Genomic DNA, 57,671 nt, shown 5'->3' with positions numbered 1-57,671 from the left:
CCGGCACGTCATCTGGAAGCACTGCTGTCGCCATCGCCGCGTCTTCTACTTCGATGGTTTCCTCCAAAAGCGTAGTCATTATCTTGCCTTTGATTTTCTCTGGTAACTCAATCATCCAAGTCACCACATCTAAGGTATGGATGGCTTGATTGATCAAGGTACCCCCACCTTCTTTTTTCCAAGTACCTTTCCATGATGCCGCCTCATAATACCCTTTATCCCGATGCCAGGTTAGCTCGCATTTGATTCCTTTTAACTGCCCGAAAGCTTGTTGGGAAATCATCGTTTTCAGTTGGGCATAGGAAGGGTTGAAGCGATTTTGATAACACACGGCATAATGCAAGTCTGGCTGTTCCGCCCATTTGGCTAAAACCTGTTCAGCTTCTTGGACCGTTATGGCCATCGGTTTTTCACATAGGACATGTTTCCCGGCTTCAAAAGCTTGCAGGGTCATTTGGCCATGGAGATAATGCGGCGTAGCGATGATTACTGCGTCAATCTCACCATTTTTTAGCATGTCTAGGTAATTCCCATAAAAACTACAGCCATGTTTTTCCCCAAAGCGTCGCCCTTTTACTTCATCTATGTCGCAAAAAGCCGTCAACTGGGCTTCTTGAATTTTCTGAAGGGCTTCTGCATGGGTACCGGAGATATTGCCACAGCCCACAATTCCGAATCGTATCATTTTTTCACACTCTTTTTAGTAAGTATTTTCAGTATCCAAGACTTTTTCTTTCACATCTTTGTCTTTTGAGCCCGCAATTTTCTTGTTTAACTCTTCCAAGAACAACTCCTCGTCAATCGGCAACTCAACCCATTGGCCTAACCAAGAAGAGAGGTGAATGGCGTTAGAAATGGACAAGCCATAAATCCCATCTGTCGCTGGTGCCACCAGTTTTTCGCCAAAGAGAATATTGTTGACAAAGTTTTGCGTCACTCGCAAATGGCCGGTGCTGCTGTCAAATTCAACAGGAATCTTGATTTCCCAAACTTCCGGTTCGCCAAAGCCGCCGGTGTAAGTATCGTTCCATTCTTTTTCATCGGTAACGGTCCGCCAGAATTTCAACTGTTCATCTTCAATCATGATTATTCCTTGAGAACCCACGATTTCAAAACGATTGGTCCCAGGCGTTTCCGTAGTGGTTGTCACAAAGACCCCAGTGGCCCCATTTGCGTATTCACAATAGGCCGTTACTTCTGTTTCCACTTCCACATCCCGACGTTTGCCATAATAGGCAAAGGAGAAAATCCGTTCCGGCATGCCACAAATCCATTGCCACAAGTCCAATTGATGGGGATCTTGGTTTAAGAGGACACCGCCACCTTCCCCTTTCCAAGTGGCCCGCCAGCCGCCAGAATTGTAATAGCTTTGGGACCGATACCAGTTGGTGATGATCCAGTTGGTCCGACGCAATTCACCGATTTGACCGGATTCTACGAGTTCTTTCGCCTTTTGATAAGTCGGGTTCATCCGTTGGTTATACACCAAAGACAAGGACAGTTCTGGATGTTTTTCTGATTCTTCAATCATTTCCCGAACTTTTTTCGTATACACCCCAGCCGGTTTTTCTACTAAGACATGTTTGCCTACTTGCAAACCTTTAATGGCAATCACAGGATGATCATAGTGGGGCGTAGAGATAATGATTGCGTCCACTTCTGGATCTGCCAACAAGTTATCCACATCATCATATAATTTGTATTGATCCCCGTATTGTTCATGGATACGGTCCAATTTTTCTGGATTGCTATCACACAATGCCACCAATTCAGCGTTTTTTAATTCACCACCTAAGACATTGCGCATATGAAAGGAGCCGATATTACCGACGCCGACGATACCGATTTTTACTGTTTCCATGTTAGTTCCACTCCTGACCCATGTTTTCCACAAGGATTTTTTTCAATGCATTACTAGCGACAGTGAACAGTTTTTCACCATCGGATTTTGTTTCTTCAATGGAGACGCCCTCTTTTTCCAACGCCGCAAAGCCATCAAAAATTGACAAATGGGGTTCCAAGGAAGCAAAGCCTGTAAAGCCGTTTGCCACAAGTGCCCGCAAGACAGCTTCCACTTGCCCATCGCCAAGTCCAGCCGGTGTGACTTTATGATCTGCGAAATGGGCATCTTTAATGTGCATATAGCCAATTTCATCTTTTAATAATTCATAGGCATGGGGATAGACTTCCACATCACATTGGACAAAGTTGGCCGGATCAAAGGCCGCTTTGACTTGTGGATTGTTCAGTTCGGTCAAAAGTTTGGCACAACGTTCTGGAATATCTCCGTAAATGTCTTTTTCATTTTCATGAAGCAAGGTAATTTGAGGATAATCTTTGGCTACCTCTAAAAATTGGTTCCATCGCTTCACCACTTCTTCGTGAAAGTCGTCGGCAGGTTTGCCTTCTGGAATGAAGAAACTAAACATCCGGACATAGGGACTTTCAAAAGCTACTGCTACATCAAGAACATGTTTGAATAACGCTAAATGCTCTTCAAAAGGATCCTCAATACTGATTTTACCGATGGGAGAGCCGATGGAAGAAATCTTGATCCCGTTTTCATGGAGTGTTTCTTTGTAAGTAAGTACTTGATCCAGCGTCAATTCACTGACATTGACGCCATTGATGCCTCGGACTTCGATATGGGCAATGCCGTTTTCTTTCAGTCCTTTGATTTGTGTATCTAAGTCACTTGCGATTTCATCTGCGAAACCGGTGATGGTGAAGTTGTTCATTAAATGAACCTTCTTTCTTGTTTTGTTACGGCTATTATACGTACATTTTTAAACAATAAAAACGCTATAATGTGACCCATTTCATGCTAGATGTGATATCATCAGAGAAACTTGCGAAAAAGGAGTGACCCCCGACGAAACCAGTAGCAACGATTCAAGATCATCTTCATTCAAAAGATTTCGATTTTTATTATAAAGATTCCTGTTTCGAAACCCCCATCACATTTTTACCAGAGTACCACTACCATGATTTTCATGAGATCTATTGTCTATTAGATGGGGAAGTGGATTACTACGTGGAAGATCGTGTCTATCATATGCAACCAAGAAATATCCTGTTAATTCATCATCATGATATCCATCACATGATGCTAACCTTACCTTCTGCCCGTTATGAGCGCGTTTTCTGTTATTTTGACGAATCTTATTTACACCGTTATTCTTCCGCTAAAACAGATTTGACGTTATGCTTTTCCCGTATCAATAACCGCCAAAGTCATTTTTTGCCTACAAGTTTAACCGAAGTTCGACCTTTTATTCAAGATTTACAAAAACATAGTGCCTCTGAAGAATATGGTAGTGACTTGCGCTATACCCAATGTTTTAACGAGTTTCTGCTTTTTCTCAATCAACGCTTTTTAGCTTTGCAAAAAGAAAATACTCCCTTGACGAATAGTAAAGAAAATCATGTTGTTCGCCACGCCATTCACTATATCCAAGACCATTTATCAGAGCCCGTCAAAGTCGAGACCCTAGCCAAAGCCCAGTTTATTAGCCGCGAACACCTTACTAGGGAATTTAAGCGTCATACCGGCTTTAGTCCCCATGCCTACATCCAAAAACGGAAACTGCTCTATGCCAAAGAGCGTTTATTAGAAGGGGCCACAATTACGATTGCCTGCAACGATGCTGGTTTTACTAATTATTCTCATTTTATTAAAGCCTTTAAAAAGGAATTTGAGCTGACTCCTCGTCAATTTCAACAACAAAACCTTTAACAATCTGATTTTGATTGATCCTTTGCAACCCGTGATTCAAAAAAACAGCCCGTGAGTATTTAGTTTCACAGGCTGTTTTTACGCTTTATTTTACCTTTACTTTTACTTGCACCAAAGATAACTCAGGATTGACATCCATTGCTTCCGTCATTCCCAAAATTGGCTGTCCATCTACATCAAAATGTACCCGCCGGATACCTGAAGAACGGGGAGCATCGATACCTGGACGTGCATGATAAGTGTTCCAGATATTGCCTTCTTCATCTTCTACATAAGCATTGTGTCCAGGTCCAAATTCTCCTGGAACATTCATAGAAGTCAACAATGGGTAATTTGATTTTTCCCAGACCGCTGGATTGAGCAAGTCACTGCCAACTTTGGCTTTTAGATACCCCACACAATAGCTACTGTCGACAGCTGCGCCGGAAATGGTTAAATAGATGTCTTCTCCTCGATACAAGGCATAGGGACCTTCATCGACAAAGGTATGATTATTGTCCCATCCATAATCTGGTTTTGCTAAGACTACTGGTTCTGTCAATAATTGCCACGGTTGATCAGGATTGAGCTCCGCAAAATAAATCCACGCACCTAAGTCCACTGGGAAAAACTGACGTTGCGACCAAGCGGCATAGATTCGGCCACTATCTTTAATCACCGTCATATCCAAAGTGATGCCTCCTGTAATCAAAGGCGATCCATCTGCTTTTACGACTTTTTGCGGTCGCTGCCAATCAGCTAGCACCAAGGGATTGCCGCCTTCTTTCAAAGCCATTACGTGGGATTGTTCCTCTTCAAAAGGACCTGGTGTTGCCCCGTGGAAAATATACAAACGATCATTAATAATATGAAATTCTGGTGCCCACAAGAGATTGGCAATTTCAGGGTACATCTCGCTATCCAAAATCTTCATCTCTTGGGCAGTAACTAACTCAGCAATCGTCTTGGCTTTACGGATATAGAGGCTACGGTTATCATCATAATCATTCGTGGCAATAAAGTAGTATTCCCCTTGCCATTTGCCGATACAAGGATCCGCGCGATAAGTCGCAATCGGGAAAGAAAAATGTTCCTGATGCACTTGACCCTTTGCTACAAAAGCTTTTTCAGTAGCACTTGCTGGTAAATCAAACCAATCAATTCCGGCTTGGCGACTCGAGCCATCACTATAGCGCAAGGTTGCTTTCATCGTGGTAAGTTCTTCCATGTTTTCAACAACGACTTCATCCGGTAAGTCCACAGCGATATGATGGGGTGTTATCAATTTTTTTTGTAAATAGTCTCCTTGTTCCTCACTAATGGTCAAACTATTCCTCGGAATTGCCCCTTCAATATCCGTTGCTACTTCCAAAAGTGGTTGCCACTGAATGGCAACCTTTTTAGTCTCATCCACATGATCTAAGCTTGGGGTCGTCACTTGATAAGCCTGATCACAGCTATCTAACCACCGGATTTGATACCCTTCATCCGTATAAGCCAATTGAACATCCATCAGAGGCATTTCACTTAGGTGGAGCAAAGGTAGTTCTTGATACTGAATAAAGTTTTCCGTTTCAAAAACTAAAATGCTACCCACACTGGTTTCATCCAACGTTCCATCGGCATTTACCCGAATCCCGATGATGTAAAATTTCTCTTTTCCCTGACAAATCCAAGTTTTTTTAAGGGCTTTTGCTACTAAAAACCCATCTGGTAAAGAATGTGCTTTGGCAAACAAGACCCCAAAGTTTTGATTTAATGGCTGAAACACTCCTGATTCATCTGCCAATGCTAAATGCATCGCCAATCCCAGCCGAGTATCATAAAGCTCTGTTTCTTTAGCTTCTCGTTGATAATTCAATAATTGATAACTCATAATAGCCTCCTAAATATAATAATTGCGAGTAGTTTGATTAGTGGTCCACACACCAATTTTCAAACCCATCAAATCCAAATAAACAAATTTTCTTATCTACCAGCCAAGACTCGTTGATAATCATAGCCTCGATCGGGTGTTTGCTTTCTTGGCCGCGCCTCGAAATAATGAACTCCATGAGGCTGTACAGTATATGAATAGCTGTTAGACGTGACCGTGGTAGTCACTTTTGGCTGAGCAATTTGCTGCAAAAGCGCTCTTTGTTCAGCACTCAAATTGGCTGGCTCTCCCAAATCATGCCAACTTTGCAATGGGTTGGTTGTTTGTTGATCCACCACTTCTGAAGTGATACACCATTTTTCAACCTCTTCTGGGAAATCTAGTTGGAAAGACATCGCTTCAGCTGTTAAATTCCAAAAAACGCCAGCAAAGCGCTCCTTGCCATCTGAAGTTACTATGCCGTGTTCCCCTTTATAAAGACAGTTCTTTTGTAGTTTTTTATAAAAAGCAAAGGTCCAAAAAGTTGGTTTAGGAATATTGCCATTGGCGACTAGCCCAAAACCTCCATGAAACGGTGTGAAGGGAACCCCCATTTCTTCAAAGATATCCCCAAACGTCCAATAAGAATACGAGGCACTGGTTTCTCCTAATCTTGAAAGCAACTGAGCGATATAGGCTGCGTTCAAATTCGTATCATGCAAAGGGCTATCCGGCCGATAAGACGTATTGAACTCCGTAATATGCATCGGCAAGCCACGATATTCTGGATAGTCATCGATAATACTACGGGAAATATCCAACTCAGTCAGGGATTCCTGTGCTTCTCGCAAAGTCACATAGCTATAATGTCCGGCGGTCTCTGGATCAGAAATGGTGTAAAAATGGCGGGTCACCGTATCAATCGCCAATTGTTCCTCGTGACAAAAGGCCATAAACTGTTGTAGCCAATTGATATCATCTACCCCACAAATCGCTGGTCCCCCAACTTTGAATTGGTCATCGACAGCTTTCACCGCCAAAAAAGTTTCTTTGAATAACTTAAAGTATTCGGTCATATCAGCATCTTGCCAAAAACCTGGCAAATTCGGCTCATTCCAAACTTCCACCGGCCAAGTCACTACCTCAGCCCGACCATAGCGTGTGATTAAGTGTTGTAAGGTCGCTTGGACTAATTGGCACCAACCTTCGTATGAGCGAGGCGGGGTCACGTTTCCCTGCCAATAAAAGACCGTCTGATCCCCAGAAGCTAGTTTTTGTGGCATGAAGCCCAACTCTAAATAGGGTTTTATACCCACTTCTTGATAAAAATCCATCACTATGTCCAAGTAGGTAAAATTATATTCCGCGACTTTTTTTCCCGTTTCGTCTTCGTATTCTTGGTAGATTGCCATGTCATCGCTAAATAAGCCATGACCGCGAATATACTTGAACCCAATTTTTTCTTGTACGAGACGTAATTGTTCTTGGTATTGCCGCTGTAGAGCCAAGCCCATCCGGCCAGTACCAATACAATCATCCGCAAAATTGTGAAATGAGCTAACTGTCATATTTTTTGTCAATTGAATAGTTTCCATTTTTTCTTCTCCTCGTAATAGTTAGTTAAAAAAACAACCATTTTGGCTAGTGGTTTTAACTATAATTGGCTAACATTTGTTACAAAACCTTATGAATCCCCCTTTTTTCAGTTGTAATCAGTTAATTTGCACAGTATACTAACTCTAAGACGTACTTTAAAAAGGGGATTGTCCATGATTATTAATAAACTTGACATTCGTGAGCAAAATGAAGCGACTGTACTAAAAGCGATTATTGAAAATAAAAATATTTCCCGAGCCAACATCTCCACTTTAACCAAACTAAATAAGGCCTCGGTTTCGCAAATTATCAAAAACCTAATTGAAAACGATATCGTAGAAGAAGTTGGTATCGGTAACGCTAGTTCGATGGGGGGGCGAAAACCGATTCAGCTGCACTTTAATGGACGCTGCGGTTTGGCGCTTGCTTTTGATGTGGGCTATAACTATGTGGCAGGGATGTTGGCTTATCTCGATGGGGAAGTGATTCGCCTCGAAGAAAGAAAAAATACCCCAATCAATAGCGAAAATATCTTGCCCACTGTTCAAAGCATTATCACCAATTTTTTAAGTCAGGCCCCAGTGACGCCCCATGGTCTAGTGGGGATTTCATTGGCCATCCACGGGATTGTCAACGATAACCGCATCACCTTTACTCCTTACTACGATTTGTCTGGCTTGGATATCAAAGAACCCCTAGAGCAACTTTTCAGTGTGCCGGTCTTTGTAGAAAACGAAGCCAACCTTAATGCTGTCGGGGAATACTGCTTTATGACAACTGGCGACTACCAAAAAATTATCAGTCTGAGTATTCATAGCGGAATTGGCGCTGGCACAGTAGCCAATGGTTCTTTACAATCTGGCTCCCATGGCTTCTCTGGAGAATTAGGACACAGCACGCTTTTCCCTAATGGCAAATCCTGTCCTTGTGGTAATAAGGGCTGTCTCGAACAATATGCCTCCAACAGAGTGTTATTTGATACTTTTGCCAAATTAAAAGACTTGGATTTTGTTAATTCTGATATTTTTGCAGCCGCCTATAATGCCGGTGATGTGGATGCCATCCGTCTAGCCCTAGAAAATGTTGACTATTTAAGTATCGGCCTAAACAATATCATCGTGGCAGAAGATCCTGAGTTATTGATCGTCAATAGCTCTGTCTATCGTAAAATTCCCGATCTTCTTCCCCGGATACGTCGAAAAATGGTCTCTCGTTTTACGCAAAGTATCACCATTCAGACGAGCCTGTTAGGGGATCATGCCCCGCTATACGGTGGCATTGCCCAGGCTACTTCCCACTTTTTAAAAATCCAAAACTTAAGACTAGGAATGCTTAAAAAGTAGGCTTCTTCCAATTGCTCATGGCGAAACCCATGAGCAATTTTTACGATGTTAAGTGGCTATAAGTCTTTTTGTCCCAAGCTTACTAGCTACCATTCATCATGAAACTTCCGCTATCCAGGGCAAACGAATACGGTTCCATCGTTTTTTTAAAGAAAGCCATCGAGTAATCAGCCGACTTGCTGATTATCCGATGGCTTATTTACCTTTCAAGGCAATGAGGCATTTTTTTACTCTTCTGTCAGTAAACGATGACAGATTGGTGCAGTTTGGGGATAAACATCTTGATAAATCTCATAAATTTTCGCATATTTCGCTACTTGTTGTGGATCAGGCATGATGTGTTTGTCATAGTGCACAAAAACCTCGGCACAACTTTCAGCATCTGGGAATAATCCCGCTCCGATAGCTGCTAACATGGCAGCTCCCATGCCTGGACCTTGTTCGGTAGTCAACGTTAAGATTTCAGCATCGAAAATATCTGCTTGCATTTGCAGCCAATCAGAGTTTTTCGCCCCACCACCAACGGAGACAATCTGTTTAAAATGGCGCCCCGTCGTATCTGCCATGATTTGTTGAGAATCCTTTAAAGAAAAAGTGATGCCCTCCAAAACTGCACGGCCAAAATGGCGCAATCGATGATGAGTGTCAATGCCAATAAAACTGCCACGAATCTTGGCATCACTATAAGGTGTCCGTTCCCCTACGATATAAGGAGTGAACAACAGCCCATCTGAGCCAGCTGCCACAGTCCCCACATCCGCTAATAAGGTCGCAAAATCTTCTTCTGGCGCAAAGGTATCCCGAAACCAGCTCAATGAATTTCCGGCGGCCAAAGTCACGCCCATCCCATACAATTTGTCTTTGACGCTATGATTAAAGAGATGGAGTTTTCCTTGATAATCCACTGTTTCATCTGCTTCATAAGACAAGAAGACGCCGCTTGTTCCGATAGAGGCCATCGCTAAGCCTTCTTTAATAATCCCAGCTCCCAATGCAGCACAGGCATTATCTGCCCCACCAGCAAAAATCGCTACTTCTTGGGTAAAACCAAATTTCAATTGCAATTCTGGTACTATCTTGCCGACTAATCCAGCTGATTCATGTAGTGTTGGTAAGACCGCTTCATCGATATCAAACTGTTTCAAAATAGCCGCTGACCAAACTTTTTCTTCTACATCCAATAACAATGTACCGGCTGCATCAGAGTAGTCCATCGAATATCGGCCTGTCAGCCAAAACGCCAAATAATCCTTTGGCAACATCACATGAGCCACTTTTTCCCAGTTGGCTGGTTCATTTTTTTGAACCCAACGAATTTTAGGCAAGGTAAATCCTTCGAGAGCCACGTTTTTCGTAATGGCTAACAATTGGTCCCCAAAAGTTGCCATGATTTCTTGACATTCTTTGGTTGTTCGTACGTCATTCCACAAAATTGCTGGACGAATAACTTGGTTGGCATCGTCTAATAACACCAAACTATGCATTTGACCGGAAAAACTAATCCCCACCAACGCATCCTTCATATCTGGACGCAAATCCAACAGTTTTGTCATCACAATTTCCGCTGCTTTTTGCCAATGATTCGGATTTTGTTCACTGTAACCAGCTTGTGGTGTATCTAAAGGATAAGCACTATCTGCTGATGCTAGCAGGTTCCCGCCCTCATCAAAAAGGAGTCCTTTTAACGCGCTCGTTCCGAGATCTAAGCCTAAAATTTGTTTCATAGCGATTATTCCCTTCTCTTAATTGACCTGGTGTTCAATTTGATAAGCATCCACATATCCTGTAGCCTGTGGTGCTGTTCTGGTAGCATATAGACCCATTGTACAGCCTACAAAACCACCAGCAATTTCTGTACTTAAATAATGAATAGCCACCGCTTCTGCGACAAGATGTTCTTCTTCAGCTACAATTACCTTGGCTGTCAATTGTTGCAACGCACCGGTAAATTGCAATACGAAACGATCACCGGTAAAGGTCGTCCTCCCTAGTGTTTCTTCTACGCCAGCTAGAGTACGGATGAGCTGGGCTAGATAGCCATTTTCTGTTTCGGTAATTTCCAAACGTACATGGTAGTCATTGCTTTGAATCAACGCCAAGCCACATGCTTCCCCTTTGGCCAAGGATGGTTGGATATCGACACGAAAATGGTAATTCATCGCTTTTTGTCGTAACCCAATATAAGTGGGTGAAGCCACATCTGATAAAGTCGCTTTCCCGGGTGTCAATCGCAACCAGCCTGGACGAACAGCCCGATTGTAATCAGCAGGATGCGGATTACGCAAATAGACAAAGGCAACGTTTTCTTCAGCCAATGAAAACTGGCTTGTTTCTGGGACTGGACTGAGGGGCAGTGCATGTTCTTGGACGTCTAACAGCTGCCCATGACCTGGATTGACTACCGGCCAGCCGTCTTCCCAGACAACTTCAGCGAGAAACGTTTCACGTCCAAGATTGCTGTAACCTTCATAGTTTCGACTAGCCAAACAAGTCATATACCACTTGCCTGTTGTCGTTTCTACTAAATCCCCATGCCCGACATTGCAAACAGGAAAATCTTTACCCAAATGTCGATGAGTCAAAATAGGGTTATTGGGATTTCCCAAATAAGGCCCTGCCACTTGTTGACTTCGAGCAATCGTCACACAATGGTTAAAGCCAGTTCCCCCTTCCGCAATCATCAGATAATAATAGCCGTCTTTTTTATAAAGATGTGGTCCCTCAGGCCAAACTACATCTCGCATAGCACCTTTCCACAAAGAAGTACTCACACCAATCAGACGCATGGTATTTAGATCAAGTTCTTGCAACCATACTTCCCAATCACCATTGTAAGTGACGCCTTTTGGATTCGGGCGCGTGCCTACATAATAACAACGTCCATCTTCATCAAAGAATAGACTGGGATCAATACCTGGAGCATCTTCTAAATAATAGGGATCAGACCACGGCCCCTTGGGATCGGTTGCTGTCACCACAAAGTTGCCACCATGGGTAACATTGGTGGTAATCATATAGAAAGTTCCTTCATGGTAACGAAGACAAGGTGCAAATATCCCTTGGGAATGCCCCGCCTGGTCTAAAGGCAACTGGCTATCCCGCTCTAAGACATTGCCAATTTGTGTCCAATTTACCAAATCTTTGCTGTGATAAATGGGAACGCCTGGAAAATAAGCAAACGTTGAGGTCACTAAATAGAAATCTTCTCCTACCCCGCAAACGCTTGGATCTGGAGAAAAGCCTTTCAAAACTGGATTAGTAAAAGTATTCATGGTTAGCCTCGTTTCTCATTTTTAATTGCTAAGGAAGAGGGACACCAGCTAGCATCCCTGAAATAAGGCGCTATTAAAATGAGTCAGCTAGTTCAGTTTGTATGCTTTACTAACTTTCTAAATGATAAAACACCTCTTGGCACAAGTCAACCGCTTACAGAACAATTTTTTTGTTTTTTTTGCTACACCACTATCCGTCTATTAACCACTAATGAACAACTATGCACGAACCCTTTACTCCTAAAAAAAAGTCGGTCTCGCCCCCCAACAACTTCATCAGGTTATAGCGAAACCGACAGACAAAAAATTCGTTTTTCTTTTGACAGGGCTAGTTTAGCTACCGTCATACTATTTTCTAAAGACTAAAGTTCTTTTTTACCTCAAAACCTTCGTATATCCCGCGTCAGATGGCCTCGTATTTATTTTTCAAGGCTTGAAAGCGTAGAACCCTTTATAAGCGTAACTTTATGGATATACTTTACGCCCTGCTTGATCGGCAATACCCGATTTTCGCCAGAAATAAGTATTGATTTGATCTCGCCACTCCACTGCCAGTTCTCGTTGCCATTGCAGCAACTCTTTGACATTTTGATAAGAATTCTGGTCAACATGAGGACCGATTTCTTCCCAAACAGCTTGATAGTCCTCAACTCGTTTAACACCTTCAAAATGCGTATCATAGATGTCTTGAATCAGGGTTTTGCTATTGTGTAGTCGATGCGTGTAAGGTACATGGTGAAACCATAACAACAACTCATCGGGACAAGTTGTTAAGTCATTAAAGTAATCTCGGATAGCTGGCGCATATTGTGACACGTAATCCGTTCCTGAAGTTGTTCGATCATTGCCAATACCCAGATGGTCAGAAAAATGATACGTTCCCCACCGATCATATTCATAACCATCGATATTGGGCCCATCGTGGGATCCTGGCGTCACCATAAAACCGACACCTCGAGGGGCTGTATACATGCCATAGGTTTCCCGAGAAGTCACCAAAAGATCTGCCAACTTTTTCGTTTGATCCTCAGCTAAATCGAAAGTTAAGCCAATCCAACGTTGGGCACAGTCTTGGGTGGTCAGCTGATTGTTCCAACACAGTTTGCCATAACCATAGAGATTGATTTGCATCAGCTTATGGCCAGTCCAGTTTTCTGACATGCCCACCACTCCTACGGCACAAATACCACTGTAAGCTGGTTGTGGTGAAGTGCTTTTCAATAATTCCTTCACTTGGCCTGGTACGTCTTCATTGCGACAATCAAAATCCAATGCTTCTTTCCACACGGGCAATTGATAATAAACGGCTTTTTGATGCCCCGTATATTCCTGAGTCAATTGAAACTCAATGATATGATTGGTCTTTCGCAACCCACTCAACAAAGGAGAAGTGGGCTCTCGCACTTGGAAATTCAGTGGGCCAAGCTTAATTTGTAGGCTAACATTTTCAACAAATTTCCCATCCAAAGGCATAAAATGATCATACGCTGCTTTGGCACGGTCAATGCTACGGTCCCGCCAGTTTTGCTGATGATTATAAACAAAACAACGCCATACCAAATGTCCACCATGAGGTTGCAATAGCCTGCCAAACATATTGGCCCCATCATCATGCCCACGACCATAAGCAAAAGGCCCTGGTTCCCCTTCCGAATCCGCTTTCACTACAAAGCCCCCAAAATCAGGAATATAACGATATAAAGCATCAATTTTTTCTTGCCAGAAAGCGATGACTTCTTTAGCAAGAGGATCCGCTGTTTCCAAACCACCAATCGCTTTAGGGGCGGCAAAGTTCACACTAAGGTATAGCTTAATTCCGTAAGAGCCCAAAATTTCATCAATAAGTCGCAATTCGCCAAAATGCTCCTCGCAAATGAGGGCTTTGGCTGCACCACGAACATTCACGTTATTAATTGAGATAGCATTAATTCCCACAGATGCTAAAAGACGAGCGTAGGACTCAATCAGTTGGTAATCCTTACGAAATTCATTGTCTTTAAAGAAAATGGAATCTCCGGCATAGCCTCGTTCAATTGTTCCATCCATATTATCCCAGTGATTAATCATCCGTAGCGCTTGGTCTGGCACACTTGTAAAAGAAGTGAAAGCTTCTCCCAATATCAATTTTTCATACAAGGCAAATAAGCCATAGAGTAAGCCTTTTGTCGTATTACTCTGAATAGCAACATGATTTTGCTCCCCTTTTACTCGATAGCCTTCCCTTCCCAAACACTCTTCTGTTACAAGTGAAAAGGCCAAGTCCCCTTCACTTGCTACTTCTTTTGTCAAATTCAGTAATGTGCCTACTTCTCGGCGAATACTTCTTGCCACTAAATCATCCGCAGGCAATGAGAAATGTTGAAAATAATGACTGGCTACTTTTCGTAACCAACATAAATCGCGAGTCATCAGTCCACCTAACCTTCATTAATTTTTCGTACAAGAAAAGGGGCCTAAGAAGACCCCTCATCATTTAAACGGCTTATAAATAATCGTTCAAGATATTTTTCACATATTCGATATGGCTAGATTTCAGGACTGGATCTTCATGGCTAACAGCATAATCGTATAAGCTTTCCAAGTCTTCTTCATCCTTCATGATTTTTTCGCCGAGGCCTTCGTTAAAGGAAGCATAGCGTTCTTCTTTCAAATCATCGAAGAAACGATCTTCTTTTAATTTCGCTGCATTTTTCAAACCGCGAGCGAAAGTATCCATCCCAGCAATATGAGCCAAGAACAAGTCTTCTGGTTCGAAAGCGGAACGACGTACTTTGGAGTCAAAGTTGATCCCACCAGGAGCGATACCGCCATTTTCCAAGACTTCGTACATCGCCAAAGTCACGTCCATGACATTGGTAGGGAATTCATCCGTATCCCAACCTAACAAAACATCCCCTTGGTTGGCATCCAATGAACCCAATGAATCGTAGCAACGTGCCACTGCAATTTCGTGTTCAAATGTATGACCAGCTAAAGTAGCATGGTTCGCTTCCAAGTTCAACTTGAAGTCGCCTTCTAAACCGTAACGTTGGATAAAGGCCATCGTAGTCGCTGCATCAAAGTCATATTGATGTTTTGAAGGTTCTTTTGGTTTTGGTTCCAACAAGAACTGTGGTTTGTGACCAATTTTTTCACCATAAGCAATCGCCATTTTGAAAAGACGAGCTATATTGTCTTGTTCAAGTTTCATGTTGGTATTCAGTAAAGTTTCGTATCCTTCACGGCCACCCCAGAAGACATAGTTTTCACCGCCAAGTTTTTTGGAGATGTCTAAGCCTTTTTTCACTTGTGCTGCAGCAATCGCATAAACTTCAGCGTTATTTGTTGAAGCCGCGCCGTTAACAAAACGTGGATTAGAAAACATGTTGGCAGTGTTCCAAAGCAATTTAATCCCTGTTTGATCCATTTTTTCTTTGATCAAGTCAGTAATTTCATCAACATTTGCAAAGAATTCTTCTAAGCTATCGCCTTCTGGTGCGATATCTACATCATGGAAACAGAAGTATTCTGCGCCTAATTTTTCGCAAATTTCAAAGAAGGCTTCTACCCGATTTTTGGCAGTTTCCATTGGCGTTTCACCAAACCAAGGGCGTTGGTTGACTGGATTACCAAATGGATCCGAACCATCTTGAGTCATTGTATGCCAATAAGCAATGGCAAAACGAAGATGATCCTTCATTTTTTTGCCCATCACTACTTCATCTGGATTGTAGTGGCGGAATGCAAACATATTTTTTGTGTCTGTGCCTTCATATTGAATCTTGTCGATACTTGGAAAATAACTCATTGAGAATCCCTCCATCAAATAGGTTGTTTAGTTTAACTAACTAACTCTATTAAAGAATAGCGCAACCTTTTTTAAATGTCAACCGCTTTCACGTATCTTTTTTTCAGTTTTTTTAAAGAAATGCGCTACTCCCACAGCTACCTTCATCCCCTCCTATTAATTAGAAAACAAGATTGCCTTGCTACCGGAGAATCAGCCGGATTGTAGACTTGGTATTATGGAGTTTCCACTTGTGAAAACTTTATAATACCAAGTCTAAAAAAAGGCAAGCCCTCTTTCAAGGTTGCTTGCCTTTACGCTTTTGTATTTAAGCTTGCTAGAAAAGTTGATTACTCCACCTTAGCCGGCTTTTCCTGATGCATCCAAGCTGGCAAATGAAATTCTTGTACGATACCGATGAGTTGTCCTGAAAGTATGACTGTCAGCAATGAAAAACCAATGCGATTCAAGGGAATATAGCTCAAAGACAATACCAAGACGACCAAATCACTAGCAAGGTAGGCCCACTGAATTTTCATTTTAAAAACTTTGGCAATACTCATGGCCATAGCATCATCTCCACCCGGGGCACCACCTGCTCGAACACAAAGCCCACAGCCAACCCCGACAAAGATAGCTCCTACTACTGCTGCCAAAAGGGGCGTATCACCGATATGGGGCCAAAAAGGTCCGATTGCTTCAAAAAGACTATAGCTAGCAGAAAAACCCACAGAAGCGACAATGGAATAAAATATGAACTCTCGCCCTAATATTTTCCAGCCAGCCGCATAACATAACATATTGAAGATGAACCCAGTGATTGCTGGTGACAAATGAAACCAATGATCTAGTAACAGGGTCAGCCCCAGACCACCACCTTCAGTCACACCACTGAAGGAATGGATATTAAATAAGCCAAAAGATAAGATTGTACTCCCCAAAATCACCATCGCTAGTGCGCGGGGTTTAATTGTTTTTAACACAGTATTTTCCTCCAAAACAGATAAGTTATTTTTGTTGATGAATGTAACCAGCCTTATTTCACCAATTTGTACTCTTCACAAAACTGAATCAATCGCCGAACGTTTAGAAGGTATCGAGCAAGATATAACGTGACAGTAGATCAAAGAAAAAACAAAGAAAAGAGGGATAGTTAATGAGTACGGTTATTTTAGCTGAAAAACCAAGCCAGGCATTAGCCTACGCAAGTGCTTTAAAACAAAGCACCAAAAAAGACGGTTATTTTGAGATCAAAGACCCACTATTTACAGATGAAACGTTTATCACCTTTGGTTTTGGGCAGAATAAAAATGTAGGTTTTCGGCAATAGGAATTGTCGGCAATCGCCAGTTTAGATTTTATTTCTCATACGATAAGACTTGCCGGTAATCTTGAACACTTTGACATGATGAACCAGTCGGTCAAGGATCGCTGCCGCGATTTCTGGGCTTTGAAACAATTCACCCCATCGAGATAAGACGATATTTGTCGTAATAATCGTAGAGCGGTGTTCATAACGCATATTTGCATGTCAAATTGGAGGTACTTAACATGGATTTACAGCAATTGCAAAATTTTTTAATCATTGCTCAAGAAGAAAATATTACTCATGCTGCTAATTATTTACATCTTTCACAGCCGGCCCTTTCTCGACAAATTAAGGCTTTAGAAGATGAACTGGGTAAAACACTGCTAATTCGTGAATCAAAAAAAATAACGCTAACTAAAGATGGAATGCTCTTACGTAAAAGAGCTTCTGAAATTACTAATCTAGTTGCTAAAACAACGAATGAATTGACAACAGATCATAATGATTTATCTGGGGATATTTTATTAGGAGTCAGTGAAACAGACGCTATCCGTTTTATTGGTCAATGCACCAGTCAATTAATTAGTCTGCATCCTAAAGTCACACTCAAATTACGCAATGGAGATAATGAGTCCGTATTACATATGGTAAACAGTGGTTTAGTTGACATGGGCCTTTATTTTGGTGCAATTGATCAGAATATCTTCAATCATATCGAGTTGAAGACGCCAAATCTTTTTGGTGCATTAATGCAAAAAAATCATCCATTGGCAGAAAAGTCTATCCTGACACCCGACGATCTTGCCGATCAACCATTAATTCTCTATCAAAATTCGTTAGATGATAATTCCTTACCAGAATGGTTTCACCGAGAAGAAAGTGAGTTAAACATTACTGGTACATTTGGTATGTATCTTAGTGCTAAAAAGCTTGTCGAAAGTGGGCTAGGTATTGCCTTAGTATTTGATGACCTAGTTGACTACCATTCAACAAATTTAGTTTGTCTCCCACTGAAACCAGAGTTTGCAACAAGCGTAAGTTTAATTTGGAAGAAGTACCAATTTTTTTCGGAAACTACTCAAGCATTACTGACAATAATAAAAAACAAATTGGCTCAAAACAAATGACATAGGACTCATGATATGTATCTATGAATCAATTAATTCATCTAAGTAATATTGAAATAAAAGCAATTCGAACAATATTTTCTGCCGACCAAGCTGAACTCATAGGTATTGTAAGATGGAAAATATTGTAGTAAAGAACGTCACGCCCAGTATCATCGATATAGAGGATGGTAATTTCTACTTTTTTTGATGACTCCCATATTTCCCACATCAAAATATTATTTGATCTAATCCCTTTTCTTATCAGTTAAATCTGATAGATAAGTTTAGTTGACTTATTTCATCATTTATTTTTACTTCAGCATACCATCATAGAAAATAGTATTCATAAATACGTTTTTTTAGAGTTCAAACAACATAAACAACTCAATATAATTAATTATGATTAGAGATAGTTCTGATGAAATAAAATATAGCGAAAAATCTAAATATTAATTTAAACAACAAATTTGATAGGCTTTCTTGAAATGATAATTCACTAATAGTAATTAGGAGGACCTAGTAAAATCACGCCTGCAGATTGAGTTAACACAAAGAACTATGAGAAACTACTTCATATCAATACCAAATCTCTGTATTATCCCCAGCAATTTTCCGTCCTCCCATTAGAATATGTGTTATACCAACTAAAAATTTTTAAAGTTTCATCATTATGATACTCTCCCTTATGATTAACCCCGATTTCTTATGTGAATTCGTTCCTAACAACAAATAGATTTTTTTAACTTTATCTTAATACATGTTAATCAGATTCAATAATTTTCCAGTTTCTATCTTTTTGTAATCCTAATTCATACTGAAAGTAACTAGTTGTTTTTGATAAATCATCAAGATATTTTACTCCAACTTTAACTTGAACAATTTTTCCATCTTGTTCATAAACTGGATTCACCAATTCCACAAATTTCAGATTTATATTAATTGGTCGCATCGCATCATTTTCAACATAGTATTCTAGTTCCTTTTCTGATGCTGCTGGATAAAGCCTGAAAAACGTCTCTAAAAACTCGGTGATTTCTTCCGTTGTTTTGGCATCAATCCCTGAATCACTTTCTACTTGTTTTTCTTCATGCTTCGCCTTTTCTGATTTTGCAATCATTGTAGGCAAACTGGTTACAACATAATTTCCTTTTTCATCTTCAAAAATAGTCACTCGATACGCAGAAGAAACTTGCTGTGATTTTTCCCCTTCTGTAACCTTTTGATCTACCATCAATGAAACAACAAATTCTTCCGAGTGCTTTTCAACATCTAGAATTTTTACTGATTGAACTTGTGAACTAGTAGGAATATCTGCTCGAACCATATCTTGGCTTAAGGACAATCCTTCTTCCGTAAGATACTGTTCAAGATTAGTCATTCTCTTTTCAATTACTTCCTTGTCATTCTTCCATGAAAAGTATTCTTTCACAAAATCTACAGTAAAATTTTCTACTCCAGAGGTATTCACTATTTTCTCTTTCACGACCACTTTTTCATGAGTTGTATGCTGATCAATGGCCGTAAAGTTTTTATAGATTCCAAAAGCGAGACTACAAAACAGTAAAAACCAAAGGGCAAGCACCATTTTCCGATTCTTACCCACTGAAACAACCCGTTCTTTCTTCTTTTTGGGAGTCTTCTCCTTTTGATTCCGTTCAATTTTTATCTTCATTTTCCATTCCTCTTTTCTATTGTTTATATCGCCCGGCTCCAATAAGATGCTGCTGCCAATAGCTATCGGTGAGATTCGTCCAACCAACTGGGTCTCCTGCATGGAACATTCGATTGTCTCCTGCATAAATGCCCACATGAGTTACATAAGTACCGGCATCATAAGTCGAATGAAAGAAAACCAAATCTCCTGGTTTGGCATCTTTTAAATCAATATGGGTCATGGCATCATATTGATCCTGAGCCACCCGAGGAAGTTTCAGACCAACTTTGGCATAACACCATTGAGTCAAACCACTACAATCAAACCCCGTTTCTGGACTTGATCCACCAAAGACATAAGCAGTACCTTCATACTTAAACGCCTCGTCAAAAATCCCTTGGACCGTCTTATCATCAAACTGTGTCGTGGTCAGGTATTGCTTCACTAATAAGCAATAAAACATATTGCCATAGTTATACCGCCACCCACCATTTTCCTTAATCGCGATAGGATTGGGGTAATCAACTTTTTGACCGCCCGATTTTTCCTTCGAAAAAGATTCGGCTAAAGCAAAACTGTGCTTCTTCCCGTTTTTCGCGACATAATCTAGATACCCGTCACCATAGTTATAAGCTTGAATAATACTATACTGATCGCATCCTAATTCTTTGGAACGCTTAACCAAAGACGCAAAATAGAGGCACCCTTGTTTGATGGATGCCTCTGTACTTAATGAATTCGGTGGTAACCCTGCTGACTCAGAACTTTGCATAACGTCTTCCATTGTGCCACCAGATTCGACTTGAATAATCGCCAAAAGAATCGGGACATATTCTGAGATGTTTGATTCTTTGGCATATTTTTCCACCATTACACGGTGTTGCAAAACTTCTTCTGAGACACTACTATCTCCAGGAGAAGTTCCAGAACTACCACTTCCTTCACTGTCCTCGCCAAACAATAAACCCACACACATCAAGATGCCCATAAAGGAGATTGTCAGGAAGGCTAACGAAATGACACTTACTTTCTTAAAGTTCATTTTTTCTCACCCGACCTTGATTTTGGACGTGGGTTCATTCCTTTTTGTACTTTTTGATTAGTTTGCTTGGGCAGAGTAGACCTCTGTTTTACTTGCTGGAAAGAATTTTTCTTACTGAGTGATTGGTTTTTCTCTTTTAAAATGACTTCCTGACTAGCAAGCTTCCGTTTGATTTCAGGATTCGGATTTCCCTTCACAATCCGCTTTGGTGCTTCTTTTTTTGTTGCTCTATCCTTTTGAGGTTGGAGTTCTGTTTTTATCGGAACATTCCCCCTTCTTTTCCCATGACGATTTCCTGTTTCGTTCAATGCTTTGCGCTTTTCAGCCATTTTTTCATCTCTTCGGTGTCGTTGTTTTTCTCGCAACTCTGCTCGATTTGTTTTTTCTTGGACCAGACCACGCTTAAATTCTTCAGGGGCTGTTTTAGTTTTCTCAGTTCCTTTATGGAGGTTGTATTTCAAATTGGTTGGTGTTTTCTGTATCTGATCCCTTACTTGTTTAGTCTTATCTTTCACCAAAGCTTGAGTATCCAAAACCTTGCCGATTTTTCTCCCAGCCAAGTTCATTCGGGACTGTTTCTTATTTTTTGAGATTGGATTTTCCTTAGTCGAGTCAGATGCTACCTCGTAATCGTTAGCTAATCGTGAATTCTTTCGTAGAGAAGAACCGGATGGCTTAAATTTGGATTTTGATTGTTCCTTTGCCAACTTATTTCCGACTGCTGCACCACCACCAAAAGCCAAAGTACGTCCCACATTTCGATTAAGTTGCCGTAGCTTTCGGTTCATTAACATTTGCGGTTTTCGCATAACACGTCTTCCCATTGACTGACTATCACTACTTTGAAGGTTGAACATGCTCATAATATCGCCCAATTTGAAATAGATGCCGGAAAAGGTCACAATTTGCAGAAAAGCAACCATGAAAAATGGATAGTTAGCCGAAATATTGAAAAACATCGTAGAAATACTAAAAGCCGTTGTGATTACCAGCGTGACTCCCGCTCGCATCATAATCGTATTGAATAAGCGAATAATCGCCTTCTTGCCCAAACTCTCATAAGTCGGCAACATGGACAATAAGAAACTGATAGGAAGAAACATCGCAAAGATAATGAAGAGAATTTGCGAAAACAACATAATCCCAGTTAGAAGAAAAACAAAGAAGGAAATCCCGATATTGAACAACACCAAAAAGACCACGGTCCCTAAGCGGTTCATGGTCTTGGTAATACTGAGATTCGCATTGTCATTGTCTTCAATCTCGGCTTTGACCGCTTCTTCCCGATCATTGCCCTTATTTTCATCCGGACTCACGGATAGAATCTTATTGACCCGATCTTCGCCAATTTCTTCTATATTAGAATCATCAAATTGTAAGAGTAACCAGGGTTGTTGGACTTGAATCGAAAACAAGCTATCTCGAATCAAATCCACACTATCTTTTCCTTGGCTTTCCGAATTGGGTACAACAATCTCGGTTCCAAGGCTAAGAGCCGCTTCACTAACATCTGAACTAAAGTCATTGATTTTTGTGATATAGGTGGGCGCATACGCAATGAATGAACCCGAAAGTAGAAAGATCATCATAAAATTTAATACGGCTCGAACTGCTTTGGTAGTTTCTCGTTTGAGTAGACCTGTATACGCCACATACCCCCCTAGAGCTAAAATCATCAATAGTAGAAACCCAAAGTAAAAGCCCGTGGTCTGGAGTCCATTTTCGGTAATGCCAGCTAAGGTTTGAATGTTTTTCCCAATACTCTCAGCCGTATCCGAAATGAAATCCAACTTATAAGCTTCTTGAACAACGTAGCCTGTGGCGTTTGATAAATACAAGCTCACGGTCCAAATGAAATTCGTAATGGCATAAAGACCATACATCACGCTCTTGCCTAGACCATCACCCCAATTCCAAGGCAGCCAATCCCAAGAGCTATCCACAAAGAAATCTAGTTGATAGTTGTTCAGTGAATATTGAGAATAAAGATTTCCGGCTTCAACTGTATCATCAACCAGACCCGTTGCCTCGGCCACCGTTCCAATCAGACTGAGAAGAAGTAACATGACACAGAGACTGATTGCGATTATTCCTGCAATCCAAAAAAGTTTCTTTCTCATCTCCTCACTCCATTCTCTCTTGAACAGGTGGACGGGTATCAAAGGCATGGAAGAGTTCTTCAAAGACAGGGTGAACTTGAACTACGCCAACTCTTCCATACAAATCTTGCATCAAGCATTGGCCGTTTTCCAAATCTCGTAGGCGTTTTTGATTGCTTTCATCTTCTTGATTCAATCCAAAAAATTCCAAAGTCTTCTTAATTTCATGAATATCGGTACTACGAAACGCAAACTTCAATCCGATATTATTCTTCAAGCGTTCATCCAGTAAATCGTCACTATTTTGCGTGACAAAGTAAACCCCGGCATTCATAGCCCGCCCAGCACGAACAAGCTTATTCGATAATGTTTTCCCTTGTGCCACTTGAAGAAAACTCCACGCCTCATCCAAGTCCACAATCTTAAAAATTTCTCGGTTGCTATGGATAAAGTCCAAGGCAAAAGTCGAAATGACGATTAACATCGAAACACTAAGCAATTCCATGGTGGTATATTCTTCAAAAGTCGTTTCCGCATCCGGTAAAACCAGATCCGCCACTTGAATGATATTCAACTGCTTGTCTAAACTGATCGATTGGGTAATCGAACCATCTGAGAAAAGCAAATGGGCAAAATCATAATCGGTAAAGGACTCGATGTGATCGGCGATATTTTCCGCGACTGACGAACCCTCTTTACGCAATTCAACGATTACTTGTAATAATCCTCGTTGCTCACTTTGGGTAACGGTTCGAATGGCTTTGCGCAACACTGGAAACTTCTCCCCATCTCGACTAGAAATCCCTGTTAAAAAAGTCAGGATATCAATTGCTAAACTTTCCGAGTCCTTCTTTTTCTTCATAATCACATAAGGATCAAGTAAGCCCTGATTTTCTGGCTTACTGGTCAAGTTGAGAATATTGATTTCCTCCGCAATTTCTGGCAAGGTTTCTTTCCAACCACCTCGTTCGCCTTTTGGATCGACAATCACAGCTTGCCCACCGAACAAAACAGCATAGTAAACTAGGAGATTATTACTAAAGGATTTCCCACCACCTAGTGAACCAAGGAAAGCGGCAGCTAGCGCATTGGTAACTGAACCCTTGACTCCTTGTGAAGCCAAAGCCGGCTTGAGATAAACATTACGACCCGTATCTACATTGTAGCCAAAGTAAATTCCTTCCAATTCTCCTAGCATCTGTGTAGCTCCAAATCCAAGTCCCGCCAAAAAGTCAGAAGTAACATATTGGATATAGTCATTCATATATCGCTTACTAGAAGGTAAGAATTCTTCATGTAGCCCCATCATATCGCCAAAGGGCCGGACTAGTTTTACATTGGTATCATCATAAAAATCGAACACTTCATCACAGCGGCGCTTTAGTTCATCTACAGACTCTGCACTCACTCGAACCACATAACTCAATTTGTACATGGATTCTTTTGACTGGTCCAAGGTGGTTTCCAACTCATCCACGGAATCCAACGCATCTAGTACATTGGAATTCGTTTCATTATCGGATTGGTAAGCATGGTTGTCTAAATCTTTCAGTTCTTTTTTCTTATTGCGAACAGTAGCTAGGGCCTTTTTATTCGTCACGATTTCCACATTCATTGAAGTATCAATAGGAAAAGTAAATTGTTGTTGCTGGTAATAGAAAAGTTCTGAGGAAGGAAACTCCATTTCCCCTACAATCGTATTGATTGTCAGATACGCTACATAAGACTCATGATTTTCATGTTCAATTCGTAAGTAACGGGGCTTTTCTTCAATCAGACAACGAGTGGGACGTAATAAGTCGTAACGTTTCACCAGCGTTTCTGATTTCAGCTTTTTCTTTGGTAGTTGGAATTCATATTCTTCAAACGGTGTGCCTTTTTCACCATAGATATGTTCAATCAAATACGTCAGATCACTCGGTGTGACACGTCTGACTTTAAATCTCCGAGCTAATTTACTCTCCATTAACCTTTCTAGCTTGGTATATCGGCGAATTTCTTCATTAGATAAGGAAACAAAATCACCCATCAAATGATGATTCACTCCATAGACAAATTCTTGAAACCCAGAAAAGAAAGATTTCTTGAGGCTTTTTAGATTAACCTCTTCATCTGTCACAATTAGTTTAAAGCCAATAAAAAAGCGATAATCAATCTGACTATCGCCAATCATGGATACTAATGCATCTGTTTGTAGGTCAACTCTTTGTTTCGCTACTTCTTTGAGTCTACCGATAATTTCCTTTTTCGAGCGCTCTTGTGTGACGCGAATACTGCTTTCTGTCGCAATTTGTAAGGCATGGATCTTCCCTTCACGATTCTGTGCAATTAATTGGCGAAAGTTATCATGTACTTGATACTTCTGTTCAGGCGATAAAAAGGAATAGTTATAGGGCACTAATTCATAGTAGGCAAAACACTCGCCTTCTTGGTTAAAGACAAGATTGTTTTCGATATACTTAATCGGGTACATAGTTCACACTCCTTACAAGAGTAATGGGTTCGTCCCATCGTTTCTTTTGTTCTTTGACTTTCTTTCCTGCGAAAGTGACCTTAAACCGTAAGTGATAGCTGATAAAAGATCGTAAAAATCCTAATGGTTTCTTGCCGTCAAAGGTCTTTTGCGACATGAACCAAGTAACCGCCACCGGTATACCTAAGTATTTTAGAAATGCCCCCTCTATCATAGACAGCGGAGGCACATGGGCAAATACGATGACAAACAGCAAGGATAAAACAAACCAAGCCATCTGGTTAAAGGTCACAGGAAAAGGCAGCTGAAAGTCATTAATTGCGTAAATGACTTTTTCAACTGCCCAGATACTGGTATAGCTTTTTATTTTTTTCATGTTTTCTCCTTTCGAAAAATAAGGCAGTCATCCAAAATATAGTAAAATGACTGCCCAGAATTTATTCTAAATTTATAAAATGCTGTATTGCTTCCATGTTGTTATCTGATATAAATCCATCTAGTTTTAATACAATTTCATCAACTATTGAGTTCTTTTTCGACAATTCTTTAATATTTTCTGAAATAGTATTACTAACATTTTTTGGAAGCTTCTCATTATACAAAAACATTTTATCCGTAAATGCAGGCTTACCTCCTTCAAGAATATTAATCACTTGATTTACAATTTGTGGATTTGAAAAATAACCAGAAATTTCACACCAACCTTTCTGATTATCAGAACTCATGACTAGTACTTGTTCACAGCCGCTATTCATAACTATAGTTGAATTGTGAGTTGCTAATATAACTTGACGATATTGTTTGAGGTCTCTTAAATCTGCTACTAAATTCTTATAAATATACTGATTATCTAAGTTATCTTCAGGCTGATCGATAATGAAAGGTGAATAGTCTCCAATATATTGACTATATGATAGTAAGAATGACAGAATCGCAACTACTTTCTGTCCCATTGATAATGTATTGATATTTTGATAGTTAATTCCTCTTGTGTCAGTTGTTTCTTTGTTATTAATATTGAATTCCAAAGTGAATTGTTCACAATGATTGAAGTAATTCTTCAAAAATCTCTTTGCATACTGCTCACAACTTGGAGTAATTAGCCTCTGTCTCAAATATTTGTGAAACTCTAAAATATCCTCTTTATTTTTCAAGAACTTCAACTCAAGATCCGTTGTCTTGTTGGATGTATCAACAAAGAATTTTGAAGATGTATCATCACTAACTAGAATTTCGTAATCTTTATTATAAAAAATCCGAAGCAGCTCAATACTTCCTCCAACCTGTTCTGACCTCCAGCTAAGATAACTAGTAAGATCATCATAAGTGATTGCATATTTTTTAAAATATTCAGAACTACGATAACTAGTTACACCAAGTGCATCAAACCAGTTAAAATGCTGGTCATCAATTTCTTCTTGGGAAAATAAAATTCTCAATTTACCTTTTTGTGATTCATTATAGGAATCCAAGAGATGCCCAACATTATCCTTCCTTCTTTCTAGAATATTCACTCTCTTATCGAATTTGTTGAATAAACCTTTAAATTCTTTCCCAATATTATAAAAATTACTTCTGTTTCTTATATCTTTATTTTCAAAAAGAATCTTGTCGACAAAATCAGTAATCTCGTAATCACTACTAGCAACCCTCACTAAATCGTTCACTGTAAATTTTCTTGTCAATAATTTTTTTAGAATTTCATTTTGCCTCCGGTAAATTTCCACATTTTTACCATCATAAGTGAATACTTGAACTCTATCATTGATAGCTATTTTTCGAGTATTTTCTTCATCTTCCTCTGTATTTCGTAATGAATTTTTTGTTTCATTAAAATAATTATGGATGAAAATTTCATTGTTTTCTTGATCACTTGAATGGGAAAGAATATAGAAATCTTGCCCATGATAATGATAAACCACAGCGCAAGTACCCTGTAACAAAATTTTTCTTAAATCCTGAGGTGTCTCACAATATTGAGAAATTGCAAATCCTAATATATTTAGAAGTGTACTTTTTCCAGTACCTCTACCTCCAATAAATGCGTTCATCATGCTAGAAAACTTTAAAATTAAATAGCCCCCATCTTTACCCTTCAGAAATTCTTTACCCTCTACGTAAATTGCCTTGATATACTGATCGGGTAATCTGGGTAATTCATAGCACACTGACAAAGAAAAATCACGAAAAGCTGCTTGTAAGGTTGAGAAATTTAATTTATCCCCTTTTATATAGAAAAAATTCTGCTTCAGTTGGTTAATATGATGTGAATCATTATCTATTACAAAATTGAACTTTTGATGTGTGAGATTGAACAATCTTTCAGTCGTCCCAGCAATTTGTTTAATATCTGTAACCCCAATTATATTGAACAATCCTGAATTAAATAGTTGTTTCTTATACGTTCCACTCAAGTAATCTTTATTAAAAATATTTGATGTGTTGATATGTGCAATATAGCCGATGGCATTAATTTTATTAATCTCATTAAAGACGTCTAATGAGGTACGGATAGTACCGTCTTTACTAGATATAATATTTTTTTCAAGCCAATTTGCAAGATTTCTAATCTGATTGTTCTTCCTTCTATCTAGGATTACTACTATATGGTTTTTATCTGAACATGATATTTCAATTCCAAGTTCTAGTCTAGTTTTAACTGGATAATCCTTGCGTTCATGAAGTAGGATACCAATTGCTTCTTCCAATTTTTCAAATCCCGCAATAGTATTGTGATCCGTTACTAAACAAAATTCAATTTTTTCCATGAGGATAGTATGCCCAACTATCAAATAAGCCAAAAATTCTTTAATGTCACAAAAAATTTCAGGCATTATCTTGCATATTTCTTCACTTGAGTGATCTTTAAATACAGAGATTTCTAGATAATTCCATATTTTCATAAGATCATTTTCTGTAAAAGTTTTCCAATTATTATTTTTTTGAATTTTGAGCAAGTTTTGTGTCTCTTCATCTATTAATTTGTAATCATATGATGCAGGAGTATGAATATGAAATAGCGTTTTTCTAAATCTCCCGCCGTTCTCCGAAGTGCTTAGCGCTTTATATAACCGTGGGATAATTATCTGAGAGCTTGATTTACCTTTTGTTACTTGGGTCATATTGTCACTTCCTACTTATGTTTATCATTAAATCAATCATAGCCTTCTGATTTATCAGTAGTCAAGTCTACTTTGTATTAACCAACATATTCAAATATTCCTCGACTAGTAACCAGATAATTCCCTCCAATCTCCAAATCTCGACCACACGCATCAAAATCAATATACGTCTTCAAGTGTTCTGGTACTTCGCCAAAATCACCAGCTTCCACAATCAAATAATACGCCACATCACTCATATCATCACAGTCCGGATAATAGACAATATCATCCACATGCTCTACCATTTCCTCAAAAGAATTAAAGAAAGCATGTTGAATCTCTAAAGCAACCTCACCAATTGGCGTTCCTTCAAGTTCTTCTGCTAAACCACACAACCGATTAATCTCTTCAATTGGCGTATATTCATCAATCTCAAAAGGTAGTTCATAATCATGAATTGCATATTCCTCATATTCATTATTTAATCCAATCCGTTCTTTCACTTCATCAAAATCGACAGGTGGGGTAAACCATGCCCCCACCAACTCACCTTCATTGTATTTTCCAAGGTTCGCAATATAAACACGCATCTGTTCCATTGTGATTCCCCCTAAGCCCCGACAATTCGGTTAAACAAATTGAGTAAGACATCTTTCACACCAGAAGCATTAAAGACCAGACCTACCGCAATCAAGGCAATCACCAAAAAGCCAATCAGTTTGGAAAACTCTCGCTTAAATCCTAAAAACAAACCAATGACCACAATTGCCAGTAAAACTAAAGATTGCGCATTGGTTAAAAACCATTGATACAAATTTTGTCCGAAATTCATCTCGTCACTTTCCTTTCTTTTCCATTGCTCAGTCCGCCGCTGCACTTGCATTCATCAAGCACATCACAGTGACACCAAGTAGACTGCCACCAAATACCAGTAAAATATCTTTTATAATTCCCATAACTATTCCTCTTTTCATATAATCAGGTTTTCAATTGCCACACTTTGTTGCTCCAAAATCTTTTTGTGTCGGTCCGAGAGTCGCGCATTCTGTACCATATCCTGGATATAAGTGGTCTGATTCAACCGATCCAACTCCTTAGCCATCTTCCACGTAGGGGCGACTTGACGTCCAAGCCAATTCAAGGTTCGTTCGATAGTATAAGGTTTCGGCTCAGAGGTTAATTGGATTTCCTTGCGATTCCGCCCAATAAAGCGACCCCATCGTTCATTTAAGGGCCAGTTGGTTCGCCTTTTGCCTTCTACTTTATCCGCAAATCGCAAATAACGGTTGATAATGGAAAACGTGGTACTTTCAATGCTACGACCTTTTAACAAATCTTGAATCGCATGATAGGCACGATCGTTTTTCAACCGAATTTCAAACCGGTTCTTCGTTTCAGTTTGGTCTAATGGAATCCCTAACTTGATATACTGCTCATAATCTTTCTCGTACAAACAAAAATAAACTTCACTTTTAAGACTACCGATATATAAGGTATTGCCCATACCATCCTTTTCATCAGCTTTCAACAGTTCCCCGGAACGGTAACTTTTGAAGGTACGAAACAAGGAGATACATTCTTCCTCCTGACATTTTTTCGTTAAATCAGGAATATTCAATAGCCCCACTCGATCATTGATTGCCAAGTCTATGCGTTTCATCACGCCACCGGCTTTTAGACAATCTCCGAAAAAGTCGTACCAGCTACGCTTTTGAGCAAGTAAAAAAGTTTCAAATTGCCGACAACCTCGCCCCTTTAATTCCAAAAGAACGCCCTTATCTTCTTCATGAGACAACATCATCACAATATCGCCCATGACATATTGTTCCTGATAAGAGTAAAAGGCGTAATCCTCATGAAGCATATACTCAAATTTCAAATGGAGAATTTCTTGAATAATTTTCCGTACATCCGTTGTGGGGAAACGAATCCTTACATAGTCAAACAGTAACGTCAAAGGCAAATCGGGATTGAAACTTTCCAGTTGGTCAAAAATTTTCCTCATGGTTTTTTCTGATGGTGTAAGTAGACCTGATTCAATCTTATTGATATATTCTCTAGTCAAATTACATGCGACAGCTAATTTGTTCTGCGAAATCTTGTAATCCTTACGCTTTTCTTTCAGCAATTCCTTGCTTAAATTTCTTTTCGCCAAATAATCACCTCCTAAAGCAAAAGTGTGAAGTAATTGACGAATACTTCACACTGAATCAAATCGTTAATTTCCTTGATACACCAGCAATTCTCAATCGTTGCTTGCTTATTTTTTTGTGTTTTTGTACCCCCCTGTTAGATACGGGGGGTGAGACATCATGGCCGGCTGGCGCCGTCCATGAACAGGCACAGCACCACGGAGGATTTCTGCTTCGCAAATCCCCCGCGGTCAGCGCCTATCAGTGGTTTATTTACCTGTTATTCCGCGGTAATCCCCTCAATTTCTAGTTCTGCTTTTATCTCGAACAAGTATTGACGGATATCCGGTTCTTTCGCAAGGTCCGCAATCCGTTCAAGTTCCGTGATTACTTGATTTAGTTCAATTCGAGTATCGGTTTCCTCGTCCATTACATATGAATCACCAGGGACTTTCACCCCATTTTTTCGAATATCAAAATTGAGCCGGTATAGTTCTTCTTCCAATTCCGGATCTGACTGAATCTTGCCAATCACCCAGTAGATTTCTCCAATCAACTCATCATAAATCATCTATTTTTACCTCCTTTAATCTTCTGGCAATATCAAAAATGACCGGAACTGTTACTGAGTTTCCGGCTTGCTTATACAACTGACTATCTGAATTGACTTGAGAAGCTCGGTCAAAAGCCCAATCGGGAAATCCTTGAAGTCGCCAACACTCTCTAGGTGTTAACTTTCGAATCTGGTACTGATCCGTGACTACCGCTTGTTGGTCTCCCGTTAGCAAAGTATGCACACTTTGTTTCCCGAGACGGCCTCGGCGACTTGTGGAATTAGGAAAAGCCAGGTTCACACTGTCCCCTGGCTTCACCTCTTGATATTCTGTTTCATTTTTCCGAATCATAATCTTTGTTCCCCCTTGTTTCGTTGACAAAGTGGGAGCTGTTCCGGTTACTTCGTATACCCGATTGCCTTGTTCAAAATTTCCCGGTAACATACCCGCTACAGAAATACCATCCTTTACCGGTAGTGCGATTTTGATTCCTTCATCACCAGTTAAGGTGGGCGCTACACCATCTGAACCATAGACTTGTCCACCCATGCCTCGATTGGAAGGATTGATATTTACCAAGTTTCTGATGTTTTGATCAGATGTTGGAGCCGATCCAATGATAGGAAATACTTGTTCGGTACATGCGTCTCGAGAATGTCCGATAAGGAAGACCCGCTCACGGCTTTGGGGAACGTAGGCCTTTGAGTTAAGCACTTGCCATTCCACATCATACCCCAATCCATCCAGTGTTCGGAGGATCGTCTCGAACGTAGCCCCTCCTTCGTGATTAAGCAATCCCCGGATGTTCTCAAGGAATAGAAGCTTAGGTTGGAGAAGAGTGGCGAATCGAGCGATTTCAAAGAATAAAGTACCTCGAGTATCGGAAAATCCTTGCCGCTTTCCCGCAATTGAAAAAGCTTGGCACAGAAATCCGCCGCAAAGGATGTCCACTGGTCCGAGGGATTGAACAAACTTGTCTGATACACTTGTGATGTCATACATTTCCACCTCCTTACTTGTATCATGGATTGCCTTATAACTCCTTCGAGCAAATTCATCAATTTCACAAAAGCCAATACACTGGTGACCCGCTTGTTCCATACCTAAGCGAAAGCCGCCAATTCCGGCGAATAAATCTAAAAATCTCATAAATCACCTCAACAAAAAAGCCTAGGATTATTGATATTCTAGGCTACATCCTATTATTTTTTTCTTTCCATATGAACGGTTAATCCAGCGATGTTTCTAATTTCCTTTAAGAAATCATGCCCTTTTGGCACAAGAGGCGTATAAAATTCACTAATCACACTCCCTCCAGTATCCACATATCCTCGACCTTTGATGCGTTTCATAAAGAAATTTTTATCAACTTCGCCAAACATCATGGAATACCCGAGTTCACTCATACGTCCTAAAGCTACACGAAAGTTGAATTGATCCCGAATTCCGTCTCCCAAGTATTTCGCATCTGGTCTTTGACAAGCTAGAATCAGAAAGAAACCAGATTGACGACCTAACATCACGATTTGTTTAAGCTTATTCAAAATCACCGCACTTTCTTTTGTCGTTAACATTTCCATATAAGCCACGTATTCATCAAAGATTAAAAAGTTGGGCGGAAGTCCAAGATACGCATAATTCTCTCCTGTTTTGTAGTTGGGCATTTCTTTCATTGCCTTGCTACGAGCCATCATGCGTTCATAAAAATCTTCCACACAATCAGAAATTTCTTCCTTTTGAGAATAAACATGAGGCATTACCGTACCTAAATCAGCTAAATCTGCATTTTTGGGATCGAGGATAAACAATTCTGCATCTGACTTCAATAGTGCTTCGATAATGGTGAGGAGGAAATAGGTCTTCCCACCACCTGTCCCACCAGCAATTAACATGTGGGGCAAGGAATCATACGCCCATACTTGATTTTTCATCAATCGCAAAGCACCATTTTCTGCCACTACTTCTTCAATTCCAATTCGATTGGCAATCATATCGTATAACAAGGTGTATTCCACATAAGAGTCTTTGAGTTCTTTTTCTACTAACTCACAATACAACCCACTTTCTAACTTCTTTTCCAATTTCAAGAGTTGATCTTGATATTTTCCCAGTGAAATTTGAACGCGAATAGACAGTAAGCCATCCTTCATTCGATAATAAATTTTGGGGAAGTAACTGATACTCTCTTTGGTCCGACTACTATTCAAATCTTTGAAAAAGCCTTCACTTTGAGTTTGCTTTACTTCATACCAATGGTTTTCTAGAATCATCCGGGCTAGCTTTTGTCGATGCCACAAACTTCGCCAATGATCCTGAAAAAAGTGAATATAAAGTAACATCATAGCTCCTGAAAGAGTGAGACTTCCTAGTAAGCAGATTAACTCTTTTATGGACCAATCAATTTCACTAGTGGAAAGTGATAGCTTAGAAATATCAAATTGTCTAAGCTCTTGAAAATAAAAGACACCCATCCAACCGATGAATAAAATGATTAGCCACCCAAGAATAAAGTGATAAACCAAGTGCTGATCTCCTGCCCTTATGCGATGCCCTTTGTACATTTTGATGATTTCCACCTCCAATAAAAATTGCCCAATAGGATTTTATTGGGTAATTTCAAAAAGTTAAGCTAGTCATTTACTGCTACGGGGAGTTGCTCTGTTTCAACTAATTGTTTTAAAAAGCTTTCAATGGCGTCCGGCATTTCCACACCGATTTCTTCTAAGACTGATTCTGCTTGGCGACATAAGGTTTCATTTACTTCGACAACCATAAAGAAGGACGCTTCTTCCCCTAACCAATTCAGTACATCAAAGTCTTCTTTGGCATCGTTACCTACTTCCAGTAACCCTTGATGCATAATCAGAAACATTTTTTCATCATAGGTTAATGCGTTAGTGAGTTGTTCCTCCGTTAGTTCACCTTTGCCATATTGATCGAGACAATCTAAAATATGTTCAACATTAATTTCCATAATCTTCACCTATTTCTTTCCTTCATTTTGGTTCGCAGGATTTCCCTGATTTGGTTGTCGTTTCAAGACTAAATCATCTGCCTTAATGAACCAATTGACAGTAGTTCCTTCTCGGAAAACATAATTGGCGACCGTATCCACGATTGGATTGACCAACTCTACCTCTGCATCATAGGCAAACTCGCGTAAGGGCACATTTGCTGGGATACTAACTTGGATCATTCGACCTTGCGCGGAGGATTTCAAATTATAGGTCCGTTCTTTTACCTCGTTACTAATCGTCCCATCCTCGTTTTGTTTCCGTACTTCTCGACGTAATGCAGAAAAGCGCAACTTCCCAAACGTTAATCCTGAATCTACGACAATACCTTCTGTTAATCTCATCTTTTTTCCTCCTAAGCTTTCACTAAATCATCAACATACAACACGTAGTCGGTAAACCCACGATTCTCAATCTCATAACCTTTGGCAACCAAGTGGGGATTCACGGCTTTTAGCGGTTGATCTTGGTCAAAATCCTTTTCGCCGGCTTCCGCAGCTACCACCACTTCAATATCATCAGCCCGTTGTTTACTGGAATACAAATGATAACTGTGGCCAATCACCGTAGTATTTCGACCATATCCTTCTGTTAAAACTTCGCCTTCTCCGGCATAACTGATCTTTCCAAAGGTTTCGACCATATCTGGCACAACAAATTTCAATTCCATCTTTTTTTCCTCTTTTCATTGTTAGTTTTGAATACAAAAATAGCGCGACCACTTTTTTAGGAGGCGGTCGCGCACGTTGGTTCTTCCTATTTAGTTGTTTCATCTCATCACCTTAGTTTCGGCGATTCCAGAAATAATAGCCTGCCGTCGCAAAGATCAATGTAAAGCCAATGAACAGTAACACATTAGAATTTTTCTCCCCAGTTTGAGGGAATGTCTTCACTGTAGGACTAGATTCTTGAGAGCCACTTGGAACGGTTGGTGTTTCCGGTTGTTCCGGCGTACTTGGTGTGGTTGGCACTTCTTTTGGTGTTAAGGTTTGAGATTTTTCTTTCAAATCTTCATTGTGTTTCCCATTGATGTTTCCATCTTTATCATAATTGATTTCCGCAAAAGTAAACTTGGTTCCTTCTGGATACTTTCCGGTATCTACTTTTTCAGCAGGCACGTTTTTGGTGAATTCTTTGTTATTCACTTCGTAATCAATTTTTCCAGAATTCCAAATTTCTTTGGTCGTGCCATCTGGTAGTAGTGCATACAGAATTGTTTCGAAGGCTTCTTTTGAGCCATCCAGTACATCATGGGTAATGGATACATCATCAAACATATCCACCACATCACCATGAGTAAAGGTCTGAGAACCGTCTTCTAGGTGCGCTTTTGTTTGGATGGAAACATGGCGTTCCACCGTACAATTAACAGTTTGGGCTTGGTTATTCAAACTAGCATCCTTTGCTACTGGCTCATCGCCTGCTTCAAAGGCTTCCTTGTTTTCATAGACATAGTTGAACAAAACAATGGTTTTATCCAAAACTTGTTCGGCGGTTAATTTATGCAGAATTTCCCAAGTTCCTGTTTTTTCTTTGTTCGCCAAGGTGGCCGTCGTTTCGGCAATTACCACTGGTTTGGCTTTTTCATCTTTTTCTTGGGCAACTTTTGTCGTTTCCACATCAATGGCTTGTGCTACCACATACCAGTCTTCTTTGATTTCATGCAAGTTATAGCTCAACTTATCAATTAGCTCGGTAGAATCAAGGGTAGTCAATTCTTTGTCCCCGTCTTTCCAAGTCGCAAGGGAAGTCAAACTATCTTCTTCCTCAGGCAAATCATAGAGCATCAAACGGTTCAAACTAACCGAAAATGCTTTGTTCGTCAGCTTCTCGTAAGGAACGATCACCGTCTTAATCGGTTGTTTTTGACCTTGTTCGGTAATGGTAAAGACATACTCACTCTTCACAAAGTCTTCTTTATTTTCTTTAAAAGTAGAACGGATTTCTAATGGCGTAATCTTTTGAAATCCTTCTGGGGCTTCTACTTCTTCAAGTAAATAATCCCCATAAGGAAGATTTTCAAACTTGCCATAGCCATCAAAACCTAGTTGCTCGTTATAAGCTGTGGTCGCTTCATCTTCAGCGCCTGTAATTTCATTGGTTCCTTCTAATGGCGACACTTTAAAGGTCAGATCATTAAAGCCAGTTTCGGCAGTGCCCGCAGCTGATCCAGCAAATTTAAAGAAATCAAAACCAAAGCGAATCACTTGTTCTTTTGCCGTAACATCTCGGGTAATCACAGCATTTTTTTCGCTATCATCCACCTTTTTGATGGATACAGGATACTTCGTTTCATCCAAGGTATATCCTTCAGAAGCCTTGGTTTCTTGCCAGTAATACTCATTAATGGCTAAATGTTTAACGGCAACTTGATTCTTTTCATCTAAAGTCAAAGTTACGGTTTCATCAGAAGCTTTCGTTCCTTTCACGAATTCTGGTTTAAAAGCCTCACTCCATTTAACCGCTTGACCATCTTTTGCAGTAAAGAGAGTATATTCAGCTCCTTTAAACTTAGCTTTCCCTTGAGTTTCATTACCGGTATCTTTGTCTTCTTTCGTCAAAGTGGTTTCACCAGTAATTTCTTGGTTTTGCCTTTTGACATTATTGGTAACAAGGGCTACGGTTTGATTGGCATACTTCAATTCGACTTTTACTGGTTTAAAGGTATTCACAAAGCCATTAGATGCTTTGGTTTCGGTCACGTAGTAAGTTCCCAATTCCAACGCATTGGCAATCTCTTTTGGTGTTTCTGCATGACCGTTTTCATCCGTGATCATTTTTTGAACGATTTCACCAGTGGGACTGTCTTTGCGAATGGCAAACGTATTACCAGCTAATGAGTAATTGTCATTCCAAAGATCACTCCCTGTTTCAACTCCGGTTTTATCCAGAATGATTTGACCTTTTTCTCGCGTGTTTTTTGAAGTCACAGAAATGGTTTCGCCTGCTTTAATCGTGGCAGTCATGGGGGTAGTATCAATCGTATAAGGCGCTGGCACTGATTTTTCAGTAATAGTTACCTTTGTACCGTGAGGAATCCCATCTAAGAAAGCAACGCCTTCTTTGTCAGTAGTCACGTCTTTTGCAGGTAAAGATTTTCCAAAATCTAAATGGAAAACCGTCCCTGGTACAATAGCACCTGATTCTTTATCAACTTTTTTGATTTTTAAAACTCCCTCCGTTTCCACATCAATTTTGACTGTGTAAGTGTTCGGTTTATCAATCGCCCCAGCCATCAGGGTTTGTTGACCGGCCATTTTATAGGCAACCGGTGTTCCAATTCCAGCAGATTTCTTAAGCGTCAACACACCACTTTCTTTAGAATTAGCATTTGGGGTGATGACCAATTGATTGCCATTGACACGATAATCAATATTTGCGGTATTCTCCACAACTTCATCGAACTCTGACAAGTTCAAATTATTCGTATCCGTTACAGTAGTCGATTGACCTAACACAGTTTTAGCCGTGCTATTGTGGAAACTTGGTTTCTTCTGATAATCGGAAATAGCTTGATTAATTTTTGCCTCAATGGCTGCGATATTTACAGCACTGCCATCTGGATGATTCATAGAGTGAAGTGTATACCCATTGGCCTCTTGCCAGATCATCTTTTGAGCAACCATTTGTGTATCAATGTCTGTACCGGCATTTTGCCATAAAACTGAAACTAATTTGGCTTTCTCCGGCATATCAGGCAATGGATTTTTCTCATAACCAGGAGTGAACTCATTGTAAATTGGCACTCCTGGTTCAATACAGAAAATATCTTGTTTCTCCCCATTATAGATAGCATAATGAGGAACAGTTACCTCAGATAATGTTCGACCATCACTAAAAGTTCCCTCAACAGAATAAAGATGGGACTGATCACTATGCACGGTAACCGTTTGCGGATGAGTAATCTCATCGGCAAAGGCAATCGTAGGACCAATCGCTCCGCCAATGGTTTGACCCAACAGAGCTAAAGTCGCAAATAATCGCCAATTTTTAAATCTTGGCTTTTTCATAAAATAAAATCTCCTTTCGTTTTTGGGTAATAAAAAAAGACGTTCAAATTTGTAGTTTTGAACGTCTAATCTATCGAGTTACTATTTAGTTTTCTTTGTTTGAGATAAGTTATTTCTTTGTTTATAGATTTTGATTCTTCGATAATCAAATCCTATTTCTTCCATTAATTCCTCCCAAGATTTGTTTGTTCTTCTCAATATTGTGATCGCTGACGGAAGTTTATCTGACCTTGATAGCTTACGGAATTTTGTCATTGATAAGTCTTCTTCAAGCCCTAATCGAATAATTTCTTCTCTCAGCTCCATCAATAATTGAAAGTCAGTTAATAAATTTTTCTGTTCCCTTTTTCTAAACAGTGGCCGTACATCACCAACTATTTTTTTCAACGTACTTAAAGAAGGAACATCTCTACCAACTGATTTTGTTTCGTAATTTCGCTGTGAACGAATTTTTTCATCACTTATAAAGCTTTCTACTATTTCCATCAATTTGTCTTCTGGCATCTTAGCCCATTTTCCATAATCATTTTTTTCAAGGCCAATACTCTCTAGCAAGTTCTCCCATGACCCATATTTCTGATTGATGAACCAAATACTTGGTGATTCATTGGGATATTCTGCTAACTTTTTCTGATATTGTCTCGTAGATGTAATTCCGTATTTTTCGATAAAATTATTAATTGTTAAAATCAATTTTAAGTCACTTTGATTCTTCCAAATAATTCGACCATCGATCTTATCCATTAAAAAATCTCCTAAAAATATTTAGAGAATATCTATCACACTAACTTTTTATCACCAAAGTATATGTTTTGCCTTTTTTTGAAAACTGGTACCTTTTTATCCTAAGGGGTTAAAAATATGATAAATTCGGTAAATGTTTTGGTATTTTTCGTATTAAATTTGTCGTCAGACTGACTACTAAATTTTGCCCTATTTTGACGATACTGTTAGTCAATATCGGACAATCTAGGACATTCTGGGGGAATATAAGTAAAAAATGGTCCAAAACAGCCAATTCAGGCTTAAAACTGTGATAGAGAAAAAAGAAAAAGCCCTTGATATACAAGGACTTTTCACAGATTTTAGAGATTTTAGGATTTCTTCCGTTATTATCTTCTAATTTCTTTGATACGAGCTGCTTTTCCGTGTAATGCACGTAGGTAGTACAATTTCGCACGACGAACTTTACCGTAACGAACAACTTCGATTTGTGCAACACGTGGTGTGTGTAATGGGAAAGTACGTTCAACACCGACACCGTTAGAAACTTTACGTACTGTATAAGTTTCGCTGATACCTGCGCCGCGGCGTTTGATTACAACACCTTCAAAAAGCTGGATACGTTCCCGCGTACCTTCGACAACTTTCGCATGAACACGGATCGTGTCACCAGGGCGGAAAGCTGGGATGTCTGTACGCAATTGTTCTTGTGTCAATTCTTGAATCAATGGATTCATATTTATCATTCTCCTTATTCCCAAATATTCTTAAGAACCCTGTCTCAGCGGAATATCGTAATAGATGAGCTCTGCACTCACCAAAATATATTAACATATCTAAACACTTGCTGTAAAGATAAAATTCTTGTCATCTAACTTTTCTCTTGATTTTTTTCTTCCCGCTCGATCTCTGACAGCATTTTTTTCATTTCATCCGTCAAAGGATATTTTTCCAACAAATCCGGGCGGCGCAAATAGGTTCTCCGCAAAGATTCCTTCAACTGCCATTGTTCGATCAAACGGTGGTTGCCGTTAGTCAAAACTTCCGGCACTTTCATACCGGCAAATTCCGCTGGTCGCGTATATTGTGGATGTTCCAGCAATCCGCTGGAATGAGAATCGGTTTGCGCTGATGTCTGGTTTCCTAAAACTTCCGGCAACAAGCGGACGGTAGCATCGATCATCACCATCGCTCCCAGCTCGCCGCCAGTCAGTACGTAATCTCCTAAAGAAACTTCATCCGTCACCAATGTACGGATCCGTTCGTCATATCCTTCGTAATGTCCGCAAATAAAAATCAGATGTTCTTCCTGCGAAAATTCCTCTGCCATTTTTTGGTTGAAAGGCTTGCCGGCAGGATCCATCAAAATGATTCGTTTTTTTGTTTGGGTCTCTTCTTCGATCGCCTTTAAATTGTCGTAAATCGGTTGGACTTTCAGCAGCATTCCTGCGCCGCCGCCGTAAGGATAGTCATCAACTGTTTTGTGCTTATTATCGGAGTATTCCCGAAAATTAGAAAAATTGATCTCCAACAGATTTTTCTCTCTGGCTTTGCCAATGATCGATTCTCCCATCGGACCTTCAAACATCCGTGGGAAAAGAGTCAATACATCAATCCTCATCGTCCAACAACCCTTCTGGAATCTCAACTTGGATAACACCATTTTCAAGATCGATTTCTTTGACTACCGATTCGATATATGGGATCAGCGCGTCCTTCTTGCCTTTTCGTTGGACCACCCACACATCATTGGCTCCTGGAGATAAGATTTCTTTGACTTTGCCAAGTGTTTCGCCTGTCTCATCCACGACTTCCAGACCGATGATCTCATAATAATAAAACGCGTCTTCTTCCAAATCAGAGAGCTCGTCTTTAGATATTTTCAAAATGCCGTCGCGGAATTTTTCCACGTCGTTGATGGAAGGATAACCTTCAAACGACAACAGGTCAAAATTTTTGTGCTTGCGATGGGACGCGATCGTTAATGTCAATGGTGCTTGTTTTTCACGAAAAAGTACTAGCTGATTGCCTTTTTGATAACGTTCTTCCGGAAAGTCGGTTTGTGAGATCACACGAACTTCCCCGCGGATCCCTTGAGTATTGACGATCTTTCCTACATTTAAATATTCCGTCACGATATATCCTCACTTTAATTTAGTTTTCTTGACCCATTTTAGCATGGTTGCTGGTTGAATTCTAGGATTGGAGAAATCTTTCCATCCTTCAAAAGAATTCTCCTATCTGCAACTCTTTTATTTTCCTAAAAGATCCCCCGAAGCTAGTCGAAAAACAGCCTCGAGGGATCTCTACTTGATTTATTGTTTGTATCAATCAGCCATTGAAACTGCCATTTCCAATGCGGATAAATAATCTTGATGTGTTACTGTATATACCACATTGTCTTCTTGCCAGACGACTTGGGCAGCGCGATAATCTTGCGTGTTTAAATCGATCGTCACTTGTCCTGTATCTTTTGGTGCCGGCAGAAACGCTTTTTCTAGATATTCTACAACATCTTTGGCGGTCTCATCCGGTGATTGTCCTTCTACATTGCTTGCGCGAACTACAAGTGCCCAATTCCCTTCTTGCCAATTCAGATAAGAAGAACCGGCGGCACCTTGCTTGTACCCAGTGATATCGTGACCTAGGTCGACTTTTTGTCCGCCTTTGTCATACACTGCATTTACGGCTTCTTTAGCTGCCTGCTTGGTTTTGAAGGTTTCTTTGCGATAGCTTGCGATCGGCTGTTCCTGATTCAAACGATTATGATTCAATGCCAATGGTTCATCCATACTATAATAAAGAACAGACAGTTTTTGATTATTGCCATCGCTGGCGATGTTCAATGCTTGGTTATTCTCATGAGGAATCTCGGAAGGAAATTCAGTTTGTGGGAATTGTTTTGCCAATTCCTTACTAGCATCTGCCGTTTCTTCCGATGAAGAAACAGGTTGAGATGTTTCCGCAGATTCTTTTTGTTCAGTTGTGGTTTCTTTGGTTGAGCTCTTCGATTGATCAGTACTGGTTTGAGCAGATGAACTTGTTAAAGAACTTTCTGCATCACTTCCAGTACTAGACGTTTCACTGGAGGACTCTTGCCCTTGACCACAGCCGGCTAATACAACAAGCAGACCGATAGAGATCCAGAATTTTTTCATAACGTTCCCTCCTTTATCTCAAGGGTAACGTTTTCAGAAAAAAAAGACAATTAATTCGAACTGTTGTTACTTTAAAAGTTGTTGGAACCAATCAACAAACTGTTGGGATTTTTCCACAACGAAATCTTTTGCTTGTTCAAAGTAGTGAGGCAATTGGCTCATATCAAAATCAGAGACCCAATGTTGTACCCCCGTAAAGATTGTATCTCGAAAAGTCCAAAGCAGAAAAACGATGACTAAAAAGCCAACGAGACGCCAAATGAATGAACTGATTTTAACTATTAAATAAATAAGCAGTATAACAATGAGCCATACGATTATTTGTGTCATTTGTCTTCCCTCCTCTTTTTATTATCGCTGATTTGTCTTGTTTTTGCATGCGACTTGAGTCGGAGTTGAGTGATCATTATGTTTTTTTAGAAAAAAAATTCCAACGATCAAAAATCGTTGGAATCTACTCTTATTCTTTGCCATCTAAGATATTCAAGCGGACTTTTTTCGGTCCTTGGGTACGTACACCATAAACGATGGTGCGGATCGCTTTTGCAACACGACCTTGTTTTCCGATGATACGACCGATATCTTCCGGAGCTACTGATAAGTTGTATTCATAGAAATCATCTGATTCAACCACATCTAAAGTGACTTGATCAGGATAGGTAACTAAAGGACGGACGATCGTTAAGACTAAATCTTTCAAATCTGTCATTGTCTTGCACCTTATTTCTTAGTGAATTTAGCTTCGTGATGTTTTTTCATAACGCCTTCTTTTGAAAGGATGTTACGAACTGTATCAGAAGGTTGTGCCCCTTTTGATAACCAATCTAGAACTAGATCTTCTTTAAGAGTTACTTCTGCAGGGTCTTTCAAAGGATTATAAGTACCTACAGTTTCGATGAAACGTCCGTCACGAGGAGAACGTGAATCTGCTACTACGATACGGTAAAAAGGACTCTTTTTAGAACCCATGCGTTTTAAACGAATTTTTACTGCCATTACGATTACACCTCCATTAGTCTTAATCACAAATGATAGTTTAACAGCTTTTGTCTAAGGTGTAAAGAGTTTTTTCTTTACAGTATAAATTTTTTTCTTTAAACATATCTTTTGTCAAAAATGATTTTTGTCGTTAAGATTAAATAAGAATAATAAAGGAGGAATTGCTATAATGACAAAAACAATCGGTATTTTAGTAGGAAGCTTGCGAGAAGGTTCCTACAACAAACTTGTGGCACAGAAATTTGCTGAACTTTTACCAGACGGCTATGAAGCCAAATTTATTGATTTTAGTGACCTGCCTTTTTACAATGAAGACCTTGAAGTAGAAGGAAAAGTTCCTGAAAGCTGGACTCGTTTCCGTCAAGAGCTTCAAAGTGTCGACGGCATTTACTTCTTTACTCCTGAATACAACCGTTCCGTACCCGGTGCTTTGAAAAATGCGCTGGATGTCGGTTCCCGCCCTTATGGACAAAGCTCTTGGGATGGCAAACCTGCATTAATCGTCAGTGTTTCGCCTGGTGCGATCTCCGGTTTTGGCGCAAACCATCACTTACGTCAATCCCTTGTCTTCTTGAATATGCCGACACTGCAACAACCAGAAGCATATATCGGAAACATTGCTAATCTGTTGGACGCAAATGGTGAGATCTTGACCAGCACTGTCGACTTCTTCCAATTGATCACAACAAAATATATCGAATTCTTTGAAAAATTAAAAGGCTGAGGATCACTCAACCTTTAATCTTTACGGCACGCGATCTTAGGATGGCGTGCTTTTTTTATCGGAAATTTTGCGGTAATGCAGCTCATAAAGCTGTTCCATTTGTGTTGTGTCAACTAATTCAAGACGTTGATGGTAATCCCCTTCTTCAAACAGCCGCTTGCCTTCTCCCAATAGCACAGGAGCGATTTGGATCCACCATTCATCGATCAAGTCCGCTTCGATCAATGGTTTCAACAGATTCCCGCCGCCTACGATCCAAATCATTTTTCCTTCTTGCTTTTGCAGCTGTTTCAAATAATCTACAGGATCTTCTGAGACCACTTTTGCCTCGGGAAGCTGTTTCAGCTTGCGGGAAAAAACGATCACTTCTTTCTCTGGGTAGAAAGGCGTTCCTTCCGACAATTTTTTTGCTTCTTCGTATGTCTTGCGGCCCATCACCATCGTGTCGAACTGCTGATCAAAAGCGGCATAGGTGGTTTCGCCTGTAGGGGTATCAAAAAGCCATTGTAGACTGTCGTTGCTTTCTGCCAAATAGCCGTCTAAACTGATTGCTCCGTAAAAAGCGATTTTACGCATGGTTCTCCTCCTTTTTTGTAACTCTGGTATCTTTTACCTTTTCATGACAGGGACAAGTCAGCAAATGATCATTGACCATCCCTACCGCCTCCATAAAGGCATAGATGATCGTTGTGCCAACGAATTTGAAACCTCTCTTTTTGAGATCTTTAGAAATCTCATCAGACAATGGTGTCTTTGTTGGAACTTCCGTGACTGTCGAAAACTGATTCTCAATAGGCTGAAAATCGACAAATTTCCAAAGATAATCAGAAAAACTGCCAAATTCCTTTTGGATCTCTAACACACACTGAGCATTCGTGATCGCGGCTTCGATTTTTCGGCGATTGCGGATGATCCCGCTGTCTTGCATCAATGTTTCGACTTTCTCCTCATCAAACGCCGCGACTGTTTCAATAACAAATCCTTCATAGGCGACATCAAAATTTTCCATTTTATTCAAAATCGTATTCCAGCTTAGACCGGCTTGATTCATATCTAGAACGAGCTTACGAAAAAGCTGTTGATCACCAAACTCCGGTACTCCCCAAACTTCATCATGATAGGCCTGCATTTTTTCATTGGATTCCGACCAAGGACATCGTTGCATCCGATCCCTCCCTTTTTGCTATTTACTTTTATCAAAGCCAGTTTATCAAAAAATCGAAAAAAAAGATTGCTTTTCAAACTGTACTATGTATACTAGTACACGTAGATACACTTTGCAGAAAGGAGTTTTTCAGATGGTTTTAATCAACAAAGGCAGCAGCAAGCCCTACTATGAGCAACTAGTGCTGGGAATCAAAGAAGATATTTTACATGGCGTATTGAAACCTGGTGACCAACTGCCTTCGGTCCGGGAAATGGCCAAGCAATTGCTGATGAACCCTAATACAGTCAGTAAAGCCTATAAAGTTTTAGAAACCGAACAAGTATTAGTCACTGTCAAAGGCAAAGGGACTTTCGTCAAACAGATGACAGATTCACCTAGAGATGAAATCCGGATCTTACAGTTGAAAGAACAACTCAAAGAAATAGTGATCGAAGCCTTGCATCTGCAGATCACGCAAGAGGAATTGATCACTTGGGTCAAAGAAGCCGAAGAAAAGTTAGGAGGACAGTAGCATGAAAATTACGAATCTATCAAAAAAAATCGGACAAAAACAAATTTTGGAAAACATCGATTTTGACCTTGCTCCAAATGAGATCGTAGGACTGGTGGGCAGAAACGGGTCGGGAAAAACGACATTATTCCGCACCATCGCGGGTCACTATTTGCAAGACACTGGTTCGATCACCATCGACAATAAGCCGTTACAACAAGAACCTGCGTTAAAAGCCCAGATCTTTTATATCGACGAGGCGGATAATTTTTTAAAAGCCTACTCCTTGAAAAAAATCAATGAATTTTATCGAGCAGCTTATCCCACTTTTGATCAAGATCGCTTTCTCGCGTTGACAAATGAACACCAGCTGCCGCTGCATCTTTCCTATCGTCGGATGTCAAAAGGAATGCAAGGATTATTCCAAATGATCTTAGCCATCAGTTCCAATGCGTCTTATTTATTATTAGACGAACCTTTTGATGGCTTGGACGTCATCGTTCGCAAAAAAGTGATCAGGTTGTTATTGGAGTATGTCGCTGACGGGCAGCGTACTGCGATCATCGCGTCACATAACCTGCAAGAATTAGAAGGGATCATCGACCGTGCGCTATTGATCAAAGGACAAACGATCGTTAAAGATTATCGTCTGGAAACGATGCGGGAAACGGCGAAAAAATTCCAAATGGTCTTCAAAACAAAAAAAGTACCGCAAATCGTCAAAGATCATTCAAAACTGATCGCTTATCAAGGCCGTGTAGTAGTGGTCGTTTTTGAACAGTATACTCCGGAACTGGCTGCCAAGATCTCAGCAGAACAGCCGATACTCTTTGAAGAATTACCATTGTCACTAGAAGATCTATTTGAAGCAAATCTAAACAAGGAAGAACTTTACCGATAGGAGGAACGATTGATGCTTACAACGATTTATCAAAAACGCTATGGCAAGATTTTGATTGGCTTCATGCTGCTGATCATTGGCTGTTATGCACTGGATGGCTACAATAATGTAACTTCGTGGCACAGAACGAATGACTATTATCAATCTGAAAAAACCAAAAGCGATTATATAAAAAATACGGAAGAATATACCTACTGGGATGATAAGGAACAAAAAGATATCCCATTTCCTTCTTATGAGGAATATATAGCTCAACAACTGTATGTTTATCGATCTGTAAATGATTCTGGTGAGGTACTTTCTGATCAAGAAAAAAGTCATGATTATAATAATAATGAAATATACAGTCGTATTTTAAGCGGTGGGTTTTCTCGATTCGTGATCCTTTTCGTCGCACTTGCTGGTTTCTTGCTCTTTTTTGTAGATGAAAAAACAGCTTTTAACCGCTTTTTATTCTCGTTACCTGTCAGTCGTAAAGAACTGTTCCTGAAAAAAATGACTCACGTAGCTTTGCCGCTTCTGGCTTCAGTTATCTGCGGGCAGCTGCTTTACACTTTCATTTTCTATTTTGGGATCCCTCAGCCTTATATGAATGTAGATCTGACTCGGCTGCTCTTTTCTGCCGCAAATAATTTCAGTTTGATCGTTTTGGCTTTTTCTTCAAGTATCTTTATCGGCTCAATGGTAGGCAATCTTATTTTTGGCCCTCTTACATGGTTGGTGTTTATCGGTTATACTACCTTGATACCGCAAACTATTGATCATTACCGATATTTGATAAACCTAGCTCGAGGCAATGACCATGACATTCTATCTAATTTAAGTGAGCAACTTTTTGCTTACGAAATTGGTAAAAACAGCGGTCGTTGGTACATGGGCGTACTGATGATTCTTCTTAGCGTTCTATTTTTACTCTGGACATATCGCAATTTCCGAAAATTATCGTTAGAACATGATGGAGATTATCTATTGCACGCGCATTCTCGTTTTCCAGTCTTTTTATTCATGACTCTGTTTGTCTTTTTCATCCAAAATACTTTCTTCAGCAGCTGGAGTGCTTATTTTTATAGTCTTTTAGAAAAAGACAAAATGTCGATTTTTTCACCGCTTATCCATAGCTTACTGGGTTTATTAATCGTTGCTGGGATCTGTTTTACTATCGTTTACTTTTCCAGTATCAAGACTTGGTTTCGATTACGCAAAGAACGCAAACTGGCGCTAAAATAAATGCTTGATTTTTGCAGAACTATCTAAAACTTTAATCTATGGAGAAAATAATGAAAAAATGGCTTTGGTCTTTGGCAGTGATCTATCTTGTACTGCTTACTTGGATCATTCTTTTCAAAATGTCGTTAAGGATTCCTCCTTTAGGACACTATCGAATGATCAATATGATCCCATTTGCTGATCCGGCGATCATCAATGGCAAAGTCAACCAAACTGAACAGATCTACAATTTTCTGATTTTTGTTCCTGTTGGGATCTATTTGTCGCTGCTTTTCGGCTCACGCTTTCTAAAAAACAGTTTGATTATCGCCGGAATCAGTCTGTTTTATGAAGTAATGCAATACATCCTAGGAATCGGCGCCACCGACGTTACTGATCTTTTGCTGAATACGGCAGGCGGAATCGCTGGACTTTTCATCTTTTGGTTATTGAAAAAACTGTTAAAGAAAAAAACTGAACCTATACTTCTGATACTTGCTACTGTTTGCACCATATTATTTATCAGCTTGTTTTTGGTTCTTTTCATTGCAAATCATCGATAAAAAATACAGCGTTGTGATAAGTCTTCATTATCACAACGCTGTTTTTAGTATCGCGAAAAGCGGCTGTTTATGCTGATAATCACCTATTCCTGTGATAGAATCCGATATATATTGATAATGAATATCAATAAGGATTGAAAAAACAGGAGGAGAAAAATGGAATTATTTATTACACTTTTAATTATTTTACTTTTCGTTGGGTTATTGTTCTTTTTGACTCGGCTCAGCAAACGACACGTTAAATTTTCAAACCGCGTCTTTATCGGACTAGGGATCGGGATCATCTTCGGCGGGATCCTTCAACTGATTCTAGGTAATGGCGACAAGAGCATCACTTCTGCTATGTCATGGATCAACATCGTCGGCAGCGGCTATATCGCATTCTTGCAAATGTTGGTAGTGCCTTTAGTCTTCATCTCTATCGTTGGTGCCTTCGTAAAAATGAAAGTTTCTGAAAAAATAGGAAAAATCAGCTCGACGATTTTAGTTACCCTTTTAGGAACTACCGCTGTCGCCGCTTTTATCGGATATGGGTCAACGATTTTATTCGGGTTGCAAGGCGCGAAATTCTCTGAAGGAGCAGCAGAAACCGCTCGGATCGCTGAACTTGCGACACGACAAGACGCAGTCGCCAACTTATCGATCCCAGAACAGATCATCTCCTTTATTCCTAAAAATGTATTTGCGGATTTTGCCGGCACTCGTCCAACAAGTACCATCGGCGTAGTAATCTTTTCCGCATTTGTCGGGATCGCTTATCTCGGTGTGAAACGCAAAGCGCCAGAAGAAGCGGCTTTCTTCGCAAATCTGATCGACAGCTTATATAAAATCATCATGCGTATCGTTACTTTGGTTTTACGTCTGACACCTTATGGAATCCTTGCATTGATGACCAATGTGATGGCTACCAGCAATTTCACTGCCATTATCAACCTTGGAAAATTCGTGATCTCTTCTTATGCTGCGATCATCGTGATGTTCCTGATCCATTTGTTGATTCTTTCATTCGTGAAGGTCAATCCGTTTGTCTATATCAAAAAAGCTTTCCCAGTATTGAGTTTCGCCTTTTCATCCCGCTCCAGTGCTGGTGCTTTACCATTGAACATCGAAACACAGCACAAAGCGTTAGGTGTAGATGAAGCTTCCGCAAACTTTGCCGGCAGTTTTGGTCTGTCGATCGGACAAAACGGCTGTGCCGGAATCTATCCGGCAATGTTGGCAACGATCGCCGCACCAACTGTCGGGATCGATGTTTTCAGTCTTGAATTTGTTTTGACATTGATCGCAGTCGTGACAATCAGTTCCTTCGGTGTTGCCGGTGTCGGCGGCGGCGCGACCTTTGCTTCATTGATCGTTTTAGGTTCATTGAACTTGCCTGTTGCGATCGTTGGTTTGGTGATCTCCGTAGAACCATTGATCGACATGGCTCGGACAGCATTGAATGTCAGCGACAGCATGGTTGCCGGTTTAGTGACAAGTGCTTCCATCAAAGAATTGGATCGTGACACCTTAAACGACGACAGCAAACTTGTCAGCGAAAATATCTAAAAAATGAAAATTGCTTCTTATTCTACCGCTTTTCCAAATTTATTGGAAAGCATGGAATAAGAAGCAATTTTTTAGTCTTCTGGCCAATCTTGGAATCGTTCCACCTTCATTCGCAATCGGTACTTCTCCCTAAGAGCCGCGATCTGCGGCATCCATTCTGATTTATGATGACGATCGATGGCTTCTTCATTCTCCCAGCGATCGATCAAAAGTACGGATTCAGGATCTTCTGCCGGGAAAAAATAAGCGTAGGACTCATTACCGGGTTGCGTGCGGACCCCTTCAACGATCTTGCGTTCCATCATCTCTTCCGCAAATTTGCGGGCATTGCCGTCTGTTCCTGTGTACAGGATATTTACCGTGATACTCATCTATTTCTCCTTTCAAAAAAAGTTGTGAAAAAGAAGGATTCCTTATTTTTCACAACTATTATTTTTATTGATACGCTTATTTGCGTTTTTTCTTTTTCTTCTTGTTTTTCTTCATCATGCGGTTCATCGCCATCTTGCCCAGCTTGCCTTTAACGCCGCTGCCGAACATTTGATCCATACCAGGGATATTCATATCGCCTTTCGACATTTTTTGCATCATGGTACGGGCTTCTTTGAATTGTTTGATCATCCGGTTGACTTCCACCACGCTGTTTCCTGAACCGGCGGCGATCCGACGACGACGGCTTGGATTCAGCAAGTCAGGATTTTCCCGTTCCGCTGGAGTCATTGAAAAGACCATCGCTTTTTTACGCGCGACATCTTTTGGATCGACTTTGACATTTTCGATGCCCGGTACTTGATTCATTCCAGGGATCATTTTCAGCAGATCTTCTAACGGACCCATGCCCATCACTTGATCCAATTGTTCGATAAAATCGTTGAAGTCGAAAGAATTTTCCTTCATTTTGCGGGCAAGTTCTTCCGCTTTCTTTTCGTCATAGTCCTGTTGGGCTTTTTCGATCAGCGTCAGCATGTCACCCATACCTAGGATACGGCTGGCCATTCGATCTGGGTGGAAAACTTCAAGGTCTGTCAGTTTTTCGCCAGTACCAGTGAATTTGATCGGCGCACCAGTCACTTGGCGGATCGATAACGCCGCCCCGCCACGGGTATCCCCATCTAGTTTTGTGATGATGACCCCGGTGATGCCTAATTGTTGATTGAAACTTTCAGCAACATTGACCGCGTCTTGCCCGGTCATCGCGTCAACGACTAATAAGATTTCGTTCGGTTGAGCGACTTCTTTGATTTGTTGCAATTCTTCCATCAATGCTTCATCGATGTGCAGACGACCGGCCGTATCGATCAAGACATAGTCATTTTTCTTTTCACGAGCGACAGCCATCCCTTGACGCACGATCTCCACAGGGCTGACATCGGTTCCCATATCAAAAACCGGTACGTCTAACTGCTCGCCCAATACTTTCAATTGGTCGATAGCGGCTGGACGATACACGTCTCCTGCGATCATCAATGGTCGGGCTTTTTCTGTTTTGATCAAATGGTTCGCCAATTTACCGGCAAAAGTCGTTTTCCCGGCCCCTTGCAAACCAGCCATCATGATAACCGTCGGGATCTTCGGTGATTTCTCAATACCGACTGTTTCCGAACCTAATGTTTTGGTCAATTCTTCGTCGACGATCTTAACGATTTGTTGCGCTGGAGACAAGCTCTCCAATACTTCTGAACCAACTGCACGTTCCCGTACATTTTTCGTAAATTCTTTGACGACTTGCAAGTTTACGTCGGCTTCCAATAATGCCAGACGGATCTCCCGCATCATCTCTTTTACGTCTGTTTCAGTGATCTTTCCTTTACGACGCAGCTTGCTCATTGCTTGCTGCAATCGCTCTGTTAAATTTTCAAATGCCATAGTTGTTCATTCCTTTATTCATCGATTTCTTGGATTTGTTTGATAAGATCCGCCAAGGTCTCATCTTTAGGATAATGCTCTGTCACATATTGTGTCAGTCGATCCAATATTTCCCCGCGGACAATATAATCGGAAAATAAATGCAGCTTTTTTTCGTAATCTTCTAAGATTTTTTCCGTACGTTTGATATTATCATAGACTGCCTGCCGGCTGACCGCGTATTCTTCCGCGATCTCTCCTAATGAAAAATCATCTGCATAATACAGCTCCATGTAATTCATTTGTTTTTCCGTCAGTAACGTCGAATAAAATTCAAAGAGGGCGTTCATGCGATTTGTTTTTTCGATTTCCATCAACTACCTCCATTAATTCCTGCCAATTTTCTTCAGAGTAAACGTCCATACCTTGTGCAAGAAAATAGGCCGTCGCTACACCTACGCCATCTTTCTTCGCACCTGAAAAGGTACCGTCATAAATCACTCGGCTCCCGCAAGAAGGGCTGCGTTCTTTTAAAACCAATTGAGTGATGCCTGACGCTTGTAATTTTTCATAGGCGATCTTCGCACCTGTTTTAAATGCTTCCGTGACATCTTCTCCATGATCAGTGACGACTCGTGCCGTTCCATTCCAAACATCAAAGCCGTTGCCGCCCACGATCTCAGCCGGGTCACGAGGGGTCGGCAAACCGCCGAGGACCTCTGGACAGACCATTTGTGCCTGACCTTTTTGGACCAGTTCTATGAGTGCTGGGATTTGTTGCGTTTCGCCGTCATATCGACAGTAAGTACCGCCTAAACATGCGCTGATACCGATCATGAAAAAACACCTTCATTCATTGTTTGTCAGACCAATGCTTATTATAGCATTTAATCCACAAAGACAATAGTACCTAATCACAATAGTATGCTAAAATAAGAATACAAATCCAGAGAATTTGAAGGAGTTTCCTATGAAAAACGTATTGATCGTCGATGATGAACCTTCTATCATTCGGCTTTTGACTTTCAATTTAGAAAAAGAAGGCTATCAGGTGACTTCTGCCCTTGATGGAGAGACTGCTTTTGAGCAGGCTGTGACCGGTATTTTCGACTTTATCATCTTAGATGTAATGCTGCCGTCGATGGACGGTATGGAAGTCACAAAAAAATTGCGGCAGGAAAAAATCGATACCCCGATCCTGCTATTGACTGCAAAAGATGACACCATTGATCGGATCTTGGGACTTGAGATCGGCGCCGATGATTATCTGACGAAACCTTTTAGTCCCCGTGAAGTGATTGCTCGTATGAAGGCGATCTTCCGCCGACTGCAGCCTCGTGTTTCTGAAACAGCGGCGCCTGTCGACAATCAACTATTACAAGTCGGCGAGATTCAAGCCGACCTGGCGAATTATCAAGTGACCGTCCGAAATGAAAAAATCTTCCTGACACCAAAAGAATTCGAGCTGTTGGTTTATTTCATGAAGCGTAAAGACCGAGTGATCGATCGGGATACATTATTGGATCGAATCTGGAATTTTGACTTCACAGGCCAAAGCCGGATCGTGGATGTCCATATCAGCCATTTGCGGGAAAAAATCGAAAAAGACCCTAAAAATCCTGAATATTTACTAACGATCCGCGGTTTTGGGTATAAATTTCAGGAGCCGGAAAAATGAAAAAGCGCTGGTTTGAAACGTTCGCTTGGATCCTCTTATTATCAGCGATTTTTTTTGGTGCCTGGCGCTTGATCAGTAATTTTTACCAACAACAGGTTTTAAGCCAGCAAGAGCAGTATTTAGAAAAAAAAGCCGACTTGTTGATCCGCCTATCAAAAAACGGCGCCGATCAAACCGAACTGATGCGTTTAGCAGAAAACTATGTAGAAAATTCCGATGAACGGGTGACATTGCTGAATAGTGACGGAGAGATCATTTTCGATACCTTTGATTCTGATCTTTCAGGCACGCGTTCTGACCGCCCCGAAGTCCAAGCGGTCCTTTCCGGCAGCAAGCTTGGTTTTTCAGTTCGGTACAGCCGCACGCTAGACCAAGAGTTGCTGTATGTAGCATTACCTCTAACGGTAAAGAATCAGCGGACCGGGATTTTGCGGATCGCTGAAGCGACAGCCGGTTTCTTAGCTCACGCGGAGGCCGTCAAACGATCGATTTTGTTTGTTTATCTGCTGCTTTGTCTCTTGATCATCCTGCTACTTATGTATTTTTTACGGCAAAAAAATCGCCCCATCGAAACAGTCTTGCCTGTCTTAAAAAAGGTCGTAGCTAATCCGAAACAATCAGAAATGATCTTACAAACTTCGCCGCAATGGGAAGAATTGTATCAGACAGTCAATCAGCTAAGCGAACAAATGAGCCAGACCTATCGAGCTTATACAGCGACTGAAGAACAATTGTACACATTGTTGAATGAACTGATGATCGGTGTTTTTATCATTGATGAACAGCATCGATTAGTCATGATGAACCATGCGATGCAAGAACAATTGGGGATTTTTCAGGAGCCGGAGCTGAACCGCAATTTTGCCGAACAGATCAAAGATACTCAGTTGATCCAGTTGATTTATCACGTCAATGAACAGACGCCTTTCATCCATGAAGAAGTCACGATCCGTGAACCTATCGAACGGGTTTTAGATATTAATTTGCGGATCTTCAATGAACAACGCCAAATCTTGGGGATCTCTTACGATTTGACAAGGATCCGTCAATTAGAAAAAGTACAGCAGGATTTTGTCGGCAACGTTTCTCATGAATTGAAAACACCGGTGACCTCGTTGATCGGCTTCACTGAAACGTTGTTGGAGGGCGCCAAAGACGATCCTGAGACATTGACGGAGTTTTTAACGATTATGCAAAAAGAAGCCAAACGCTTGGAGCGCTTGATCCAGGAGATCATCCAGCTTTCCCGAGGCGAACAAGATACCCATTACGCTATCGAAACTATTCAATTATATCCTTTGATCAAGCAATTGATCGCGGCCTATCAAACTTATATCGATGACAAAAATCTGACGATCGTCATCGAAGGAAATCCGCAAGCAGAGTGGCCGACAAAGCTGGAGCTTTTCTATCCCATCATCAAAAATCTGGTGGAAAACGCGATCCAATATTCACCTGCTGAAAGCAGCATCACTATCCGGTATCAAACGACCAATACATTGACTATCACTGTCAGCGATCAAGGGATCGGTATCGATCCTGATGATCAGCAGCGGATCTTTGAACGCTTCTATCGTGTAGATAAAGCTCGCAGCCGTCATTCCGGAGGTACCGGATTAGGTTTGGCGATCGTCAAAGACTACACCCAGCGCTTACAAGGGACTGTCACAGTAGAAAGCCATCTAGGTGTTGGCTCGACTTTCCAAGTGAGTCTGCCAAAACTGATAAAATGACTAACAGCCAAACGAGACATCTATTTCTCGTTTGGCTGTTTTTTATTTTTATGCGTTTATTTTTCTATTTTCACACTAGTCAATTCAGGCATTTCTTTTTCCAATATTTCTTCAGCGAACTGCAGGTCTTTCAACCAAGGAAGCAGCTCTTCTTGATTTAAAACAACTGGCATTCGATCATGGATCGGCGCAACGGATTCATTTGCGGCAGTGGTCAAGATGATACAGCGGAAACCATCTTCAAATTTTTTGTAGAAACCGGCTAAATAAACCACATCGTCTTCTTTCAATAAAAATTTTTCTTTCTGTTCATCCCATTCGTAAAATCCCGATGTCGGAAAGACACAGCGGGTTTCTCGAAAAGCCTTGGCGAACATTTTCTTTTCCATCACCGTCTCACTCCGTGCATTGATGATCAGTTGTCCTTTGCGAAATCCGTGGAAGCCCCACGTCATATCCGCTGCATCTACTTCCTCATTTTCTCCTAAAATCATGACTGGCACTTCATTTGAAGGAAAAATCTCACCCGTCTTCACTGAAAATCCCTGTTCTTCCAAACGTGTCAGCAACTGCTTGATCACTGGCGCTGTCCTATTGATCAAATATCTTCCGCACATGGAAATGCCCCCTTTTATTTCAGGGTACCGAAGAAAAAAATCGCCGTCAAAGAAAAGGCTTTTCAGCAAAAGCGGTCGCTTATTTTTTGGCTAATGGGATCCGTAATTCTACTTCAGCGTCCATCGGGTTGCCATTTAATAAAGCTTCTACCACAAAGGTATCTTCTTGATAAAGCTCTGGATGTTCTGGTAAAATCTTACCGAAAAACTCGCCGATCAACTGGTCGAATAATAGCCGACTTGGTCCGCCTTGTGCGGTTAATACGACATATTCTCCGGCTGGTATGATCCGTTCTTCCGCTTCTTCGTCGCCTGCTGTCGTATTGGCACCAGCAAAATATTCCAGATGATCTTTTTCCGTCGTACTCAGCGCGTAGCCGATCCGGTCTCTGCTTTCTGCCATCAGCTTGCCGAACTTGCCGCTTTGAGCTAATGAAGAAAAGTGACTGGTTTTCTTGTCGGAAACTTCTTTGATATTTTCCATCGTTGGCAGCGGCAGATTGGCTGCATAGCCAGTAATAACTGTTTCTTTAAACACTCGAATTTCATAGTTTGTCATTTGTTTGCCTTCTTTCTTTTACTATGAGTATACTATAACTAAAAAAAGTTGACATCTTATTGTCACCTTTAATGAAAAGGAAAAAAAATAATGCGAATCGAACGATTGATCAGTATGATAATGATTTTACTCCGTAAAGAGATGGTTTCTACGAAGGAGTTTGCCGAGATCTTCGGGGTATCTACCCGGACGGTCCTGCGAGATGTGGAAGCTTTAAGCCTTGCGAACATCCCGATTTATGCTCAGCGAGGACGCAATGGCGGGATCGGACTACTGCCCAATTACAAAGTCGATAAAAAATTATTGACAGCAAAAGATATCCAAAATCTGCTGGTGGCGCTAAAAGGTGTCGATCAGCTGATCGAAAGCACAGAAATAAAAGCCACGATTACCAAAATCAAAGCCATGCAAGAAGATCAGCCTAACAGCGACACCTTATCGATCCAATATGGAAACTGGCTGGGGACGGCGGAGTTAAAAGATTTAGCGAATCGCTTGAATCAAGCGATCTCTGAACATCACTACGTTGACTTTGATTATTTTGATCGTAAAGGGCTCCCTAGTAGAAGGACCGTCGAACCTTATCATTTGTTGTACAAAGGCAGTCGCTGGTATCTACAGGCTTTCAGTTTGGAACGTCAAGATTTCCGCACCTTTCGTTTGTCTCGAATGGCAGATATCCAAATCAAAAAAGAAACCTTTGAGCCCCGCAGTTTCGAACCTAAACCAATGGGATTGCCGACGGATCTGTATCCAGAGTTCGCTAAGGTTACTTTGCAGGCAGATCATTTGATCCGGGATGTCATGATCGAACGCTTTGGCGCCGCCGAGATCACTCCTATCAATGAAAATTCATTTTTGATCGATCTGCGCCTTCCCAAAACAGAAAATGCCTTTCGTTTCATTTTATCCCTCGGCAAACACGCGAAAATCATTAAAAGTGAAGGAACTTTTTTGACAGAATTTCAGGACTATTTGCAAGATCTCACTCAACTCTACAATAAATAATAAATACAAAAAACGATCCGAACGATCGAAGAGATCTTCCGTCATCTGACGTTTGTCTCTATGATCATTCGGATCGTTTTCCTGTTTGGTTATTCGGATCAATTCAATTCCGTAACTGTTCCGTCTGCTGATCGTTCCACCTTCATGATACTCATAGGCAGATAGCCTAATTCCTTCACTGGCCCTTTTTGGACTTCATCTTCCAGCATATAATCTAAGAATTTCTTGACAGCCGGCTCTGGTTCGCCTTTTGTATACATATGCTCGTAAGACCAGATTTCCCATTTGTTGGTACTGATATTTTCCACAGTCGGTTCTACGCCGTTAACTGACAATACTTCTAATGAGTCATCTAAATATGACAGTGCTAAGTAACTGATGGCTCCTGGTGTTTCCGCGACGATCTTGCGGACAGTTCCGGAAGAATCTTGTTCCTGTGCTTGAACAGTCTTCGCGTCATCTAATCCCCATTTTTCAAAGGTTGACCGTGTACCGCTGCCGGAAGCTCGGTTGATTACCGCGATCTCCTGATCTTTTCCGCCGACTTCTTTCCAGTTGGTGATCTCACCGGTAAAGATATCGATCAATTGCTCTTTGGTCAGATCGTTCACACCGACATCTTTGTTAGCCACTGGGGCCATCCCCACAACAGCGACTTTATGATCCACTAATTCGTCAGCAGGAATACCGTCTCTTTGTTCTGC

57 protein-coding genes and 2 pseudogenes (2 of these 59 cut by a window edge) are annotated in these 57,671 nt (G+C 40.5%); 14 read left to right on the top strand and 45 right to left on the bottom strand.

What is annotated here, in order from left to right:
* The 3 genes in view from EFB00_RS09785 to EFB00_RS09775 are tightly spaced (at most 15 nt apart) and all read right to left on the bottom strand, a layout consistent with a single transcriptional unit that may run on beyond the window.
* A protein-coding gene (locus tag EFB00_RS09785) for a Gfo/Idh/MocA family protein (RefSeq protein WP_122646632.1) crosses the window boundary here: on the bottom strand, positions 1 to 685 show its 5' portion. It extends 332 nt beyond the left edge of the window; the window shows 685 of its 1,017 coding nt (coding positions 1-685); it begins with the start codon at positions 683 to 685; its stop codon lies off the left edge, out of view.
* 15 nt (positions 686 to 700) lie between these two features.
* Complete coding sequence (locus tag EFB00_RS09780; RefSeq protein ID WP_122646631.1) at positions 701 to 1,861, bottom strand: Gfo/Idh/MocA family protein; 1,161 nt, start codon at positions 1,859 to 1,861, stop codon at positions 701 to 703.
* 1 nt (position 1,862) lies between these two features.
* Positions 1,863 to 2,738, bottom strand: coding sequence for a sugar phosphate isomerase/epimerase family protein (locus tag EFB00_RS09775; RefSeq protein ID WP_010747584.1), 876 nt, complete (start codon positions 2,736 to 2,738; stop codon positions 1,863 to 1,865).
* A 152-nt stretch (positions 2,739 to 2,890) separates the two neighbouring features.
* Here EFB00_RS09775 and EFB00_RS09770 point away from each other — a divergent pair, with 152 nt between their 5' ends.
* On the top strand, positions 2,891 to 3,736 hold the full coding sequence (locus tag EFB00_RS09770; RefSeq protein ID WP_338133846.1) for a helix-turn-helix domain-containing protein: 846 nt from the start codon (positions 2,891 to 2,893) through the stop codon (positions 3,734 to 3,736).
* Positions 3,737 to 3,821: 85 nt separating this feature from the next.
* Here EFB00_RS09770 and EFB00_RS09765 read toward each other — a convergent pair whose 3' ends face one another.
* Together EFB00_RS09765 and EFB00_RS09760 are read right to left on the bottom strand one after the other, a co-directional pair.
* Positions 3,822 to 5,591 (bottom strand): family 43 glycosylhydrolase, encoded by a 1,770-nt coding sequence (locus EFB00_RS09765; protein ID WP_122646629.1) that lies wholly within the window; start codon positions 5,589 to 5,591, stop codon positions 3,822 to 3,824.
* A gap of 92 nt (positions 5,592 to 5,683) precedes the next feature.
* Positions 5,684 to 7,165, bottom strand: a complete 1,482-nt coding sequence (locus EFB00_RS09760) for a GH39 family glycosyl hydrolase (protein WP_122646628.1) — start codon at positions 7,163 to 7,165, stop codon at positions 5,684 to 5,686.
* A 174-nt stretch (positions 7,166 to 7,339) separates the two neighbouring features.
* Here EFB00_RS09760 and EFB00_RS09755 point away from each other — a divergent pair, with 174 nt between their 5' ends.
* Positions 7,340 to 8,509, top strand: coding sequence for an ROK family protein (locus tag EFB00_RS09755; protein WP_122646627.1), 1,170 nt, complete (start codon positions 7,340 to 7,342; stop codon positions 8,507 to 8,509).
* 227 nt (positions 8,510 to 8,736) lie between these two features.
* On the opposite strand, the gene xylB is transcribed toward EFB00_RS09755, so the two are convergent.
* From xylB to EFB00_RS09730, 5 genes are all read right to left on the bottom strand, one after another.
* A complete protein-coding gene (gene xylB / locus EFB00_RS09750) occupies positions 8,737 to 10,233 on the bottom strand; it encodes a xylulokinase (RefSeq protein WP_122646626.1) in 1,497 nt (498 codons plus the stop codon).
* Positions 10,234 to 10,251: 18 nt separating this feature from the next.
* Positions 10,252 to 11,781 carry a glycoside hydrolase family 43 protein gene (locus EFB00_RS09745; protein ID WP_122646625.1) on the bottom strand — a complete coding sequence of 510 codons (1,530 nt, stop codon included), beginning with the start codon at positions 11,779 to 11,781 and terminating at the stop codon, positions 10,252 to 10,254.
* Between the two features lie 465 nt (positions 11,782 to 12,246).
* Positions 12,247 to 14,190 carry an alpha-glucuronidase gene (locus EFB00_RS09740; protein WP_122646624.1) on the bottom strand — a complete coding sequence of 648 codons (1,944 nt, stop codon included), beginning with the start codon at positions 14,188 to 14,190 and terminating at the stop codon, positions 12,247 to 12,249.
* Positions 14,191 to 14,263: 73 nt separating this feature from the next.
* Positions 14,264 to 15,568, bottom strand: a complete 1,305-nt coding sequence (gene xylA, locus EFB00_RS09735) for a xylose isomerase (protein ID WP_122646623.1) — start codon at positions 15,566 to 15,568, stop codon at positions 14,264 to 14,266.
* A 329-nt stretch (positions 15,569 to 15,897) separates the two neighbouring features.
* On the bottom strand, positions 15,898 to 16,530 hold the full coding sequence (locus tag EFB00_RS09730) for a YitT family protein (RefSeq protein ID WP_195907750.1): 633 nt from the start codon (positions 16,528 to 16,530) through the stop codon (positions 15,898 to 15,900).
* Between the two features lie 87 nt (positions 16,531 to 16,617).
* Here EFB00_RS09730 and EFB00_RS13655 point away from each other — a divergent pair.
* A pseudogene (locus EFB00_RS13655) lies at positions 16,618 to 16,704 on the top strand (resolvase); the annotation flags it as partial.
* Positions 16,704 to 16,877, top strand: a complete 174-nt coding sequence (locus EFB00_RS09725) for a hypothetical protein (protein ID WP_010747574.1) — start codon at positions 16,704 to 16,706, stop codon at positions 16,875 to 16,877. The pseudogene EFB00_RS13655 and the gene EFB00_RS09725, both read left to right, overlap by 1 nt.
* Before the next feature lie 21 nt (positions 16,878 to 16,898).
* Here the strand turns inward: EFB00_RS09725 and EFB00_RS09720 are convergent.
* Positions 16,899 to 17,069 (bottom strand): annotated as a pseudogene (locus EFB00_RS09720) (ATP-binding protein); the annotation flags it as partial.
* A gap of 29 nt (positions 17,070 to 17,098) precedes the next feature.
* On the opposite strand from EFB00_RS09720, the gene EFB00_RS09715 reads away from it, so the two are divergent.
* Entirely contained in the window at positions 17,099 to 17,983 is an 885-nt protein-coding gene (locus tag EFB00_RS09715; RefSeq protein WP_122646622.1) for a LysR family transcriptional regulator, read from the top strand.
* Positions 17,984 to 18,725: 742 nt separating this feature from the next.
* Here EFB00_RS09715 and EFB00_RS09710 read toward each other — a convergent pair.
* From EFB00_RS09710 to rpsP, 25 genes are all read right to left on the bottom strand, one after another.
* A complete protein-coding gene (locus EFB00_RS09710; protein WP_122646621.1) occupies positions 18,726 to 19,637 on the bottom strand; it encodes a conjugal transfer protein in 912 nt (303 codons plus the stop codon).
* Between the two features lie 16 nt (positions 19,638 to 19,653).
* Positions 19,654 to 20,661: a bifunctional lytic transglycosylase/C40 family peptidase gene (locus tag EFB00_RS09705; RefSeq protein WP_122646620.1), complete on the bottom strand. Its 1,008-nt coding sequence runs from the start codon at positions 20,659 to 20,661 to the stop codon at positions 19,654 to 19,656.
* Positions 20,658 to 22,781 carry an FUSC family protein gene (locus tag EFB00_RS09700; protein ID WP_122646619.1) on the bottom strand — a complete coding sequence of 708 codons (2,124 nt, stop codon included), beginning with the start codon at positions 22,779 to 22,781 and terminating at the stop codon, positions 20,658 to 20,660. The genes EFB00_RS09705 and EFB00_RS09700 overlap by 4 nt, the downstream gene beginning before the upstream one ends.
* A 4-nt stretch (positions 22,782 to 22,785) precedes the next feature.
* Complete coding sequence (tcpF, locus tag EFB00_RS09695; RefSeq protein ID WP_122646618.1) at positions 22,786 to 25,233, bottom strand: conjugal transfer ATPase TcpF; 2,448 nt, start codon at positions 25,231 to 25,233, stop codon at positions 22,786 to 22,788.
* Entirely contained in the window at positions 25,220 to 25,609 is a 390-nt protein-coding gene (locus tag EFB00_RS09690) for a conjugal transfer protein (protein ID WP_002297349.1), read from the bottom strand. Before EFB00_RS09690 ends, tcpF begins: the two co-directional genes overlap by 14 nt.
* 61 nt (positions 25,610 to 25,670) lie before the next feature.
* The gene (locus EFB00_RS09685) at positions 25,671 to 28,355 is read right to left on the bottom strand and encodes a Spaf_1101 family AAA-like ATPase (RefSeq protein ID WP_122646617.1); all 2,685 of its coding nucleotides are present in this window, start codon (positions 28,353 to 28,355) and stop codon (positions 25,671 to 25,673) included.
* Positions 28,356 to 28,432: 77 nt separating this feature from the next.
* Positions 28,433 to 28,936 (bottom strand): antirestriction protein ArdA, encoded by a 504-nt coding sequence (locus tag EFB00_RS09680; RefSeq protein ID WP_122646616.1) that lies wholly within the window; start codon positions 28,934 to 28,936, stop codon positions 28,433 to 28,435.
* 11 nt (positions 28,937 to 28,947) lie between these two features.
* On the bottom strand, positions 28,948 to 29,169 hold the full coding sequence (locus EFB00_RS09675) for a hypothetical protein (protein WP_002298822.1): 222 nt from the start codon (positions 29,167 to 29,169) through the stop codon (positions 28,948 to 28,950).
* 28 nt (positions 29,170 to 29,197) lie between these two features.
* Positions 29,198 to 29,311, bottom strand: coding sequence for a DUF3789 domain-containing protein (locus EFB00_RS09670; protein ID WP_122646615.1), 114 nt, complete (start codon positions 29,309 to 29,311; stop codon positions 29,198 to 29,200).
* A complete protein-coding gene (gene mobT / locus EFB00_RS09665; RefSeq protein WP_122646614.1) occupies positions 29,308 to 30,492 on the bottom strand; it encodes a MobT family relaxase in 1,185 nt (394 codons plus the stop codon). Before mobT ends, EFB00_RS09670 begins: the two co-directional genes overlap by 4 nt.
* Positions 30,493 to 30,749: 257 nt before the next feature.
* Positions 30,750 to 31,040, bottom strand: coding sequence for a hypothetical protein (locus EFB00_RS09660; RefSeq protein WP_122646613.1), 291 nt, complete (start codon positions 31,038 to 31,040; stop codon positions 30,750 to 30,752).
* Entirely contained in the window at positions 31,030 to 32,172 is a 1,143-nt protein-coding gene (locus EFB00_RS09655) for a DNA cytosine methyltransferase (protein WP_122646612.1), read from the bottom strand. The genes EFB00_RS09660 and EFB00_RS09655 overlap by 11 nt, the downstream gene beginning before the upstream one ends.
* Before the next feature lie 53 nt (positions 32,173 to 32,225).
* A complete protein-coding gene (locus EFB00_RS09650) occupies positions 32,226 to 33,584 on the bottom strand; it encodes an FtsK/SpoIIIE domain-containing protein (RefSeq protein ID WP_122646611.1) in 1,359 nt (452 codons plus the stop codon).
* A gap of 68 nt (positions 33,585 to 33,652) precedes the next feature.
* Positions 33,653 to 33,997: a type II toxin-antitoxin system RelB/DinJ family antitoxin gene (locus tag EFB00_RS09645; RefSeq protein WP_164709456.1), complete on the bottom strand. Its 345-nt coding sequence runs from the start codon at positions 33,995 to 33,997 to the stop codon at positions 33,653 to 33,655.
* A 9-nt stretch (positions 33,998 to 34,006) separates the two neighbouring features.
* Positions 34,007 to 34,381, bottom strand: a complete 375-nt coding sequence (locus EFB00_RS09640) for a YdcP family protein (RefSeq protein WP_122646609.1) — start codon at positions 34,379 to 34,381, stop codon at positions 34,007 to 34,009.
* Between the two features lie 11 nt (positions 34,382 to 34,392).
* Entirely contained in the window at positions 34,393 to 34,707 is a 315-nt protein-coding gene (locus EFB00_RS09635; protein ID WP_122646608.1) for a YdcP family protein, read from the bottom strand.
* A gap of 112 nt (positions 34,708 to 34,819) precedes the next feature.
* Positions 34,820 to 38,047, bottom strand: coding sequence for a fibrinogen-binding MSCRAMM adhesin Fss3 (gene fss3, locus EFB00_RS09630; protein WP_122646607.1), 3,228 nt, complete (start codon positions 38,045 to 38,047; stop codon positions 34,820 to 34,822).
* Between the two features lie 81 nt (positions 38,048 to 38,128).
* Positions 38,129 to 38,791, bottom strand: coding sequence for a hypothetical protein (locus EFB00_RS13450; protein ID WP_010708791.1), 663 nt, complete (start codon positions 38,789 to 38,791; stop codon positions 38,129 to 38,131).
* A 368-nt stretch (positions 38,792 to 39,159) separates the two neighbouring features.
* A complete protein-coding gene (gene rplS / locus EFB00_RS09615; RefSeq protein ID WP_122646606.1) occupies positions 39,160 to 39,507 on the bottom strand; it encodes a 50S ribosomal protein L19 in 348 nt (115 codons plus the stop codon).
* A 134-nt stretch (positions 39,508 to 39,641) separates the two neighbouring features.
* Entirely contained in the window at positions 39,642 to 40,391 is a 750-nt protein-coding gene (gene trmD, locus EFB00_RS09610) for a tRNA (guanosine(37)-N1)-methyltransferase TrmD (protein ID WP_122646605.1), read from the bottom strand.
* Positions 40,381 to 40,905 carry a ribosome maturation factor RimM gene (gene rimM, locus EFB00_RS09605; RefSeq protein WP_122646604.1) on the bottom strand — a complete coding sequence of 175 codons (525 nt, stop codon included), beginning with the start codon at positions 40,903 to 40,905 and terminating at the stop codon, positions 40,381 to 40,383. The genes trmD and rimM overlap by 11 nt, the downstream gene beginning before the upstream one ends.
* 192 nt (positions 40,906 to 41,097) lie before the next feature.
* A complete protein-coding gene (locus EFB00_RS09600) occupies positions 41,098 to 41,928 on the bottom strand; it encodes a hypothetical protein (RefSeq protein WP_122646603.1) in 831 nt (276 codons plus the stop codon).
* A 66-nt stretch (positions 41,929 to 41,994) separates the two neighbouring features.
* On the bottom strand, positions 41,995 to 42,258 hold the full coding sequence (locus EFB00_RS09595; RefSeq protein ID WP_122646602.1) for a hypothetical protein: 264 nt from the start codon (positions 42,256 to 42,258) through the stop codon (positions 41,995 to 41,997).
* Positions 42,259 to 42,388: 130 nt separating this feature from the next.
* The gene (locus EFB00_RS09590; protein ID WP_122646601.1) at positions 42,389 to 42,637 is read right to left on the bottom strand and encodes a KH domain-containing protein; all 249 of its coding nucleotides are present in this window, start codon (positions 42,635 to 42,637) and stop codon (positions 42,389 to 42,391) included.
* An 11-nt stretch (positions 42,638 to 42,648) separates the two neighbouring features.
* Positions 42,649 to 42,924, bottom strand: a complete 276-nt coding sequence (rpsP, locus tag EFB00_RS09585) for a 30S ribosomal protein S16 (RefSeq protein ID WP_048604817.1) — start codon at positions 42,922 to 42,924, stop codon at positions 42,649 to 42,651.
* Positions 42,925 to 43,096: 172 nt separating this feature from the next.
* On the opposite strand from rpsP, the gene EFB00_RS09580 reads away from it, so the two are divergent.
* Complete coding sequence (locus EFB00_RS09580) at positions 43,097 to 43,651, top strand: NADPH-dependent FMN reductase (protein ID WP_122646600.1); 555 nt, start codon at positions 43,097 to 43,099, stop codon at positions 43,649 to 43,651.
* A gap of 36 nt (positions 43,652 to 43,687) precedes the next feature.
* Here the strand turns inward: EFB00_RS09580 and EFB00_RS09575 are convergent, their stop codons facing one another.
* Together EFB00_RS09575 and EFB00_RS09570 are read right to left on the bottom strand one after the other, a co-directional pair.
* Entirely contained in the window at positions 43,688 to 44,227 is a 540-nt protein-coding gene (locus tag EFB00_RS09575; protein ID WP_122646599.1) for a dihydrofolate reductase family protein, read from the bottom strand.
* A complete protein-coding gene (locus tag EFB00_RS09570; protein WP_122646598.1) occupies positions 44,220 to 44,816 on the bottom strand; it encodes a DNA-3-methyladenine glycosylase I in 597 nt (198 codons plus the stop codon). Before EFB00_RS09570 ends, EFB00_RS09575 begins: the two co-directional genes overlap by 8 nt.
* A gap of 133 nt (positions 44,817 to 44,949) precedes the next feature.
* Between EFB00_RS09570 and EFB00_RS09565 the strand changes: the two genes are divergently transcribed.
* The 5 genes from EFB00_RS09565 (at position 44,950) to EFB00_RS09545 (ending at position 49,527) form a co-directional block, all read left to right on the top strand.
* Positions 44,950 to 45,330 carry a GntR family transcriptional regulator gene (locus EFB00_RS09565; protein WP_122646597.1) on the top strand — a complete coding sequence of 127 codons (381 nt, stop codon included), beginning with the start codon at positions 44,950 to 44,952 and terminating at the stop codon, positions 45,328 to 45,330.
* A gap of 1 nt (position 45,331) precedes the next feature.
* Entirely contained in the window at positions 45,332 to 46,210 is an 879-nt protein-coding gene (locus EFB00_RS09560) for an ATP-binding cassette domain-containing protein (RefSeq protein ID WP_122646596.1), read from the top strand.
* 12 nt (positions 46,211 to 46,222) lie between these two features.
* Positions 46,223 to 47,437 carry an ABC transporter permease gene (locus EFB00_RS09555; protein WP_122646595.1) on the top strand — a complete coding sequence of 405 codons (1,215 nt, stop codon included), beginning with the start codon at positions 46,223 to 46,225 and terminating at the stop codon, positions 47,435 to 47,437.
* Between the two features lie 50 nt (positions 47,438 to 47,487).
* Positions 47,488 to 47,979 carry a VanZ family protein gene (locus EFB00_RS09550; protein ID WP_164709455.1) on the top strand — a complete coding sequence of 164 codons (492 nt, stop codon included), beginning with the start codon at positions 47,488 to 47,490 and terminating at the stop codon, positions 47,977 to 47,979.
* A gap of 156 nt (positions 47,980 to 48,135) precedes the next feature.
* On the top strand, positions 48,136 to 49,527 hold the full coding sequence (locus EFB00_RS09545; RefSeq protein ID WP_122646593.1) for an L-cystine transporter: 1,392 nt from the start codon (positions 48,136 to 48,138) through the stop codon (positions 49,525 to 49,527).
* Positions 49,528 to 49,598: 71 nt separating this feature from the next.
* On the opposite strand, the gene EFB00_RS09540 is transcribed toward EFB00_RS09545, so the two are convergent.
* The 4 genes from EFB00_RS09540 to EFB00_RS09525 all read right to left on the bottom strand — a co-directional run bounded on the left by EFB00_RS09540 (position 49,599) and on the right by EFB00_RS09525 (position 52,209).
* Positions 49,599 to 49,898: an antibiotic biosynthesis monooxygenase family protein gene (locus EFB00_RS09540; RefSeq protein WP_122646592.1), complete on the bottom strand. Its 300-nt coding sequence runs from the start codon at positions 49,896 to 49,898 to the stop codon at positions 49,599 to 49,601.
* Between the two features lie 76 nt (positions 49,899 to 49,974).
* The gene (gene ffh, locus EFB00_RS09535; RefSeq protein ID WP_122646591.1) at positions 49,975 to 51,393 is read right to left on the bottom strand and encodes a signal recognition particle protein; all 1,419 of its coding nucleotides are present in this window, start codon (positions 51,391 to 51,393) and stop codon (positions 49,975 to 49,977) included.
* A 14-nt stretch (positions 51,394 to 51,407) separates the two neighbouring features.
* Complete coding sequence (locus EFB00_RS09530; RefSeq protein ID WP_122646590.1) at positions 51,408 to 51,746, bottom strand: putative DNA-binding protein; 339 nt, start codon at positions 51,744 to 51,746, stop codon at positions 51,408 to 51,410.
* The gene (locus tag EFB00_RS09525; protein ID WP_122646589.1) at positions 51,706 to 52,209 is read right to left on the bottom strand and encodes a 2-thiouracil desulfurase family protein; all 504 of its coding nucleotides are present in this window, start codon (positions 52,207 to 52,209) and stop codon (positions 51,706 to 51,708) included. The genes EFB00_RS09530 and EFB00_RS09525 overlap by 41 nt, the downstream gene beginning before the upstream one ends.
* 133 nt (positions 52,210 to 52,342) lie before the next feature.
* Here EFB00_RS09525 and EFB00_RS09520 point away from each other — a divergent pair, with 133 nt between their 5' ends.
* A complete protein-coding gene (locus EFB00_RS09520) occupies positions 52,343 to 53,050 on the top strand; it encodes a response regulator transcription factor (RefSeq protein ID WP_122646588.1) in 708 nt (235 codons plus the stop codon).
* Positions 53,047 to 54,783 carry a sensor histidine kinase gene (locus tag EFB00_RS09515; protein ID WP_122646587.1) on the top strand — a complete coding sequence of 579 codons (1,737 nt, stop codon included), beginning with the start codon at positions 53,047 to 53,049 and terminating at the stop codon, positions 54,781 to 54,783. Before EFB00_RS09520 ends, EFB00_RS09515 begins: the two co-directional genes overlap by 4 nt.
* Positions 54,784 to 54,839: 56 nt before the next feature.
* Here the strand turns inward: EFB00_RS09515 and EFB00_RS09510 are convergent, their stop codons facing one another.
* Together EFB00_RS09510 and EFB00_RS09505 are read right to left on the bottom strand one after the other, a co-directional pair.
* Positions 54,840 to 55,400 (bottom strand): SOS response-associated peptidase, encoded by a 561-nt coding sequence (locus EFB00_RS09510; protein ID WP_122646586.1) that lies wholly within the window; start codon positions 55,398 to 55,400, stop codon positions 54,840 to 54,842.
* 79 nt (positions 55,401 to 55,479) lie between these two features.
* Positions 55,480 to 55,959, bottom strand: coding sequence for a GyrI-like domain-containing protein (locus EFB00_RS09505; RefSeq protein WP_122646585.1), 480 nt, complete (start codon positions 55,957 to 55,959; stop codon positions 55,480 to 55,482).
* 90 nt (positions 55,960 to 56,049) lie between these two features.
* On the opposite strand from EFB00_RS09505, the gene EFB00_RS09500 reads away from it, so the two are divergent.
* Positions 56,050 to 56,967 carry a helix-turn-helix transcriptional regulator gene (locus tag EFB00_RS09500; RefSeq protein ID WP_122646584.1) on the top strand — a complete coding sequence of 306 codons (918 nt, stop codon included), beginning with the start codon at positions 56,050 to 56,052 and terminating at the stop codon, positions 56,965 to 56,967.
* A gap of 98 nt (positions 56,968 to 57,065) precedes the next feature.
* Here EFB00_RS09500 and EFB00_RS09495 read toward each other — a convergent pair whose 3' ends face one another.
* Positions 57,066 to 57,671, bottom strand: partial view of a phosphate ABC transporter substrate-binding protein PstS family protein gene (locus EFB00_RS09495; RefSeq protein WP_122646583.1) — the 3' portion only. Its footprint extends 282 nt past the window's final position; 606 of the gene's 888 nt are visible here — the last part of the coding sequence; the start codon falls outside the window, past its right edge; its stop codon occupies positions 57,066 to 57,068.

It is taken from the genome of Enterococcus mediterraneensis (assembly GCF_900604485.1).
GTDB classification, from domain to species: Bacteria; Bacillota; Bacilli; order Lactobacillales; family Enterococcaceae; genus Enterococcus_C; species Enterococcus_C mediterraneensis.
The sequence above is the reverse complement of the archived record's forward strand: the minus strand, read 5'-3'. Positions and strand labels throughout refer to the sequence as shown.

What these genes read in the sequence shown, in the direction of transcription:
- EFB00_RS09680 (WP_122646616.1), bottom strand. Translation starts at nt 28,936, where the DNA reads ATGGAACAGATGCGTGTTTATATTGCGAACCTTGGAAAATACAATGAA.
- EFB00_RS09540 (WP_122646592.1), bottom strand. Translation starts at nt 49,898, where the DNA reads ATGAGTATCACGGTAAATATCCTGTACACAGGAACAGACGGCAATGCC.
- EFB00_RS09600 (WP_122646603.1), bottom strand. Translation starts at nt 41,928, where the DNA reads ATGAAAAAATTCTGGATCTCTATCGGTCTGCTTGTTGTATTAGCCGGC.
- EFB00_RS09675 (WP_002298822.1), bottom strand. Translation starts at nt 29,169, where the DNA reads ATGAATTTCGGACAAAATTTGTATCAATGGTTTTTAACCAATGCGCAA.
- tcpF (WP_122646618.1), bottom strand. Translation starts at nt 25,233, where the DNA reads ATGTACCCGATTAAGTATATCGAAAACAATCTTGTCTTTAACCAAGAA.
- EFB00_RS09690 (WP_002297349.1), bottom strand. Translation starts at nt 25,609, where the DNA reads ATGAAAAAAATAAAAAGCTATACCAGTATCTGGGCAGTTGAAAAAGTC.
- xylB (WP_122646626.1), bottom strand. Translation starts at nt 10,233, where the DNA reads ATGAAACAAATTTTAGGCTTAGATCTCGGAACGAGCGCGTTAAAAGGA.
- EFB00_RS09520 (WP_122646588.1), top strand. Translation starts at nt 52,343, where the DNA reads ATGAAAAACGTATTGATCGTCGATGATGAACCTTCTATCATTCGGCTT.
- EFB00_RS09580 (WP_122646600.1), top strand. Translation starts at nt 43,097, where the DNA reads ATGACAAAAACAATCGGTATTTTAGTAGGAAGCTTGCGAGAAGGTTCC.
- EFB00_RS09765 (WP_122646629.1), bottom strand. Translation starts at nt 5,591, where the DNA reads ATGAGTTATCAATTATTGAATTATCAACGAGAAGCTAAAGAAACAGAG.
- EFB00_RS09650 (WP_122646611.1), bottom strand. Translation starts at nt 33,584, where the DNA reads ATGTACAAAGGGCATCGCATAAGGGCAGGAGATCAGCACTTGGTTTAT.
- fss3 (WP_122646607.1), bottom strand. Translation starts at nt 38,047, where the DNA reads ATGAAAAAGCCAAGATTTAAAAATTGGCGATTATTTGCGACTTTAGCT.
- EFB00_RS09715 (WP_122646622.1), top strand. Translation starts at nt 17,099, where the DNA reads ATGGATTTACAGCAATTGCAAAATTTTTTAATCATTGCTCAAGAAGAA.
- EFB00_RS09545 (WP_122646593.1), top strand. Translation starts at nt 48,136, where the DNA reads ATGGAATTATTTATTACACTTTTAATTATTTTACTTTTCGTTGGGTTA.
- EFB00_RS09505 (WP_122646585.1), bottom strand. Translation starts at nt 55,959, where the DNA reads ATGACAAACTATGAAATTCGAGTGTTTAAAGAAACAGTTATTACTGGC.
- EFB00_RS09685 (WP_122646617.1), bottom strand. Translation starts at nt 28,355, where the DNA reads ATGACCCAAGTAACAAAAGGTAAATCAAGCTCTCAGATAATTATCCCA.
- EFB00_RS09515 (WP_122646587.1), top strand. Translation starts at nt 53,047, where the DNA reads ATGAAAAAGCGCTGGTTTGAAACGTTCGCTTGGATCCTCTTATTATCA.
- ffh (WP_122646591.1), bottom strand. Translation starts at nt 51,393, where the DNA reads ATGGCATTTGAAAATTTAACAGAGCGATTGCAGCAAGCAATGAGCAAG.
- EFB00_RS09780 (WP_122646631.1), bottom strand. Translation starts at nt 1,861, where the DNA reads ATGGAAACAGTAAAAATCGGTATCGTCGGCGTCGGTAATATCGGCTCC.
- EFB00_RS09710 (WP_122646621.1), bottom strand. Translation starts at nt 19,637, where the DNA reads ATGAAGATAAAAATTGAACGGAATCAAAAGGAGAAGACTCCCAAAAAG.
- EFB00_RS09660 (WP_122646613.1), bottom strand. Translation starts at nt 31,040, where the DNA reads ATGATTTATGATGAGTTGATTGGAGAAATCTACTGGGTGATTGGCAAG.
- EFB00_RS09725 (WP_010747574.1), top strand. Translation starts at nt 16,704, where the DNA reads ATGAGTACGGTTATTTTAGCTGAAAAACCAAGCCAGGCATTAGCCTAC.
- EFB00_RS09645 (WP_164709456.1), bottom strand. Translation starts at nt 33,997, where the DNA reads ATGGAAATTAATGTTGAACATATTTTAGATTGTCTCGATCAATATGGC.
- EFB00_RS09570 (WP_122646598.1), bottom strand. Translation starts at nt 44,816, where the DNA reads ATGCAACGATGTCCTTGGTCGGAATCCAATGAAAAAATGCAGGCCTAT.
- EFB00_RS09670 (WP_122646615.1), bottom strand. Translation starts at nt 29,311, where the DNA reads ATGAAAAGAGGAATAGTTATGGGAATTATAAAAGATATTTTACTGGTA.
- EFB00_RS09575 (WP_122646599.1), bottom strand. Translation starts at nt 44,227, where the DNA reads ATGCGTAAAATCGCTTTTTACGGAGCAATCAGTTTAGACGGCTATTTG.
- EFB00_RS09525 (WP_122646589.1), bottom strand. Translation starts at nt 52,209, where the DNA reads ATGATCGGTATCAGCGCATGTTTAGGCGGTACTTACTGTCGATATGAC.
- EFB00_RS09775 (WP_010747584.1), bottom strand. Translation starts at nt 2,738, where the DNA reads ATGAACAACTTCACCATCACCGGTTTCGCAGATGAAATCGCAAGTGAC.
- EFB00_RS09700 (WP_122646619.1), bottom strand. Translation starts at nt 22,781, where the DNA reads ATGAGAAAGAAACTTTTTTGGATTGCAGGAATAATCGCAATCAGTCTC.
- EFB00_RS09565 (WP_122646597.1), top strand. Translation starts at nt 44,950, where the DNA reads ATGGTTTTAATCAACAAAGGCAGCAGCAAGCCCTACTATGAGCAACTA.
- EFB00_RS09530 (WP_122646590.1), bottom strand. Translation starts at nt 51,746, where the DNA reads ATGGAAATCGAAAAAACAAATCGCATGAACGCCCTCTTTGAATTTTAT.
- EFB00_RS09550 (WP_164709455.1), top strand. Translation starts at nt 47,488, where the DNA reads ATGAAAAAATGGCTTTGGTCTTTGGCAGTGATCTATCTTGTACTGCTT.
- rplS (WP_122646606.1), bottom strand. Translation starts at nt 39,507, where the DNA reads ATGAATCCATTGATTCAAGAATTGACACAAGAACAATTGCGTACAGAC.
- EFB00_RS09705 (WP_122646620.1), bottom strand. Translation starts at nt 20,661, where the DNA reads ATGAACTTTAAGAAAGTAAGTGTCATTTCGTTAGCCTTCCTGACAATC.
- EFB00_RS09755 (WP_122646627.1), top strand. Translation starts at nt 7,340, where the DNA reads ATGATTATTAATAAACTTGACATTCGTGAGCAAAATGAAGCGACTGTA.
- EFB00_RS09760 (WP_122646628.1), bottom strand. Translation starts at nt 7,165, where the DNA reads ATGGAAACTATTCAATTGACAAAAAATATGACAGTTAGCTCATTTCAC.
- EFB00_RS09500 (WP_122646584.1), top strand. Translation starts at nt 56,050, where the DNA reads ATGCGAATCGAACGATTGATCAGTATGATAATGATTTTACTCCGTAAA.
- EFB00_RS09555 (WP_122646595.1), top strand. Translation starts at nt 46,223, where the DNA reads ATGCTTACAACGATTTATCAAAAACGCTATGGCAAGATTTTGATTGGC.
- EFB00_RS09745 (WP_122646625.1), bottom strand. Translation starts at nt 11,781, where the DNA reads ATGAATACTTTTACTAATCCAGTTTTGAAAGGCTTTTCTCCAGATCCA.
- rpsP (WP_048604817.1), bottom strand. Translation starts at nt 42,924, where the DNA reads ATGGCAGTAAAAATTCGTTTAAAACGCATGGGTTCTAAAAAGAGTCCT.
- EFB00_RS09560 (WP_122646596.1), top strand. Translation starts at nt 45,332, where the DNA reads ATGAAAATTACGAATCTATCAAAAAAAATCGGACAAAAACAAATTTTG.
- trmD (WP_122646605.1), bottom strand. Translation starts at nt 40,391, where the DNA reads ATGAGGATTGATGTATTGACTCTTTTCCCACGGATGTTTGAAGGTCCG.
- EFB00_RS13450 (WP_010708791.1), bottom strand. Translation starts at nt 38,791, where the DNA reads ATGGATAAGATCGATGGTCGAATTATTTGGAAGAATCAAAGTGACTTA.
- EFB00_RS09595 (WP_122646602.1), bottom strand. Translation starts at nt 42,258, where the DNA reads ATGACACAAATAATCGTATGGCTCATTGTTATACTGCTTATTTATTTA.
- EFB00_RS09635 (WP_122646608.1), bottom strand. Translation starts at nt 34,707, where the DNA reads ATGGAATTGAAATTTGTTGTGCCAGATATGGTCGAAACCTTTGGAAAG.
- EFB00_RS09740 (WP_122646624.1), bottom strand. Translation starts at nt 14,190, where the DNA reads ATGACTCGCGATTTATGTTGGTTACGAAAAGTAGCCAGTCATTATTTT.
- EFB00_RS09510 (WP_122646586.1), bottom strand. Translation starts at nt 55,400, where the DNA reads ATGTGCGGAAGATATTTGATCAATAGGACAGCGCCAGTGATCAAGCAG.
- EFB00_RS09640 (WP_122646609.1), bottom strand. Translation starts at nt 34,381, where the DNA reads ATGAGATTAACAGAAGGTATTGTCGTAGATTCAGGATTAACGTTTGGG.
- EFB00_RS09655 (WP_122646612.1), bottom strand. Translation starts at nt 32,172, where the DNA reads ATGAGATTTTTAGATTTATTCGCCGGAATTGGCGGCTTTCGCTTAGGT.
- EFB00_RS09590 (WP_122646601.1), bottom strand. Translation starts at nt 42,637, where the DNA reads ATGACAGATTTGAAAGATTTAGTCTTAACGATCGTCCGTCCTTTAGTT.
- xylA (WP_122646623.1), bottom strand. Translation starts at nt 15,568, where the DNA reads ATGAGTTATTTTCCAAGTATCGACAAGATTCAATATGAAGGCACAGAC.